This is a genomic window from Sphingopyxis sp. LARHCG72, assembly GCF_052871675.1.
The window spans coordinates 945,039-1,002,709 of sequence record NZ_JBIXJU010000001.1; the positions used below are offsets into that span (position 1 = coordinate 945,039).

43 protein-coding genes (1 of these 43 only partly in view) are annotated in these 57,671 nt (G+C 66.1%); 26 read left to right on the plus strand and 17 right to left on the minus strand.

Going from position 1 to position 57,671, the window contains the following annotated elements; translation table 11 throughout:
• Positions 1 to 107: 107 nt before the first annotated feature.
• Positions 108 to 518, minus strand: a complete 411-nt coding sequence (locus ACIPPQ_RS04605) for a MerR family transcriptional regulator (protein ID WP_446543004.1) — start codon at positions 516 to 518, stop codon at positions 108 to 110.
• A 69-nt stretch (positions 519 to 587) separates the two neighbouring features.
• Here ACIPPQ_RS04605 and ACIPPQ_RS04610 point away from each other — a divergent pair, with 69 nt between their 5' ends.
• Positions 588 to 1,211: a cation transporter gene (locus tag ACIPPQ_RS04610; protein ID WP_446543005.1), complete on the plus strand. Its 624-nt coding sequence runs from the start codon at positions 588 to 590 to the stop codon at positions 1,209 to 1,211.
• A 6-nt stretch (positions 1,212 to 1,217) separates the two neighbouring features.
• Here ACIPPQ_RS04610 and rhaT read toward each other — a convergent pair whose 3' ends face one another.
• The 3 genes from rhaT to ACIPPQ_RS04625 are packed head-to-tail and all read right to left on the minus strand — an operon-like array spanning position 1,218 to position 4,816.
• A complete protein-coding gene (gene rhaT, locus ACIPPQ_RS04615; RefSeq protein WP_446543006.1) occupies positions 1,218 to 2,279 on the minus strand; it encodes an L-rhamnose/proton symporter RhaT in 1,062 nt (353 codons plus the stop codon).
• A gap of 21 nt (positions 2,280 to 2,300) precedes the next feature.
• On the minus strand, positions 2,301 to 3,443 hold the full coding sequence (gene lldD, locus ACIPPQ_RS04620; protein WP_446543007.1) for an FMN-dependent L-lactate dehydrogenase LldD: 1,143 nt from the start codon (positions 3,441 to 3,443) through the stop codon (positions 2,301 to 2,303).
• Positions 3,440 to 4,816, minus strand: a complete 1,377-nt coding sequence (locus ACIPPQ_RS04625) for an FGGY-family carbohydrate kinase (RefSeq protein ID WP_446543008.1) — start codon at positions 4,814 to 4,816, stop codon at positions 3,440 to 3,442. Before ACIPPQ_RS04625 ends, lldD begins: the two co-directional genes overlap by 4 nt.
• A 156-nt stretch (positions 4,817 to 4,972) precedes the next feature.
• On the opposite strand from ACIPPQ_RS04625, the gene ACIPPQ_RS04630 reads away from it, so the two are divergent.
• From ACIPPQ_RS04630 to ACIPPQ_RS04695, 14 genes are all read left to right on the plus strand, one after another.
• Entirely contained in the window at positions 4,973 to 7,090 is a 2,118-nt protein-coding gene (locus tag ACIPPQ_RS04630) for a bifunctional rhamnulose-1-phosphate aldolase/short-chain dehydrogenase (protein WP_446543009.1), read from the plus strand.
• 15 nt (positions 7,091 to 7,105) lie between these two features.
• Positions 7,106 to 8,401, plus strand: a complete 1,296-nt coding sequence (gene rhaI / locus ACIPPQ_RS04635; protein WP_446543010.1) for an L-rhamnose catabolism isomerase — start codon at positions 7,106 to 7,108, stop codon at positions 8,399 to 8,401.
• Between the two features lie 84 nt (positions 8,402 to 8,485).
• Positions 8,486 to 9,244, plus strand: a complete 759-nt coding sequence (locus tag ACIPPQ_RS04640; protein ID WP_446543011.1) for a DeoR/GlpR family DNA-binding transcription regulator — start codon at positions 8,486 to 8,488, stop codon at positions 9,242 to 9,244.
• A 207-nt stretch (positions 9,245 to 9,451) separates the two neighbouring features.
• On the plus strand, positions 9,452 to 12,097 hold the full coding sequence (locus tag ACIPPQ_RS04645; protein ID WP_446543012.1) for a TonB-dependent receptor domain-containing protein: 2,646 nt from the start codon (positions 9,452 to 9,454) through the stop codon (positions 12,095 to 12,097).
• A gap of 13 nt (positions 12,098 to 12,110) precedes the next feature.
• Complete coding sequence (locus ACIPPQ_RS04650; protein WP_446543013.1) at positions 12,111 to 15,371, plus strand: family 78 glycoside hydrolase catalytic domain; 3,261 nt, start codon at positions 12,111 to 12,113, stop codon at positions 15,369 to 15,371.
• Positions 15,368 to 16,840, plus strand: a complete 1,473-nt coding sequence (locus ACIPPQ_RS04655) for a carboxylesterase/lipase family protein (protein WP_446543014.1) — start codon at positions 15,368 to 15,370, stop codon at positions 16,838 to 16,840. Before ACIPPQ_RS04650 ends, ACIPPQ_RS04655 begins: the two co-directional genes overlap by 4 nt.
• A gap of 5 nt (positions 16,841 to 16,845) precedes the next feature.
• Positions 16,846 to 17,700 carry an alpha/beta hydrolase gene (locus ACIPPQ_RS04660; RefSeq protein ID WP_446543015.1) on the plus strand — a complete coding sequence of 285 codons (855 nt, stop codon included), beginning with the start codon at positions 16,846 to 16,848 and terminating at the stop codon, positions 17,698 to 17,700.
• Positions 17,697 to 19,295 carry a tannase/feruloyl esterase family alpha/beta hydrolase gene (locus tag ACIPPQ_RS04665; protein ID WP_446543016.1) on the plus strand — a complete coding sequence of 533 codons (1,599 nt, stop codon included), beginning with the start codon at positions 17,697 to 17,699 and terminating at the stop codon, positions 19,293 to 19,295. Before ACIPPQ_RS04660 ends, ACIPPQ_RS04665 begins: the two co-directional genes overlap by 4 nt.
• Positions 19,292 to 20,965, plus strand: coding sequence for an AMP-binding protein (locus tag ACIPPQ_RS04670; RefSeq protein ID WP_446543017.1), 1,674 nt, complete (start codon positions 19,292 to 19,294; stop codon positions 20,963 to 20,965). Before ACIPPQ_RS04665 ends, ACIPPQ_RS04670 begins: the two co-directional genes overlap by 4 nt.
• Positions 20,965 to 21,294, plus strand: coding sequence for a hypothetical protein (locus tag ACIPPQ_RS04675; RefSeq protein WP_446543018.1), 330 nt, complete (start codon positions 20,965 to 20,967; stop codon positions 21,292 to 21,294). The genes ACIPPQ_RS04670 and ACIPPQ_RS04675 overlap by 1 nt, the downstream gene beginning before the upstream one ends.
• Positions 21,294 to 23,822: a beta-glucosidase H gene (locus tag ACIPPQ_RS04680; protein WP_446543019.1), complete on the plus strand. Its 2,529-nt coding sequence runs from the start codon at positions 21,294 to 21,296 to the stop codon at positions 23,820 to 23,822. Before ACIPPQ_RS04675 ends, ACIPPQ_RS04680 begins: the two co-directional genes overlap by 1 nt.
• Before the next feature lie 59 nt (positions 23,823 to 23,881).
• Positions 23,882 to 24,088, plus strand: coding sequence for a ParD-like family protein (locus tag ACIPPQ_RS04685; protein ID WP_446543020.1), 207 nt, complete (start codon positions 23,882 to 23,884; stop codon positions 24,086 to 24,088).
• The gene (map, locus tag ACIPPQ_RS04690) at positions 24,085 to 24,855 is read left to right on the plus strand and encodes a type I methionyl aminopeptidase (RefSeq protein WP_446543021.1); all 771 of its coding nucleotides are present in this window, start codon (positions 24,085 to 24,087) and stop codon (positions 24,853 to 24,855) included. Before ACIPPQ_RS04685 ends, map begins: the two co-directional genes overlap by 4 nt.
• Before the next feature lie 173 nt (positions 24,856 to 25,028).
• Positions 25,029 to 26,798, plus strand: a complete 1,770-nt coding sequence (locus ACIPPQ_RS04695; protein WP_446543113.1) for a hypothetical protein — start codon at positions 25,029 to 25,031, stop codon at positions 26,796 to 26,798.
• A gap of 40 nt (positions 26,799 to 26,838) precedes the next feature.
• On the opposite strand, the gene ACIPPQ_RS04700 is transcribed toward ACIPPQ_RS04695, so the two are convergent.
• Positions 26,839 to 28,083 carry an acyl-CoA dehydrogenase family protein gene (locus ACIPPQ_RS04700; RefSeq protein WP_446543022.1) on the minus strand — a complete coding sequence of 415 codons (1,245 nt, stop codon included), beginning with the start codon at positions 28,081 to 28,083 and terminating at the stop codon, positions 26,839 to 26,841.
• Positions 28,084 to 28,181: 98 nt separating this feature from the next.
• A complete protein-coding gene (locus ACIPPQ_RS04705) occupies positions 28,182 to 29,093 on the minus strand; it encodes a LysR family transcriptional regulator (protein ID WP_446543023.1) in 912 nt (303 codons plus the stop codon).
• 141 nt (positions 29,094 to 29,234) lie between these two features.
• Between ACIPPQ_RS04705 and ACIPPQ_RS04710 the strand changes: the two genes are divergently transcribed.
• The 5 genes from ACIPPQ_RS04710 (at position 29,235) to ACIPPQ_RS04730 (ending at position 35,584) form a co-directional block, all read left to right on the plus strand.
• Positions 29,235 to 30,413 (plus strand): aminotransferase, encoded by a 1,179-nt coding sequence (locus ACIPPQ_RS04710; protein WP_446543024.1) that lies wholly within the window; start codon positions 29,235 to 29,237, stop codon positions 30,411 to 30,413.
• A 208-nt stretch (positions 30,414 to 30,621) separates the two neighbouring features.
• Positions 30,622 to 30,762: a hypothetical protein gene (locus ACIPPQ_RS04715; RefSeq protein ID WP_446543025.1), complete on the plus strand. Its 141-nt coding sequence runs from the start codon at positions 30,622 to 30,624 to the stop codon at positions 30,760 to 30,762.
• A 62-nt stretch (positions 30,763 to 30,824) separates the two neighbouring features.
• Positions 30,825 to 33,227: a TonB-dependent receptor plug domain-containing protein gene (locus ACIPPQ_RS04720; protein WP_446543026.1), complete on the plus strand. Its 2,403-nt coding sequence runs from the start codon at positions 30,825 to 30,827 to the stop codon at positions 33,225 to 33,227.
• On the plus strand, positions 33,224 to 34,564 hold the full coding sequence (locus ACIPPQ_RS04725) for a dicarboxylate/amino acid:cation symporter (protein ID WP_446543027.1): 1,341 nt from the start codon (positions 33,224 to 33,226) through the stop codon (positions 34,562 to 34,564). Before ACIPPQ_RS04720 ends, ACIPPQ_RS04725 begins: the two co-directional genes overlap by 4 nt.
• A gap of 9 nt (positions 34,565 to 34,573) precedes the next feature.
• Positions 34,574 to 35,584, plus strand: a complete 1,011-nt coding sequence (locus ACIPPQ_RS04730; protein WP_446543028.1) for an isopenicillin N synthase family dioxygenase — start codon at positions 34,574 to 34,576, stop codon at positions 35,582 to 35,584.
• 307 nt (positions 35,585 to 35,891) lie between these two features.
• Here ACIPPQ_RS04730 and ACIPPQ_RS04735 read toward each other — a convergent pair whose 3' ends face one another.
• The 11 genes from ACIPPQ_RS04735 to ACIPPQ_RS04785 all read right to left on the minus strand — a co-directional run bounded on the left by ACIPPQ_RS04735 (position 35,892) and on the right by ACIPPQ_RS04785 (position 49,572).
• Entirely contained in the window at positions 35,892 to 36,662 is a 771-nt protein-coding gene (locus ACIPPQ_RS04735; RefSeq protein ID WP_446543029.1) for an ABC transporter ATP-binding protein, read from the minus strand.
• A gap of 10 nt (positions 36,663 to 36,672) precedes the next feature.
• On the minus strand, positions 36,673 to 37,518 hold the full coding sequence (locus ACIPPQ_RS04740; RefSeq protein WP_446543030.1) for an ABC transporter permease: 846 nt from the start codon (positions 37,516 to 37,518) through the stop codon (positions 36,673 to 36,675).
• Positions 37,515 to 38,498 (minus strand): aliphatic sulfonate ABC transporter substrate-binding protein, encoded by a 984-nt coding sequence (locus ACIPPQ_RS04745; RefSeq protein ID WP_446543031.1) that lies wholly within the window; start codon positions 38,496 to 38,498, stop codon positions 37,515 to 37,517. Before ACIPPQ_RS04745 ends, ACIPPQ_RS04740 begins: the two co-directional genes overlap by 4 nt.
• 319 nt (positions 38,499 to 38,817) lie before the next feature.
• Entirely contained in the window at positions 38,818 to 39,687 is an 870-nt protein-coding gene (gene cobA, locus ACIPPQ_RS04750; protein WP_446543032.1) for a uroporphyrinogen-III C-methyltransferase, read from the minus strand.
• Complete coding sequence (locus tag ACIPPQ_RS04755; RefSeq protein ID WP_446543033.1) at positions 39,677 to 42,271, minus strand: molybdopterin-dependent oxidoreductase; 2,595 nt, start codon at positions 42,269 to 42,271, stop codon at positions 39,677 to 39,679. Before ACIPPQ_RS04755 ends, cobA begins: the two co-directional genes overlap by 11 nt.
• On the minus strand, positions 42,271 to 42,612 hold the full coding sequence (nirD, locus tag ACIPPQ_RS04760) for a nitrite reductase small subunit NirD (RefSeq protein ID WP_446543034.1): 342 nt from the start codon (positions 42,610 to 42,612) through the stop codon (positions 42,271 to 42,273). Before nirD ends, ACIPPQ_RS04755 begins: the two co-directional genes overlap by 1 nt.
• Positions 42,609 to 45,086: a nitrite reductase large subunit NirB gene (gene nirB / locus ACIPPQ_RS04765; RefSeq protein ID WP_446543035.1), complete on the minus strand. Its 2,478-nt coding sequence runs from the start codon at positions 45,084 to 45,086 to the stop codon at positions 42,609 to 42,611. Before nirB ends, nirD begins: the two co-directional genes overlap by 4 nt.
• Positions 45,086 to 46,288: a hypothetical protein gene (locus ACIPPQ_RS04770; protein WP_446543036.1), complete on the minus strand. Its 1,203-nt coding sequence runs from the start codon at positions 46,286 to 46,288 to the stop codon at positions 45,086 to 45,088. The genes nirB and ACIPPQ_RS04770 overlap by 1 nt, the downstream gene beginning before the upstream one ends.
• Before the next feature lie 3 nt (positions 46,289 to 46,291).
• On the minus strand, positions 46,292 to 47,524 hold the full coding sequence (locus ACIPPQ_RS04775; RefSeq protein ID WP_446543037.1) for a nitrate/nitrite transporter: 1,233 nt from the start codon (positions 47,522 to 47,524) through the stop codon (positions 46,292 to 46,294).
• Positions 47,525 to 47,782: 258 nt separating this feature from the next.
• Entirely contained in the window at positions 47,783 to 48,994 is a 1,212-nt protein-coding gene (locus tag ACIPPQ_RS04780) for a CmpA/NrtA family ABC transporter substrate-binding protein (RefSeq protein WP_446543038.1), read from the minus strand.
• Positions 48,991 to 49,572 carry an ANTAR domain-containing response regulator gene (locus tag ACIPPQ_RS04785; RefSeq protein ID WP_446543039.1) on the minus strand — a complete coding sequence of 194 codons (582 nt, stop codon included), beginning with the start codon at positions 49,570 to 49,572 and terminating at the stop codon, positions 48,991 to 48,993. The genes ACIPPQ_RS04780 and ACIPPQ_RS04785 overlap by 4 nt, the downstream gene beginning before the upstream one ends.
• A gap of 371 nt (positions 49,573 to 49,943) precedes the next feature.
• Here ACIPPQ_RS04785 and ACIPPQ_RS04790 point away from each other — a divergent pair, with 371 nt between their 5' ends.
• The 6 genes in view from ACIPPQ_RS04790 to ACIPPQ_RS04815 are tightly spaced (at most 12 nt apart) and all read left to right on the plus strand, a layout consistent with a single transcriptional unit that may run on beyond the window.
• The gene (locus tag ACIPPQ_RS04790) at positions 49,944 to 50,033 is read left to right on the plus strand and encodes a potassium-transporting ATPase subunit F (protein WP_056347272.1); all 90 of its coding nucleotides are present in this window, start codon (positions 49,944 to 49,946) and stop codon (positions 50,031 to 50,033) included.
• 12 nt (positions 50,034 to 50,045) lie between these two features.
• Entirely contained in the window at positions 50,046 to 51,749 is a 1,704-nt protein-coding gene (gene kdpA / locus ACIPPQ_RS04795) for a potassium-transporting ATPase subunit KdpA (RefSeq protein WP_446543040.1), read from the plus strand.
• A gap of 12 nt (positions 51,750 to 51,761) precedes the next feature.
• Positions 51,762 to 53,798 carry a potassium-transporting ATPase subunit KdpB gene (gene kdpB / locus ACIPPQ_RS04800; protein ID WP_446543041.1) on the plus strand — a complete coding sequence of 679 codons (2,037 nt, stop codon included), beginning with the start codon at positions 51,762 to 51,764 and terminating at the stop codon, positions 53,796 to 53,798.
• 10 nt (positions 53,799 to 53,808) lie between these two features.
• Complete coding sequence (gene kdpC / locus ACIPPQ_RS04805; protein ID WP_446543042.1) at positions 53,809 to 54,399, plus strand: potassium-transporting ATPase subunit KdpC; 591 nt, start codon at positions 53,809 to 53,811, stop codon at positions 54,397 to 54,399.
• Complete coding sequence (locus ACIPPQ_RS04810; RefSeq protein WP_446543043.1) at positions 54,396 to 57,065, plus strand: DUF4118 domain-containing protein; 2,670 nt, start codon at positions 54,396 to 54,398, stop codon at positions 57,063 to 57,065. The genes kdpC and ACIPPQ_RS04810 overlap by 4 nt, the downstream gene beginning before the upstream one ends.
• On the plus strand, positions 57,062 to 57,671 hold the 5' portion of the coding sequence (locus ACIPPQ_RS04815) for a response regulator (protein WP_446543044.1). 113 nt of this gene lie beyond the right edge of the window; the window shows 610 of its 723 coding nt (coding positions 1–610); its start codon is at positions 57,062 to 57,064; its stop codon lies off the right edge, out of view. Before ACIPPQ_RS04810 ends, ACIPPQ_RS04815 begins: the two co-directional genes overlap by 4 nt.

A 57,671-nucleotide genomic window follows, 5' to 3' on the forward strand; every position in this document is an offset into this window, starting at 1 on the left:
CCTACCTAAAACGGCCATGAAGGCAAAAGGCGCCCTTCTTTTTTATCGCGCCGATCAAATGACTTCGCGGCCGGAGCGCATCAAGCGCGCCAAGGCCCGAGGGCGTGTCAGTGTGCGCTTTCGCAGTGGCGATGATCGCCAAGCGCTTCGATCACGCGGCAATCGGCGGCGATCCCGCCGCGGCAGCGCCCGACGATGCGTGCGAGTTCGTCGCGGAGCAGGGTGAGCTGCGCGATCTTTGCCTCTACCTGCTCCAGGTGCGCGGTGGCGATGCGGTCAGCCTCGCGGCAATCGCGCGCGGGATCGTCCGACAGGTTGAGCAGCGAGCGGATTTCTTCGATCGTGAACCCCAGGTCGCGCGAATGGCGTACGAAGCTGAGCCGCGACCGGTGCGCATCGCCATAGCTGCGGTAATTTGCGGCGGTGCGATCGGGCGCGGGAAGCAGGCCGATGCGCTCATAATAACGGATGGTTTCGATATTGGTCCCGGTCGCCCGCGACAGTTCGCCGATTTTCATCGCTTGACCCTGTAGTTGCTACAGGGTGCATATAGGGTGCCGACTCGAAGATGACAGGAGAATTCGGCGATGGCCGATCAATGTTGTGCCGGCAAAAGCGGTAAGACCGCACTCAACGACCCCAAGTGGCGGCGTATTCTTTGGATCGCGCTTATCATCAACGCTGCGATGTTCGGGGTCGAGATCGTCGCGGGCGTCGCGGCGGATTCGCGCGCGCTGCAAGCCGACGCGCTCGATTTCCTCGGCGACAGCGCCAATTATGCGATCAGCCTCGGCGTCGCTGGCATGGCGCTCGCCTGGCGCGCGCGCGCTGCCTTGCTGAAGGCGGGGACGATGCTTGTCTTTGGCCTGTGGGTGTTCGGATCGGCGGTCTGGGGTTTTGTCAGCGGATCGGCGCCGCATGTCGAAACGATGGGCCTGATCGGTGCGCTCGCGCTCGCCGCCAATGTCGCGGTTGCGTTGATGCTCTATCGTTACCGCACGGGCGACGCGAACATGCGCTCGGTATGGATCTGCTCGCGCAACGACGCGATCGGCAATATTGCGGTCATGGGCGCGGCGCTCGGCGTGTTCGGCACGGGTCAAAGCTGGCCCGACCTTGCGGTCGCGGCGATCATGGCGGCGCTCGCGATCTGGGGCAGCATCGAGGTGTTCCGGCAGGCGCGCGGCGAACTTGCCGTCACGCCTGCCTAGGCGCCCTCAAGCGAGGCTGTTGCCGAGCCCGATCACCACGGTCGACGCCATCAGCACCGCGATCCCCAGCCACACGAGCGCGCGGGTGCGCTGACCTGCGGGCGCCCATTCCTTGAGCGCGAAGCCCCATAGCGTCGAGAAAAGGATGATGCTCGCCATATGGAGCGTCCAGCTCGAAAAGCCGAAACGTCCCATCTGGCTTTCGCCCATCGTGTAAAAGAAGAACTGGAAATACCAGAGCGTCCCGCCGAGCGCGGCGAGGCCGTAGTTGAGCGCGAGCGGCGGCCGCTCGGTCGCACCGGGTGCGGCCTCACCGACGAACTGGCGCGCACTGCGGTTGCGCGCGATCAATATGCCGCACCAGATGAGGTTGGTGGTGAGCCCGCCGAGCAGCACGACGCAAAGCACGGGCAAGCCTTGCCACAGCGGATCGGTCCCGGCTTGCAGCGTGAGCTCGCGGATCGGCGCGCCCGCGTCGAGGCCCCATGCAAAACAGCCCGACATGATGCCCGAAAAGACCGCGATCGCGAGCCCCTTGCGCAGCTTGAATTCGGACTTGTCGGCCTCGGCGATCGCATCGCCCATCTCGCGTTCCTTGCGGCGTCCGGCCTGCGCGACGACGGCGATCCCGACAAGCGTGATCGCGATGCCGAGAAACACCGTCTGCCCGCTCGTCGTCGCGAACAACTCACCCAGCGTGCCGCGAAAGATCGGCGGCCCCATCGTACCGATTACGGTGGTCAGCCCGAGCGCCACTGCCATGCCGAGCGACAGGCCGAGGTAGCGCATGGTGAGCCCGAAGGTCAGTCCGCCAAGCCCCCACATCGCGCCCCAGAACCAGCACCAGAACCAGATGTCGCCCGGCGTGCGGCTCAGCACGCCGATCAGGTCGTGCGTCTGGATCGAGGCGAAGAGCCAGGGGGCGAGGAGCCACGAAAAGATGCCGCCGGTGATCCAGAAAATCTCCCACGACCACGCGCGGATGCGCTTGTACGGCACATAGAAGCTCGCCGACGACAGCCCGCCCAGCCAGTGAAAGAACACGCCAAGCAGCGGGTTCGCATCCATCCTTCTTCTCCCCTCATTCCGTCAGGCGGCTAATGTCTCCGGCCCGATCCTGTCCACCCCGGTCACTCCGGTGAGCGCCATTGCGACGCGCATTTCGGCCTCGATCAGGTCGAGGACATGACGCACGCCGCGTTGACCGTCCGCAGCCAGCGCGAATGCCCACGCGCGGCCGAGCAGCACGCCTTTGGCGCCCAATGCGAGCATCCGCACGACGTCGAGCCCCGACCGCACCCCACCATCGGCGAGCAATGTCAGCCGGTCGCCCACCGCATCGGCGATCGCGCACAGCGCGCGCGCGACTGACGGCACCCCGTCGAGTTGACGCCCGCCATGGTTCGACACGATGATGCCGTCGACACTGGCTTCGGCGGCGCGGCGGGCGTCGTCAGCGTCCAATATGCCCTTGATGACGATCGGCCCCTTCCAGTGCGTGCGCACGAAATCGAGGTCGGCCCATGTCACGCGCGGATCGAAATTATCCTTCATCCAGCCGAGGAAATCCTCGAGCCCCGATTTGGGGCCGAGCAAAGGTGCGACATTGCCGAGCTGATGCGGACGGCCGTTGAGGCCGACGTCCCACGCCCAGCGCGGGCGGGTCATTGCCTGACCGACGCGGCGCGCCTGTCCGCGCAGGTTCGCAGCGCCCGAAAGCCCCGAACGGACGTCGCGATAGCGCGCGCCGGGCAGTGGCATGTCGACGGTGAACACGAGCACCGGACAGTGGGCCCCGCTTGCCTCGTCGAGCAGCGCGCGCATGAACCCGCGGTCGCGCACCATATAGAGCTGGAACCAGAAGGGCGTCGGAGAGCCGCACGCGACCTCGGCGAGCGAGCAGGCCGAAACGGTCGACAGTGTAAACGGCACTCCCTTTGCGGCGGCGGCGCGCGCTGCCTGTACCTCGCCGCGTCGTGCCGCCATTCCGGCGAGCCCGATCGGTCCGAGCGCGACGGGCATCGACATTGGCTGGCCGAAGAGCGTCGTCGACAGATCGATCGCCGAGACGTCGTTCAGCACGCGCTGGCGTAACGCGATATCCTGTAGATCCTCTATATTCGCGCGCAGCGTGCGCTCGGCATAGGAGCCGCCGTCGAAATATTCGAAGAGGAAATGCGGCAGGCGACGCCGTGCGGCCTCGCGATAGTCGCCGATCGATGCTGTTTTCACGCGGCTTCTTCCACGCGTGCGGCTTCGCGCCGCCAGCGGTCGCGATAGGGCGCGAGATCTACGTCGAGCGGGGCCACCAGTTCGAGCGGTTCGGCGGGCGGCAGCGCAGCATCGATCAGGCGCAGCGCGCCATAGGACACGTCGTTGTGCGCCTTGCCGATATAGATGCGAAGGTCGGGTCGCAGCGCCGCGAGCGCGCGGACAAAGACCTGACCCTCGGCAAAGCGCCCTTCGATCAGCAGCCGTTCGCGCGTCCCGATCAGCTCCAGCGATGCGTCGGTGACAAGCGCGGCATAGAGCGAGACCGCGGCGCGGCGTGTGGCGCGATCCGCAGGTTCTTCGATCCAGCGTCCGCGGCCGTGAGGGAAGGGGCCAAAGCCGGGTGCGAAGCTTGGCAGCACCATCGCGCCGCTGACCAGCGCCGCTGGAAGCGCGGCGAGCAGCGCGGGCTGGTCGGGCGCGATGTCGCTTTGCCGCGTGTCGAGGCCAATCAGCGTCTCGATTTCGCGCCCGCCCATGAAACGCGCCGACGGAATCGGCTTTCCATAAGCATCGACATTGATCAGGCAGTCGCGCGTTTCGTCGAGGCTGCTTGTATCCATTGATGCGGCATTTTCGGGCGAACGCATCGCGACGAACCACGTCCCGGTCGAGAGAACGGTCGATTCATGGTCGGCGATTTGGGTGAAGCCGCGCGCCGCGAGCAAGGCCGCGTTCGAATCATGCAGTCCGCAATGCACCTCGGTGTCCGCAGGAAGGCCGGTGCGGAACACCCATTCGGGGCGGAGCGGACCCAATATGTCGCCCGCGCCGCGTAGCGGCGCGAGGCGCTTTGCCCATCCGCGCCGTTCGGCAAGCTTCGACGGTGTTCCCGCGAGCGGGTTCCACAGGTCAGTATGGCAGCCGAGGCTTGTTACCTCCGAAGCGGCGACCCCGCTCAGCAGCCAGCTCCAATATTGGGTCCACGGCACTATCTGTGCGCCTTCAGCCAGCGCCGGTTCCAGCGCTTCGAGGCGGAATATCTGTGCGCCGAGATTGAGGCCGTCGGGTAGCGCCGGCGAGCCGGTATGCGCAAACGGATCGCGCTCGGCGTCATAGGCCGCTCGGAGGGCGGGGGGCATCGCCTCTTCATAATCTAGCGGGGGGTAGGCGAGACGCCCGTCACGGATGATCGCGGCCCCGGCGCCATGGCCCACCGGCACGATCGCACCGACGTCGGCGAGCGTCGCGAAATAGCGCAGCACTTCGACCGCCCAGCCCTCGATACCCGCCGTATCGAGCGCGACATAGGCTCCGGCCTTGATGCGCTCGTTGGGCCGTACACGCCGTTCGATCAATTCGCCCCCGGGTGACCAAAGACTGAGCTTTGCCAAGGTTTTCCCCACGTCGAGGACTATGGTTGCGCGACCCTTCATCCCTCTCCCTTTGCTTATTGCGACCGAATTTGATCGAACTTTATCGAAACTGATTGCAGAGCGCCAGCGATTTCGATAGATAGCCTCACATAGTCGAAACAACGAGTTTCCTTCATGCCCGATCTTCTGGATACCACGCCTGAATCCCGTACCCCGGCCGCGCTGCTTTTTGCCATTCCGGCGAATCGCTGGTCGGATGAGGAGGCGCAGGGGAAGGCGCCTGAAGATTTGCTCCTCTATCGCTCGAACCGCCTCGGCTCGGACCTCACCGTCACCAATTTCGGCGGCGGTAACACGTCGGCCAAGCTCGATGCGCGCGACCCGTTGACCGACGAGACGGTGGAGGTCCTGTGGGTCAAGGGATCGGGCGGCGACATCGGATCGATGAAGCTCGACGGTTTTTCGACGCTGTACCAAGGCAAGCTGCTCGGTCTCGAAAAACTCTATCGCGGGATCGATCATGAGGACGAGATGGTCGGCTATCTGCCGCATTGTACCTTCGCGCTCAATCCGCGCGCGGCGTCGATCGACACCCCGCTCCATAGCTATCTGCCCTTTGCGCACGTCGACCATGTCCATCCCGACGCGATCATCGCGCTCGCTGCATCGAGCGAAGGCGAAGCCGCGACGCAGGCGATCTGGGGCGGCGCGGTGGGCTGGCTGCCGTGGCAGCGCCCCGGTTTCGACCTTGGGCTGAAGCTGCGCGATTACGTCGCCGCCCGTCCGGGCCTTCGCGGGGTCATGCTCGCGGGGCACGGCATCATCTGCTGGGGCGACAGTGCCAAGGGCTGCTATGACAATACCATCGCGCTGATAACCGATGCGGCGAATTATCTGAACGCAAAGCTGGCCGAAGCGCCCGCGTTTGGCGGCGAGATCGTCGCGCCGCGACCGGCCGCTGAACGAAATGCCGCCGCGGCAAAGCTGATGCCGCTGCTGCGCGGGCTGATGGGCGGGCGCCGCGTCGGCCATTTCGCCGACGACGCCGAAACGCTCGAATTCACCGGCAGCCGCGATTTCGCGAAGCTCGCCGCCATCGGCACCTCGTGCCCCGACCATTTCCTGCGCACCAAGATCGCGCCGCTCGTGCTTGATCCGGCGCGGATCGACGACGCTGCTTATCTCGCCGAACGGATCGAGGCGTATCGCGCCGACTATGCCGCCTATTACCAGCGGTGCGCGCGGCCTAATTCGCCCGCGATGCGCGACCCCAATCCCGTGGTCGTGCTCGTCCCCGGCATCGGCCGCATGACCTTTGCCGGCGACAAGACGACCGCGCGGCTTGCGGGCGAATTCTACGCCAATGCGATCAATGTGATGCGCGGCGCCGAGGCGATCGGCGCCTATGTCGGGCTCGACGAACAGGAAGCGTTCGACATCGAATATTGGCTGCTCGAGGAAGCGAAGCTTCAGCGCATGCCCAAGCCGAAGCCGCTCGCGGGGCGTATCGCGCTCGTTACTGGCGGGGCGGGGGGGATCGGCGCCGCGACCGCCGAGCGGCTTGCTGCCGACGATGCGTGCGTTCTGCTCGTCGACCGCGACGCCGACGCGTTGACCAAGGCGGCGCACGAACTTGAGGGCCGCTTCGGCCCCGACCGCATCCGCTCGGCGGTGTGTGACGTGACCGAAGAGGCGCAGGTTGCTGCAGCCTTCGCCGCGTGCGCCCGCGAATTCGGCGGGCTCGATATCCTCGTTGCGAATGCCGGCATCGCCTCGTCGGCGCCAATCGAGGACACGACGCTCGACCTGTGGCAGCGCAATTACGACGTGCTCGCACAGGGCTATTTCCTCACCGCGCGCGCCGCCTTCCCGCTGATGAAGGCGCAGGACGGCGGCTCGATCGTCTTCATCGGATCGAAGAACGGAATCGCGGCCGCGACCAACGCATCGGCCTATGCGTCGGCCAAAGCCGCGGCGCTGCACCTTGCGCGTTGCCTCGCGCTCGAGGGCGCGCCCTTCGGGATCCGCGTCAACACGGTCAATCCCGACGCAGTGATCAAGGGATCGCGCATCTGGGACGGCGACTGGCGACGCGAACGTGCGGGCGCGCACGGCATCGATTCGGGCAGCGAGCTCGAGGAACATTATCGCAACAGGTCGATGCTGAAGCGCGACGTGCTGCCCGAGGATGTCGCCGAAGCGGTCTATTTCCTCAGCTGCGATATGTCGGCAAAATCGACCGGCAACATGATCAACGTCGACGCGGGCAACGCGCAGGCATTTACACGATAAGATACGGAGAGTTTTATGGCTGGCGACTTGCCGCTCGCACAGGATGATATCGAGCGGCTGAACGCGGGTCTCGCCGATGCACTCGCAGATGATTACGGGAGCCTCGGCCGCCAGCTCGGCCGGCGCGGCATTGGCATCGATGGAGTGAAGGCGAAGGTCGCGGGTTTCTCGGTCGCGGTGCCAAGCTGGGGCGCGGGGCGCGGCGGCACACGCTTCGCGAAATTCCCGATTGCGGGCGAGCCGACCAACATCCACGAAAAGCTCGAGGACTGCGCGGTCATCCAACAACTCGGCCGTGCGACCCCGCGCGTCAGCCCGCATTTTCCGTGGGACAAGGTCAGCGACTATCGGGCCTTGCGCGAGGAAGCCGCGGCGCTCGGGCTCGGCTTCGACGCGGTCAACAGCAACACCTTCCAGGACCAGCCGGGGCAGGCGGTGAGCTATGCCACCGGCTCGCTCTCCTCGACGCGCGCCGAGGTGCGCGAGCAAGCGGTCGCGCACAACATCGAGTGCATCGAGATCGGCAAGCAGCTCGGCGTTACCGATCTGACGGTGTGGGTCGGCGACGGCACCAATTTTCCGGGCCAGCAGGATCTGGGCCGCAGCCTTGATCGCTATCTCGATGCCGCGTCACAGGTTTACGCCGCGCTCCCCGCCGACTGGCGGATGCTGATCGAACACAAGATGTTCGAGCCGGCTTTCTACTCGACCGTCATTTCCGACTGGGGCAGCTCGATCCTCGTCGCGCAGGAACTCGGCGACAAGGCGAAGTGCCTCGTCGACCTTGGGCATCATGCGCCGAATGTGAACATCGAACAGATCGTCGCGCGACTGCACCGCTTCGGAAAGCTCGGCGGCTTCCATTTCAACGACAGCAAGTATGGCGACGACGATCTCGACAGCGGATCGATCAACCCGCACCAGCTCTTCCTCGTCTTCAACGAGCTGATCGAGGCGGAGATGAACCCGCGTGACGATTTCCGCCCCGCGTACATGATCGACCAGTCGCACAATGTGACCGACCCGATCGAGTCGATGCTCTCGTCGGCCGAGGCGATTGTCGCGGCCTATGCCAAGGCGTTGCTCGTGGACCGCGAGGCATTGCTCGCTGCACAGGAAGCCAATGACACGATGATGGCGTTCCAGGCGCTGCGTGCTGCTTACCGCACCGACGTCACGCCGATCCTCGCCGCGGCGCGCGCCGAAGCGGGCGGGGCGATCGACACGATCGCCGCCTATCGCGCGAGCGGCTGGCGCGACCGCAAGGCGCAGGAACGCAAGGCCGCGGGTGCCGCGGCGGGGATCGTCTAATCATTCGATTGCAACTCGGAGCAGGTCCGGTCAAATAGGCGCAATCAGACAGGGACCCCGATGCACGCAGCCGAACGCGAAAGAATGATCCTCGATAGCCTGGGCGAGAGCGGTTTCGTCTCGTTCCGCGACCTCGAAAGCCGCGTCGCCGCGTCGCCCGCAACCATCCGCCGCGATCTCGACCGGCTGGAGGAAGCGGGCATCATCACGCGCGTGCGCGGCGGGGCAAAGCGTGTCGGTGGCGGCGGCGCACCGACCGCGTCCGAAGACGGCCTGTCGGGGGTTCCGTTCCACGAAAATATCGGGCGCAACCGCGCCGCCAAGGAAGCGATCGGGCGCGCCGCCGCAGGGTTCTGCATTCCGGGCGAAGGCGTCATGATCGATGGCGGCTCGACGACGCTGCAGATGTGTCCGCACCTCGACGGGCTAAGCCTGCAGGTCCTGACCAACTCGCTCCATATCGTCAGCGCGCTGTTGCCGCAGCCGACGACGCGGATTCTCATCCCATCGGGACAGGTCTTTCGCGAACAGAATATCGTGCTCTCGGCAGCGGGTGACGACGGCATGCCGCGTTTTCACGCGCCGAAGCTGTTCATGGGCGCGGCGTCGATGGGCCCTGCCGGGCTGATGCAGGCCGATGTGATCCTCGTCGCGGCCGAACGCCGGCTGATCGAGCGTGCCGACGAGATCATCGTGCTCGTCGACAGTTCGAAATTCTCGGGCCCCTCGGGCAATGTCGTCTGCGCGCTCGACGAGATCGACATCGTCGTCACCGACGCCGGAATCGAGCCGCGCCATGTCGCGATGATGGAAGCCGCCGGTATCCGCGTCGTCATCGCCTGAATTTCCCAAAGTCTTCGAATGAAAACCGCGGCCCGCCGTGCCGTTTTGGCTTAAATGATTGAATTTGATCGTTGACGTGATTGATAAAGACTAATAATGAGCATTGATGCAGAAACGCTCAAGGAAGCGTGGCATCGGAGGGAAAGATTGCCGGACAGGCACCTCCGTTAAAAGGACAGCTCGCGAGGGCGGCGCAGGGAGGATGCGATGAAGGCGATGACGACTGCAGGGCTGGATATGGTTGCACGGCGGCGCACGTGGCGGCGCGGTATTTCGGTGCTGGCATGCGCAGGAGCATTGCTTGGCGCGAGCGGCGCCTATGCACAGGAAGCCGATTCCGAAGCGCCGAGCGATGCGGACATCGTCGTCACCGGCACCTTGCTGCGCGGCGTGGCGCCCGTCGGCACCAATGTTGTTGCGGTCAGCGAGGCCGATGTCGTCGCCTCGGGCGCGGCATCAGCGAACGACCTGCTCGCCTCGATCCCGCAGGTCGGCAATTTCGGCACGATCCCGGCGGGGCTCGGCAATTTCGGCAATCCGATCGTGCGGCCCAATATCCGCAATCTCGGCAACAGCGGCGGTTCGACCACCCTCGTGCTTGTCGACGGCCACCGGATGGTCGGCGCGGGCATCCTGCAGACGAGTTTCGACCCTTCGGTCATCCCACCCGATGTGATCAAGCGCGTCGACGTCATCCCCGACGGCGGCTCGTCGATCTATGGATCCGACGCGATCGGCGGCGTGATCAACTTCATCACGCGCGACCGCTATGACAGCATCGGTGTCAACGCACGCTATGGCTTCGCCAAGGATTATCAGACGATCGACGCCAGCGTCATCGCGGGCAAGGATTGGGGCAGCGGCTCGGTCTTCGTCTCCTATGCCTATGCTTGGCACGACGATCTGATCGGGCTCGACCGCGACTATGCGACCGCGAACCAGACGAACCGCGGCGGCGGCGATTTTCGCAGCACCGCCTGTGCGCTCGCAAACATAACCGTCGGCACGACGACTTACGCGCTTCCGGGCCGGACGCCGGGGGTCAATCGCTGCGACCAGACCGACTATGCTGCCATCTATCCGCGCGAGGAACGTCACAGCGTCTTCGCGGGCCTGACGCAGGATCTTAGCGACTCGGTCGCGTTCAAGCTGTCGGCCTATTGGTCGAAGCGCGACACGCTGCATCGCAGTGCACAGAGCAGCGCGAGCGGGACGATTACGGCCGCGAATCCCTTCTTCCGCCCGATCGGCACCGAGCTGGCACATACCGTTTCCTTCGCGTTCGACGATGTCTTTGGGCCGAGCAACGACAGCCCGTCGAGCTTCACTTCCTATGGTATCACCCCTAGCTTCGATTTCGAGCTCGGCGGCGGCTGGCAGCTGCGCACGATGGCCAATTTCGGACGCAGCGAGAATGAATCGACCGAGCGGTCGTTCAATTCGACGCTTGCGACGATCGCGCTTGCGGGCACCTCGACCGCGACCGCGCTCAACCCCTATAACCTCTCGGCGACCTCGCCCGCGGTGCTCGCGGCGATCGACGATTTCGTCAACTATGGCGAGGCGACGCAGGAGCTGGCCGAAGGCCGCGCTGTGCTCGACGGCCCGCTGTTCGCGATGTCGGGTGGCGACGTGCGCCTCGCTGTTGGCGGCGAATATCACTACGAGAATATCCGCTCCTTCACCGGCAGCGGTCCCGAAAATGCGGTCACCGGCTCGAACGCCTATGCGGCGCGCAACGTGAAGTCGTTGTTCGGCGAATTGCTGATCCCGATCTTCGGCGCCGATAACCGCACCCCCGGCTTCTACAGCCTCGAGCTGTCGGGATCGGTCCGCTACGACGATTACAGCGACGTCGGCAGCACGACCAATCCGAAGATCGGCGTCACCTGGCGCCCGTTCGAGGCGCTGACGATCCGCGGCAATTACGGCACGTCGTTCCACGCCCCGAGCCTCGCCGACCTCGGCAATTCGGTCGATGCGCGCGTGCAGGTGCTGCCATTCAGCCCGTTCCGCGCGCCGAACAGCTCGCCGTTCGACGCGCTGCGTCCGACGATCGCGATCGCCGGCGGCAATGCCAATCTGAAGCCCGAGAAGGCCGATACCTGGTCGCTCGGCTTCGACCTCAAGCCCGCGGCGATCGAAGGCCTCGTCGCCAGCGCGACCTATTTCAACGTGAAGTTCAAGGACGCGATCGCGGTTCCGCCCTTCACCTCGCCCTTGCTGTTCACGACGCCCGCCTATTCGGATTTCTATATCCTCAACCCGACGCTCGCGCAGGCGCAGGCGGCCGCTGGCAACCTTCGTGTCGACGGCGTGCCGAACCTCGCGACCCTGTTCGCGATCAGCTCGCCCTATGTGCTGTTCCTCGCGCAGCGTGCGAACCTCGGCGCGGTGAAGGTCGACGGGATCGACTTCACCCTCGCCTATAATCGTCCGACCGGCTTTGGCTCGGTCAATGCCAACTTCACGGGTAGCTACCTCCTCAATCGCGAGACGCAGGTGGTGCAGGGCGGTCCGGTCAATGACGACCTCAAGAATGGGACGGGCCGCTTCCTCTTCACCGCAGGACTCGGTGCAACCGTGGGCGATTTCACCGCGCGCGCGACGCTCAACCATCGCAGCGGCTATCCGATCATCGGGCTTCCGCCGCAGACGCGCATCTCGGCGTTCGACACCGTCGACCTCTTCTTCAGCTATGATCTCGGCGACATGCTCGCGAACACACTGCTGACCTTGAACGTCGACAATGTCTTTGACCAGGATCCGCCCTATCTGAATAGTGCGTCGGGCTATACCAATGGCAGCACGCTTGGCCGGCTGGTATCCTTCGGTATTCGCACCAAATTCTGACGGGGAGGTTGGGTTGCCACTGATCGGAAGCTTGCGAGGCCTGTTCTGGGGTGCGCTCGCCGCCGTCGGCATGGCAACCGTCCCCGCGCGGGCAGCCGATCCGGCCCCGGCGGAGCTGCGGACCGAATATGCCGTAGCGCCGCTGGGGCTCGACACTGCGGCGCCGCGGCTTGCGTGGCGCTCGCCGGTGGCGCGGCAAAGCGCATATCGCATCCGCGTTGCGACATCGGAAGCCGACCTCGATCGCGCGCCGCTATGGGACAGCGGCAAGGTTGTTTCCTCCGACAATGTCCAGATCGCTTATGCCGGGCCGGCGCTGGTGTCGCGGCAGCGCTACTGGTGGCAGGTGCAGGTTTGGGATTCCGACGGAAACGTCTCGGGCTGGAGCGCGCCCGCGTCTTGGGAAATGGGGCTCCTCGGCGCGTCGGACTGGCAGGCCCAGTGGATTTCGGGGCCTGTACGCCGCGACCATGATTGGGGTGACCTGACGCTCGACGCCGACCTCACGCTGACCGGCAAGAGCGTCGACATATTGTTCCGCGCGCTCCCCAACGGCAAGACCTATGGCGACGCTTATGTCTGGACGCTCGCCGACGACAAGAACGGCCCCGAGCTGATCCAGACCATCCGCCGTTATCCCGGCGGCACCAGTTCGGCGATCAAGATGGAGCGGCTGGGGCAGGTCAAGCTCGCCGCGCCGCTGAAGGGGCGTCGCATCAAGCTGACGATCGAGGCCAAGGGCGGCCGGATCGTCACGCGCATCGACGGCGCGGTGGTCGCGACACTTGACAATGGTGCGCACGCGCACGGCACGATCGGCTTTGCGGGCAAGGAAGCGGCGGCCGCGATTGTACACAACGTCAGCGTATCGGGCACGCAGAGCCCCGCCGTCGCGTTCGATTTCGCGGGCGGCGACAATCCGTTCAGCGGCGGCAGCGTGGCGAAGGACGGGCTGATCGTCGCGAGCGGCGTTCCGGGCGTCGATCTCGTCCTGCCGATCGAGGCGCCCGCGCCGCTCGTTCGCCGTGCCTTCCCCCTCGCCAAGCCGATCTCAAGCGCGCGGCTTTATTATGCGGGCGCGGGAATGCCGCGCCTTTCGGTCAACGGCACCATCGTGGGCTCGTCGCTGGGCGCGGGTTTCACCGCTTATGACAAGCGCGTGCTCGGCTATGTCCTCGACGTCACCAGTCTGCTGCGCCGCGGCGAGAATGTGATCGGCGCCGAACTCGGACGCGGCTGGTACGGGCTTACCGATCCGAACGAATGGTATTTCCATGCGGCGCCCTGGCACGCCGAACCCGCGCTGAAAGCGCAGCTCGAAGTCACCTACGCCGACGGCGCGCGCGAAATGGTCGCGACCGACGGAAGCTGGCGCACCATGTCCGGCCCGACCCTCAATGACTCGGTGCACCGCGGCGAACGCTTCGACGCGCGGCTGGTGCCGGCGGGCTGGGATCGCGCGGGTTTTCGCGACCGCAAATGGTCGGCCGCACCGGTCGTGACGGGACCGGCGGGGCAGATTGTCGCGGCCAATTCGGAAGCGATCGAGCCCGTCGAAGATATTGCGCCTGTTGCGGTCAACGAGGTTGCGCCCGGTGTCCATGTCTATGACTTCGGCCGCATTGTTGCCGGCTGGCCGGTGCTCAAGGTCAGCGGGCCGCAGGGCGTCACCGTTTCGATGGTCGCGAGCGAGCGCATCGCCGACGACGGGAAGGTCGTGCCCGCCGCGGGGCTGATCGACGCGCAGCTCCAGACCGACCGCTACACGCTCGCGGGCAAGGGCGAAGAGACGTGGGAGCCGCGTTTCGGTTATCGCGGCTTCCGCTATATTCAGGTCGATGGCTTTCCCGGTACGCCGCCCGCGAGCGCGCTGACCGCGCGTATCGTCCATTCTGCGGTCGCACGCACCGGCAGCTTCACGAGCGCCGATCCGCTGCTGAACCAGATCGACTTCGCGGCAATCGCCTCGATCCTCAACAATCTCCACGGGTTCCAGACCGACACGCCGACCTATGAAAAGAACGGCTGGACCGGCGATGCGCAGGCGTCGGCGGGCGCCGCGGCGCGCAGCCTCGACATCGCGCGCGTCTGGACCAAATGGCTCGCCGACTTCCGCGACGGCCAGTCGGACAAGGGCGAACTGCCCGAGATTGCGCCGACGACGCCCTTCTACGGCTATGAAAATACGCCGGGCTGGAACGTGATCTGGGGCCCGACGACGCCGTGGGACGCTGCGGCGATGATCCTGCCGTGGGAGCTCTACACGACCACCGGCGACACGCGCATCCTCGCCGACAATCAGGACATGCAGCGCCGGCTGGTCGATTACACCGCGATCTTTATCAAGGCGCCCGGTTACCAGCGTTCGGCGGGTCTGTCCGAATGGGCGTCGGCGGGCGGCATGGACTACAGCAATGCGCGGGGAGGCGGAATCGACGCGGTGACCACCGCCTATTTCTTCCACCAGGCCGATTTGCTCGCCAGATCGTCGGCGATCATCGGCAAGGCGGACGATGCGGCGCGTTATGCGAAGCTCGCGGGCGATATCCGCGCGGCCTATAATGCGCGCTATTGGGATGCGGCGAACGGCTGGTATCGTACGGTCGATGCCAAGGGCGTCGCGGGTCCCGCGACGCAGGTGCAAAATATCCTGCCGCTCGCGTTCGGCATGGTGCCACCGGGCCGCGAGCAGAGCGTCGCCGACACCATCGCGCGTGACGTCGACAAGCAGGGGCTGCGCACCGGTGTCTATGGCGCGCGTTACCTGCTCGAAATCCTCAGCGACTATGGCCATGCGAACCTTGCATATCGCGTCGCAACGCGCACCGACGAACCGAGCTGGGGCTGGTGGATCAAGAATGGCCACTCGACGATGTTCGAGACGTGGAGCCTGAACAGTCGTTCGCGCGACCATCATTATTTTGCTTCGATTTCCGACTGGATGCGCCAGCGGCTGGCCGGGCTGCGCCCGGGCGCGCCGGGGTACAAGGTGGTGCTCGTCAAGCCGGCGATCCCCGACGGTCTCGCGAGCGCCGAGGCTGCGATGGAGACGGTGCACGGCCGTGTGTTTTCGGGGTGGCAGTTCGCTTCGCGCAGCAAGCTGACGCTCACTGTCGAAGTGCCGCCGAACACCACCGGTGAAATCTGGGTGCCGACGCGCTTCGGCGGGATCGTCGCGCCGTCGGGGGCTGACGTCCTACGGCAAGAGACTGGTTATTCCGTCTATCGTACCGGACCCGGACGTTTCATCTTCAATACCGGAGGCACACCATGACCCGCGCCCTACTCGCTTTTGGGGCCATCGCCGCACTGGCGTCGCCCGCTGCGGCACAGCAGGTGACGATCGATAGCGGTGCCGTCACGGGCGTCACGGCCGAAGGCGTCGCATCGTTCAAGGGCGTCCCCTTCGCCGCAGCGCCGGTCGGCGCGGGGCGCTGGAGCGCGCCGGAGCCCGTCCAGCCGTGGAGTGCACCGCGCGACGCGGCGGCTTACGGCCCCGACTGCATGCAAAACCCGCTGCCCGGTATCCAGCCCGGATCGCGGCCGATGAGCGAGGATTGCCTGACACTCAACGTCTGGACGCCGAAGCCCGTCAAGGGCGCGAAGCTGCCGGTGATGGTCTGGATCCACGGCGGTGGTTTCGTCGGCGGATCGGGCACCTTGCCCGAAACCGACGGCGCGGCGCTCGCGCGGCGCGATGTCGTGATCGTCAGCTTCAACTATCGCCTCGGCCGTTTCGGTTTCTTCGCGCACCCCGCACTGGGCAAGGATGGCAACTGGGGCCTGATGGACCAGATCGCCGCGCTCAAATGGGTCCAGCGCAACATCGCTTCCTTTGGAGGCGATCCGGCGAAGGTCACGATCTTTGGCGAGAGTGCGGGCGGAGAGTCGGTGTCGCGGCTGATGGCGTCACCCGCTGCCAAAGGACTGTTCGCGCGGGCGATCGTCGCTTCGGGCGGTGGCCGCGACGACTGGCCGACGCTCGCTGACGCACAGGCAAAGGGGCAGGCGTTCGGTGCGCGTACGGGCGCGGCCGACGCCGCAGCCTTGCGTGCATTGCCCGCCGACAAGGTGCTCGGCAGCCTTGCGTTGATGAGCAAGGAAGAGGATCGCTATTCGGGGCCGATGACCGACGGGACGCTCGTTCCCGCAAATGCCGACGCGATCTTCGCTGGGGGCAAACAGGCGCGCATCCCCTATATCATCGGCAGCAACGACGACGAGCTTGGCTTCATCCCGGCGCCGTTCCGCGCGATGGTCAACGGCCCGGTAGAAAAAGCGCTGGGTACTGCTGCTGCGACAGTGAAAGCCGCCTATGCCAGCGAAGACGAGGCCAACCGGCGGCTCGGCGGCGACGCGATCTTCGCCGAACCGGCGCTGGCGTTCGGGCTGTCACAGGCGCGCGCAGGGGCGCCGACCTTCCTCTATCGCTTCGGCTATGTCGCCGAAGCGCAGCGCCAGCCCGCTCTCGGCGCGGTGCATGCGTCGGATGTCGCCTTCCAGTTCGGCAACCTGCCCGCCGACGCCACCGCCGCCGACCGTGCGGCCGCTAAACAGCTTGGCGACTACTGGACCAATTTCGCGAAGACCGGCGACCCGAACGGCAGCGGCTTGCCCGTCTGGTCGCGGCTCGACCCCGCCGTGCCGCAGCTCTTGTCGATGGGCATCGCCGCGACCGCGATGGCGCCTGCAACCACACCGGCGCTCACTGCCATCGCCGCTGCACGGAACGAAAAGAAATGAAAGCCATGACCATGCGTCTCTCTGCCGTCCTTGCCGGTGCGCTCGCCATCGTCGCGATCCCCGCCTGTGCGTGGGAGGTGATCCGCCTGTCGTCGGACCCGGTGCCCGCGACCTCGAAAGAGGTGCGCGAGACGGGAGCTTTCGGGACGATCGTGCGCAACGTCTCCGACGCGACGCTCACCCCCTATGTCGCCGACAAGCCCAACGGCACCGCAGTGATCGTCGCGCCCGGCGGCGGCTTTCACATGCTGTCGATCGACAATGAGGGTGAAGCGGTCGCGAAATGGCTGAACAGCCAGGGCGTCACCGCCTTCGTGCTCAAATATCGCCTGCTCGAAACCGGTGCGGACTTTCCGCTCCAGATGATGCGCTATCTCGCCAATCTTCCTTCCCTGCGCACCGCGGTCGAGCCGCTGCGCCCGCTCGCGACCGCCGACGGCGAGAATGCGGTCAAATGGGTGCGCAAGAATGCAGGCCGCTATGGCATCAAGCCGAACCGCGTCGGACTGATGGGTTTTTCGGCGGGCGGTGCGGTGACGGTGTGGACGCTGGCGGCGAACAAGCCCGCGAGCCGTCCCGATTTCGCGATCGCCATTTATCCCGGTCTGCTTCCCGACACGATCGCGGTGCCGAAGAAGGCGCCGCCGCTGTTCGTCGCGGCGGCAAAGGACGACAAGCTCGCCTATGACGACAGCGTCCGCCTCGCGGCTGCGTGGAAGGGTACTGGCGCAAGCAGCACGATCATTACCTATGAAAGCGGAGGCCATGGTTTCGGTATGAAGAAGAGCGGTAAGCCGAGCGACGCATGGACCGACGCGATGGCCCAATGGATGCGCAGTCAGGGACTCGTCGGCAAATGAAGGCCGCATCGCTCTTCCTGCTCGCCGGCGGGTCGCTGCTCGCGGGCTGCACCGCCAACGAACCCGCACCTGCGCCGACCCCCGCGGTGCAAAAGGCCGGGAGCTGTGAAGCTTTGACCGGGATGGCGCTCAAGGACGGCAAGATCGACGCCGCGACCTCGCTCGCGGGCGGCGCGATGGTCAATTTGGAAGCGGGCAAGCCGGGCCTGCCTGCGCCCGCGGCCTTCTGCCGCGTGCAGGCGACGCTGTCGCCGGTGCCCGGATCGTCGATCAAGGTCGAGGTCTGGCTGCCCGAGCGCGCGGGCTGGAACGGCAAGCTGCTCGGCGCAGGCAACGGTGGCTTCGGCGCGAACATGCTGCTGCCGTCGCTGCTGATGCGCGGCGCGGTGCAAAAGGGCTATGCTGCGGTCGGCACCGACATGGGGCATTTCAGCGAAGCCGATGTCGATGCGAGCTGGGCGCTGAATGCACCGGAGAAGATCCGCGACTATGGCTGGCGCGCCAATCATGTCGGCGCCGAGACGGCGAAGCAGGTGATCGCGGCCTTTTATGAAAATCCGCTCGCCGCGAGCTATTTTCACGGCTGTTCGGACGGCGGGCGGCAAGCGCTCACCCTCGCGCAGCGCTACCCCGCCGATTATGACGCGATCATCGCGGGGGCCCCGGCGATGCCGTGGACGCGCATGGCGAGCGCCTTTGCAAACAATGCCGGCGCGGCGGGCAAGCCCGGCGGCGACCTGTCGATAGCGAAATTGAAGCTGCTCCAGACGGCCTCGCTCGGCCAGTGCGACGGCCTCGACGGCGTGAAGGACGGCGTGATCGACGATCCGCGCGCGTGCCATTTCGATCCCGCGAAGCTCGCATGCAAGGGCGGCGAGGGCGCCGATTGCCTCACGCCCGGCGAAGTCGCGACCGCGAAACTCTTCTACGAGGGTGCGAAAAGCGCCGACGGCAAAAGCTTCTACCCCGGCTTTGCGCCCGGCGCCGAGGCGGAAGCCGGAACCTGGTCGCAATGGCTGACCGGCAAGACGTCTCAGCATGTGAAGTTCGGCACCGCCTTCTTCCGCTATTTCGTGCACGCCAATCCCGACTGGCAGCTCGCCGACTTCAACCTCGATCGCGACTATGCGCTGGCGAAGGCGCGCGTCGGCGGCGACCTCGACGCCGACAGCACCGATCTTGGCGCTTTCTACAAACGCGGTGGCAAGCTGATCCTCTATCACGGCTGGAACGACGCCGGCATCCCGGCGCAGAACACGGTCGATTATTACGGGCGGCTCGTCGCGGCGAACCCGAAGGCTGCAGCGACCTCGGTGCGCCTGTTCATGGTGCCCGGCATGTCGCATTGCCTTGCGGGCCCGGGGCCGAACAATTTCGATCCGCTGAGCGCGCTCGACGGCTGGCGGCAGGGCGGTCCTGTGCCCGAACGCATCATTGCGACCAAGTTCGACAATGACCTGTTCGCCTATATCGGCCTCCCCGCAAAGGCCGGGCGGACACGGCCGCTCTGCGCATTTCCCAAGGTCGCGAAATGGGACAATAAGGGTTCGACCGACGATGCGGCGAGCTTTACCTGCGAGGCACCCGGAAAATGACGAGCCATGTTCATGGAGCCACCGAACCGCCGCTGATCGAGCATACGATCGGTGCCGCGCTCGCGCTCGCGGCCGAACGCTGGGGGACAAGTGACGCGCTCGTTTCGGTCACGCAGGGCATAAGCTGGAACTTCGCCGAACTGCTCGAACGGTCCGACGCCTTCGCCGCGGGGTTGCTCGCGCTCGGCCTCAATCCCGGCGACCGCATCGGCATCTGGGCGCCCAACTGCGTCGAATGGACACTGACCCAGTTTGCGGCGGCGCGCGCCGGGCTGATCCTCGTTACGATCAACCCCGCCTATCGCCTGTCAGAGGTCGAATATACGATCAACAAGGTCGGCCTGTCGGCGCTCGTCGCCGCGAGCAGCTTCAAGACGAGCGACTATCCGGCGATGATCGAGGAACTCGCGCCCGAGGTGACCGCGAGCACGCCCGGCGCGCTTCGCGCCGCTCGCCTGCCGACGCTGCGCTCGCTGATCCTGATCGGCGAGCAGGCGCGGCCCGGCTGGCTGCGCTTCGACGACGCGGCCGGGCTCGCGACCGATACCGACCGCGAGCGGCTCGCGGCGATCGGGCCCACGCTCGATCCGAACGATGCAATCAACATCCAGTTTACCAGCGGCACCACCGGCCTGCCCAAGGGCGCCACGCTCAGCCACCGCAATATCCTGAACAATGGCTATTTCGTCGGCCGCACGCAGGGGTTGGGGCAGGGGGACCGCATCTGCATCCCGGTGCCACTCTATCATTGCTTCGGCATGGTGATGGGCAATCTGGCCAGCATCACCCACGGCGCGGCGATGGTCTATCCGTCCGAAGGGTTCGATCCCGAAGCGGTGCTGCGCGCGGTCGAGGCCGAAGGCTGCACGTCGCTCTACGGCGTGCCGACGATGTTCATCGCGGTGCTCGCGCATCCGAGCTTCGACGACTTCGACGTCTCTTCGCTGCGCACTGGCTGCATGGCAGGGGCGATCTGCCCCGAGCCGCTGATGCGGCAGGTGGTCGAGCGGCTGAACATGCGCGACGTGACGATCGCTTACGGGATGACCGAGACCAGCCCGGTGAGTTTCCAGACCGCGCCCGACGATCCGTTCGAGCGGCGCGTCAGCTCGATCGGCCGCGTCCAGCCCCATCTCGAATGCAAGATCGTCGACGTGAACGGCAATGTCGTTCCGTCGGGCGAGCCCGGCGAGCTGTGCACGCGCGGCTATTCGGTGATGATCGGCTATTGGGGCGAGCCCGAACGCACCGCGGACTCGATCGACGAGGACGGGTGGATGCACTCGGGCGACCTCGCGACGATCGACGCCGAAGGCTATGGCAATATCGTCGGCCGTCTCAAGGACATGGTGATCCGCGGCGGCGAGAATATCTATCCGCGCGAGGTCGAGGATTATCTCTATCGCCATCCTGCGGTTGAGGATGTCGCGGTGGTCGGCATTCCCGACGAACGCATGGGCGAGGAATTGTGCGCGTGGGTGCGTTTGAAACCCGGCACGGAGGCCAGCGCCGACGACATGCGCGAATTCTGCCGCGGGCAAATCGCCCACTATAAAGTCCCGCGCTATGTGCGCATTGTGGACGCCTTCCCCACGACGGTGACGGGGAAGGTGCAGAAATATCTGATCAGAGAAGCGATGGTCGCCGATCTCGGAAAGGAAGACATATAATGAAAACTGCCATGTTTGTTGCGGCGCTGATGGCCGCCGCCCCCGCTCTTGCCCAGGGCACCCCCGCGCCGGCGCCCGCCACTCCGGCCCCGGCTCCGGCTGCGCCCGCCGCCGATGCCAAATATAATCTCGACACCCCGCTGCAGGACATCGTCGCCGACGAAAAGGGCAAGGCGGTGATCGAGAAGCATTTCCCCGGCATGATCGCGCTCCCCGAATATGAGATGTTCAAGGCGATCAGCCTGACACAGCTCCAGCCCTATTCGAACGGCAAGATCACCGACGAGATGCTGGCCGCGACCGCCAAGGACCTGGCGGAGATCAAGTGATGAAGAGCCGGACAGCCTATCTGGCGGCAACTCTGCTGTCTTCCACGGTGGCGCTGTCCGGCGCTCAGGCGCAGGATATGATCTACAAGGACAAATCGGCGCCGATCGAGGCGCGCGTCGACGACCTGATGGGGCGGCTGACGCTCGACGAAAAGATCCTGCTGCTCGCGGGCGAAAGCTCGATGACGCTGAACCCCATTCCGCGGCTCGGCATCCCGTCGATCCGCATGACCGACGGGCCCACCGGCGTGCGCTCGCCCGAAGGCAGGCCCGCGACAGTTTTCCCCGTCGGTGTTGCGATGGCGGCGACGTGGAACCCCGACCTCACAGCGAAGGTCGGTGCGGCGATCGGCAAGGAAACGCTCGCGCATGGCGCCGATGTGCTGCTCGCGCCGACGGTGAATATCGTGCGCACCCCCCGCTGGGGCCGCAATTTCGAAACCTATTCAGAGGACCCGTATCTCGCTGGTCAGATCGGACTCGGCTATGTGAAGGGCGCGCAGGGCGCGGGCATCGGCGTCTCGCTCAAGCATTTCGCCGCGAACAATCAGGAAACCAATCGCTTCATCGTCGACTCGGTCGTCGATCCCCGCACGCTGCGTGAAATCTACCTCCCGGCGTTCGAGACGGTGATCAAAGAGGGCGATCCCTGGTCGGTGATGGCGTCGTACAACAAGATCAACGGCACCCACGCCGCCGAAAACCGCTGGCTGCTCACCGACCTGCTCAAGACCGAATGGGGCTATAAGGGGTTCGTCGTGTCCGACTGGGGCGCGGTCCATTCGACCGCGACCACCGTGAACGCCGGCATGGACCTCGAGATGCCGGGGCCGCCGAACCATTTCGGGCCCAAGCTCAGGAAGGCGGTCGACGAGGGCAAGGTCACCACGGCGCAGCTCGACGATAACGCCCGCCGCATGGTGCGCCTGATCGTACGCAGCGGCGCGATCGAGCGCGGCGTCGCGCGCCCGATCGCCGAAACGACGCCGCGCAACGCCGCGCTCGCGCAGAGCGCGGCCGAGGAAGCAATCGTCCTGCTCAAGAACAGCGGCGTCCTGCCGCTCCCGTCGTCGATCAAATCGCTCGCGGTGATCGGCCCCAATGCCGACGTCGTGCGCATTCAGGGCGGCGGCAGTTCGGCGGTCGTGCCGTTTGAGACAAGCACGCCGCTCGCCGCCCTCAAGGCGGCGCTGCCCGGCGTGAAGATCAGCTTTGCACGCGGTGTCGATAACGAAGAAACGCCGCCGGGCGCCAATCCGAAATTGTTCAGCCCCGGCACCGACCGCAGCGTCACCGGCCTCGCCGCCACCTATTATGCCGATGCCGATATGAGCGGCGAACCCGTGAAGCGCGAAACCGCCACAACCTTCCTCAAGCGGATCAGCGGTAACATCGCGGGGCCGCAGGTGACCGGCTATGCCGCCTTCCGCTGGGAGGGGCTGTTCTGGCCCGAAAAGAGCGGCACCTATGAATTCAGCACCCGCGGCACCGGCAATGCGACGATCACGCTCGACGGCAAGACCGTGCTCAACAAGGCAAGCGCGTCGAAGCCCGACATTCGCGACGTGCTTGGCTTTCCGATCCCGCGGCGAACGGTCGCGGTCGAACTCGAAGCGGGGCGCAGCTATCCGATCCGCATCGACTATGTCACCGGCCAGACCCCGTATGAATATCTGAGCTTCGGTATCCGCGAACCGTTGCCCGCATTCGACGAGGCGGTCGCAGCAGCGCGGGGCGCCGATGCTGCGGTGGTGTTCGTTGGCTCGTCGTCGACGACCGAGGGCGAGGGGTATGACCGCACCTCGCTCGACCTGCCCGGCGACCAGAACAAGCTCGTCGAAGCGGTGATCGCCGCCAATCCGAAGACCGCGGTCGTCGTCAACGCGGGCGCCGCAATGACGATGCCCTGGGCCGACAAGGCGCCGGCAATCGTCGACATGTGGCTGCCGGGTGAAGGCGGCGCTGCGGCGCTCGCAAATATCCTGACCGGCAAGGTCAATCCGTCGGGCAAGCTGCCCGTCACTTTCCCCGCGCGGACCGAGGACGACAATATCAACCTCAAGGGCGCCAAGACGCCCTATTTGGAAGGCTTGCTCGTCGGTTATCGCGGCTATGTGGCAAAAGATGTGAAGCCGCTCTTCGCCTTCGGTCACGGGCTCAGCTACACGCGCTTCACCTATTCGGGACTGTCGGGTCCGGCGCGCATCAAGGGCAGTGCGGCGGTGCCGGTGCGCGTCACGCTGCGCAACGACGGCGCGGTCGCGGGTAAGGAAGTCGTGCAATTCTATGTGGCGCCGCTTGCTCCGGCGGCGGGTGACCCGCCGATCGCGCTGCGCGGCTTTGCCAAGGTCGACCTCGCACCCAAGGCGCGCAAGACCGTTGCGGTCACGCTCGACCCGCGCGCCTTTTCGCGGTTCGACGCGGACAGCGGCGCATGGCGCGTGGTGCCGGGCCGCTACCGGGTCATGGCGGGTTCGTCGTCGGCCGACATCCGGCAGGTGCGCGAAATCGAGGTGACCGCCGATTGACGATCCCTGCGATCTCGAATATATGAATCATATATGTTTTATATAGTCGGGGCAAGTTCATGGGAATCGTGAATATCGACGATGATCTGCACGACCAGCTTCGCAAGGCGTGCAAGGCGTCGGGGCGTTCGATCAATGCGCAGGCGGCGTTCTGGATCCGGATCGGTATGCTCTGCGAGCTGGAGCCCGGGCTGACGTTCTATGAGGTCGCGTCGCGCGAACTGCGCGAAGCGGTCCGCGCCGACGAGGTGCGGGCGGGGACGTGACCAAGTCCCCGCACGAAATCGAGCTGATGGCGGAGGCCGGGCGCCTGCTCGCTTCGGTCTTCGAACATCTCGACAGCCTCGCACTCGCCGGCCTGTCGACGATGGCGGTGAACGACATGGTCGACGATCTGATCGTGCGACGCCTGTCTGCGCGCCCCGCGAGCAAGGGGCAATATGGCTATGAATATGTCCTCAACTGTTCGCGGAACGATGTCGTGTGCCACGGCGTGCCGTCCGAAACCGACATCGTGCGGGACGGCGATATCGTCAATTTCGACATCACGCTGGAAAAGGGTGGCTATATCGCCGATTCCAGCAAGACCTACCTGATCGGCGACGTCGCCCCGGCGGCGCGGCGGCTGGTTTCGGTCACCTATGACGCGATGTGGCAAGGCATCGCTGCGGTGCGCCCGGGCGCGCGGCTCGGCGACATCGGCCACGCGATCGAACGCCACGCCAAACGCCATGGCTATACGATCGTCCGCGAATATTGCGGACATGGCATCGGCCGCGAGATGCACGAAGAGCCGCAAATCCTCCACTATGGCCGGCCCGGAACCGGGCTGATCCTGCGCGAGGGCATGGTGTTCACGATCGAACCGATGCTCAACCAGGGCCGGCGATCGGTGCGGACGCTGGCCGACGGCTGGACCGTCGTGACGGCCGACGGGAAACTGTCGGCGCAGTTCGAACACACCGTTGCCGTCACGCGCGACGGCGTGCGCGTGCTGACCTTGCGAGCCGGCGAGAAGGCGCGCCTTCACTGAAGATTCGGGCGATAGCAAATAAACATATGCCGTAGATTCTTGATTCTCTGCAGTATATCTTGCGGAATTTAATCGGGAATATGATCTCAAGACCCAAACTTGGGGATAGTCTACTTTTGTGATAGGTTGGAAGCTTGTTTCTGGTTCGCCTTCGCAGGAAGAGGGGGATTGTGATGCATCGTCCGTTAAGGCTCGCTGCGATCGTCGGCGCCGGTTTTTCTCTCGCCAGTTTTTCGCCCTTGCCGGGCTTTTCGGCCGCGGCGCTCGATGCGCTCGACCCCAGCCGGCTGGCCTCGCTTTCATGCGGTGTGCGGCGCGCGGGATCGATGCTCGCCAACGAACTGCTGATCGCCTCCGCCATCGCGGCGCCGGCGAGCGCGGGGAAAACGATCCCTCTCTATCCCGATCTCGCCGCGTCGCCCTTCCCGGTTTCGACGCGTGCGCCGCAGGCCCGGCGTTATTTCAGCCAGGGCCTGATCCTGACCTATGGCTTCAACCACGCTGGCGCGGTGCGCTCGTTCCGCGAGGCGCAGCGCCTCGATCCCGAATGCGCGATGTGCTGGTGGGGTGAGGCGGTTGCGCTCGGTCCGAACATCAACGCGCCGATGGACGATCGCGACCATGGCGCGGCGCTCGACGCGATGGACCGCGCCATGGCGCTGCGCAGCGGGACGACACCGATGGAGCGCGCGCTGATCGAAGCGGTCGCGCAGCGCTATTCGCGCGATGCGAAGGCGGACCGTGCCGCGCTCGACGCCGCCTATGCCGACGCGATGCTCGACGTCGCGCGCCGCTTTCCGGGTGACGACGATGTCGCGGTCCTCGCGGCAGAGGCGGCGATGGATACTAGCCCTTGGAATTATTGGGAGGCCGACAAGAAAACGCCCGTGGGCCGCAGCGGCGAAGCCGTGCGCCTCGTCGAAGCGGTGCTGCGCCGCAATCCCGCCCATGTGCAGGCGAACCATCTCTATATCCATCTGCTCGAGGCGAGCGACCCCAAGCGCGCCGAGGCCGCCGCCGACCGGCTCGCGAATCCGTCGGCGCCGAGCGCCGCGCACCTCGTCCACATGCCGGGGCATATCTTTCAGCTACGCGGTCGGCACGCCGACTCCATCCGCGCCAATATCGCGGCGGCGCGTGCGGACGAGGCGTATATCCGCAGCGCGGGCGACAATGGTATCGTGCGCTACGGCTATTATCCGCACAATATCCATTTCATCGTGACGTCGGCCCAAATGGCGGGCGACATGCGCACTGCGGTCCGCGAGGCGCAGCGCCTGCGGACCGTGCTCGATCCCGAAACCTCGGCGCGTCTCGCGTGGATCCAGGCGATCGATGCCGCGCCCTATATGGCGATGGCGCAGTTCGCCGAGCCGAATGCGATATTGGCGATGCCAGCGGCCGATCCGCGGCTGCCTTATGCGGCCGGGATGCGCCACTATGCGCGCGGCGTCGCCTATGCGGGGCTTCGCGACCGCGCCGGATTTGACCGCGAAATGGCTGCGATGGAAAGCCTCCGGACATCGGGCGCGTTGAAGGGCATGATCGACCAAGGCGTGCCCGCTGCCGACTTGCTGATGCTCGCCGAACTCGTGGCGCAGGGCCGCTTTGCGTCCGCACAGGGACGTTCGGACGAAGCGATCGCCTTCTATCGACGCGCGGCGGAAATCGAGGGGAGCATTCCCTATCAGGAGCCCGCTTACTGGTATTATCCGGTCAAGCAGTCGCTCGGTGCGGCGCTGTTTCGCGCGGGGCGCCATGCCGAAGCGAGCGACGCTTTTCGCGGGGCGCTCGCGCAAACGCCGAACAATGGCTGGGCGCTGTATGGACTCGGCCGCAGCGAAGCCGCGCAGGGGCATAAGCTCGAAGCCGCCGCCGCGAACAAGGCGCTATCGAAAGCCTGGATCGGCGATGCGCGCTGGCTCCGCATGGAGCGGTTGTAGGGGTGTTGGCGGGCGGCGCCCGAAAGCGCCGCCAGCTTGATCAGTGGCGGGCGAGTTCGTCGCGGCCGACCACCATATAATGGACCTCATCCGGGCCGTCGGCGAAGCGCAGGTGACGCACGTCCGCATAGAGTTCGGCGAGCGGCGTCCAGTGCGAGATGCCGGTCGCGCCGTGGATCTGGATCGCCTGATCGATGATCTGGCAGGCGCGTTCGGGGACCATGGCTTTCGCCATGCTCACCCACACGCGTGCCTCGCGGTTGCCGAGCAGGTCCATCGCCTTTGCGGCTTTCAGAACGATCAGCCGCATCGCCTCGATCTCGACGCGCGCGCGCGCGATGACCTCGAGGTTCTTGCCGAGTTGCGAGAGCGGCTTGCCGAACGCGGTGCGCGAGTTGCCGCGCTTCACCATCAGGTCGAGCGCGACCTCGGCCTTGCCGATCGTGCGCATACAGTGGTGGATACGGCCCGGGCCGAGGCGCATCTGCGAAATCTCGAACCCGCGCCCCTCGCCGAGCAGGATATTCTCGCGCGGCACGCGGACATTGTCGAAACGCATGTGCATATGGCCTTGCGGCGCATGGTCGGCGCCGAACACGCGCATCGGCCCCAGCACCTGCACCCCCGGCGTGTCCATAGGCACGAGGATTTGTGAATGCTGCCCTTTGCGCGACGCTTCGGGGTTGGTTTTCAACATGCAGATCAGGATCTTGCACCGCGGATCGCCGGCGCCGCTGATGAAATATTTCTCGCCGTTGATGACCCACTCGTCGCCGTCGAGCACGGCGGTGGTTTCGAGATTGCTCGCGTCCGACGAAGCGACGCCGGGTTCGGTCATCACATAGGCCGAGCGGATTTCGCCATTGAGGAGCGGCTTCAGCCAGCGCTCCTTCTGGTCGGGTGTGCCGACCATTTCGAGCACTTCCATATTGCCCGTGTCAGGCGCCGAACAGTTCAGCGATTCCGACGCAAGCGGCGATTTGCCGAGTTCCGCGGCGATATAGGCATAGTCGAGGTTGCTGAGCGGCGTTCCCGTGTCGCCGTGCGGCAGGAAGAAGTTCCAGAGCCCCGCCGCCTTCGCCTTGTTCTTCGCGCCCTCGAGCAGTTCGAGCTGCCCCGGCGCCCAGCTCCAGCGATCGGCGCGGCCTTCGCCGAGCCGGAAAAACTCTTCGGTGATCGGATCGACATTCTCGGCGATATGGCGTTTCACCGCGTCGAACAGCGGCTGCGCCTCCTTCGACATGCGGAGGTCGTTGAGTTCGGCCTGAAGTTCGATTTCGGTCATGGGCAGGTCTCCATTGGATTTTCACCGCGGATACTAAGCGCACCATGTCATTTAAGAAAATGATAGGATCGAATAGTCGATATTCGTTTGGAGAATGACTAAGTCGCTGCCGTGAGTTCGTCGACGATGATCGCGCGCAGCCAGCCGAGGCCGGGATCGGCCTGCGCCGCCTGATGCCAGTAAAGATAGCTGCCGCCCGGTTCGACCGGCAGCGGCAGGTCGACGAGCTGCATCGGCCACATCGCGTCGAGGACCGCGGCGTGCGACCTCGGGAGCGCGAAGAGCATGTCCGACGTCGCGACGATCTGCCAGGCGGTGATCGCATGCTGGCATCGCACGGCGACGCGCCGCGTCAGGCCCATCTGGTCGAGTGCCATATCCTCGATGCCGGGACCATAGGGCCGCGCCGTCGCGATGATATGGTCGAGCGCCAGATAGGTATCGAGATCGATCGCGCCGTCGACGCGCGGGTGTCCCTTGCGTGCGACGACGACGAGCGGTTCGGTGCCGAGATAGTGGCGGCAGAGCCGGTCGTCGGCGGGCAGCGCGACATCGAGCGCGAGGTCGAGATCGCCGTTCGCGAGCATCGCCGCCAGGTCGCGGCGGCGGAAGGTGACGCTGGCGAGCGCGACATGCGGCGCTTCGGCGCGCACACGCGACACGAGCGAAGAAAAGCGCGGCATTTCGCCCGACAGGCGCACGCCGATGCGGAACTCACGCGTCGCCTCGGCGGGGTCGAACGCGGTCGCCGCGTCGAGCGCGACATCGAGTCCGCGCAGAGCCTCGCGCACCGGACCCGCGATCGCGCGCGCGGCGGAGGTCGGGACGAGGCGATTGCCCTGCCGCACGAAAAGTGGGTCGCTGAAGATATCGCGCAGCTTGGCGAGCGCATGGCTGATCGCGGGCTGCGACAGGTTCAGGTGCCGCGCCGCCGCCGAGACCCCGCCCTTCGCGAAGATCGCGTCGAAGATCCGGAGCAGGTTGAGGTCGAAGCGGGCGAGATGCCGCAAGGCGTTCTCCTGAAGTCAGCAGGCGGCGTGATCGTTGGTGCATAGCAGCAGGGGCGCCGAAGGGAAGCTACGTGGCGCGCGCTTTACAGCGAGGCCCCCGATGCGCGACAAGCGGACAGGAGCTTTTTGCCGGAGACCCGAATGAGCCGCGTGCACCCCCTCTATGATGCGATGGCTCCCACGATTTTCGAGCATATGTCGGGGCTGGCGATGGCGCATGGCGCGATCAACCTGGGGCAGGGCTTCCCCGACGAGCCGCCGTTGCCCGACATGATCGAGGCGGCGGCGCGCGCGCTGCGCGACAAGTCGAACCAATATCCGCCGGCATTCGGCCTTGCCGAGCTGCGCGACGCGATTGGCCGCTTTTATGCGCGGCGGCAGGGGCTCGAGATCGCGCGCGAACAGGTGATCGTGACATCGGGCGCGACCGAGGCGCTCGCCGCTTCGCTGCTTGCGCTCGTGCGGCCCGGCGACGAGGTCATCCTGTTCCAGCCTGCCTATGACAGCTATGCGCCGATGATCCGCCGCGCCGGCGGCATTCCGGTGTCGGTCGCGTTGCAGCCGCCTCACTGGCGTTACCAGGTGGATTCGCTCGAGCGTGCGATTACGCCGCGCACACGGCTGTTGATGTTCAACGATCCACTCAATCCCGCGGGCAAGGTTGCGAGCGATGCCGAACTCGCGCTCGTCGCGGACGCTTGCCGTCGGCACGATCTGATCGCGATCTGCGACGAAGTCTGGGAGGATGTGCGGTTCGACGGCGCGCCGCATCGATCCCTGTGGTCGCTGCCCGGGATGGAAGCACGCGTGGTGAAGATCGGGTCTGCGGGCAAGATTTTCGGCCTGACCGGGTGGAAAACCGGCTGGCTGTGCGCCGCACCCGACCTCGCGCGCACGATCGGCCGGGCGCACCAGTTCCTGACCTTCACGACGCCGCCGGCGCTGCAATGGGCGGTCGCCGAGGGGCTCGATCGGCCCGACATCTGGTTCGCGCCGCAGCGCGGGGCATGGGCGGCGGCGCGCGAACGGCTTGTGCGCGGCCTGGCTGGCGCGGGCTTTGTCGTCCTGCCGGGCGACGCGACATGGTTCCTGTGCATTGACTTGGCGGCGTCGGGCATTGCGCTCGATGACCGGACATTCAGCGAGCGCGCGGTGCGCGAGGCGGGGGTCGCCTCGATCCCCGTGTCCGCCTTGTTCGAAGGCGAGGGGCCGCGGCATATTTTGCGGCTCTGTTTTGCGAAGGATCATGCGACGCTCGACGACGCGGTCGCACGGCTGGCGCGGTTTCGCGATGCGCTGGCGGCCGAAGCCGGGGCATAGAAACCTCCGGCGGTCCGGTCCAAATATTTCCTTTTGCGATGACAAGAAAGCTTGGCGCGACATATCTCAATCAAATAAGTAGATAAATCGCAAGTCTTCGGGCCTCGCGGCTTTTGATGGCTGTCAGCTTGCTCCGCGTCACCAACGGCTAAAGCGCACGAAGGCCTGACGCGTGTCGGATTCGTGCTTCTGTGAAAGGAGATACGATATGAGAGTCCGGCGCCAGGAAAACCCCCGCCACCGCCAAGTAGCCGCCGCGCAGCCGCTTCCCCATCCGTCCTGGTCGCCGCTTCCCGCCGACCTGAGGCGCGTGAGCGCGCAGGAATTCTGGCAGCGGCTCGGCCTGTGATCGAACGCGCCGACCCACATTCCCGACACGATAACAAGCAACACTCAGGAAGGACTCTCCCAATGCAGCGTTTCCCCATCGTCGCCACCAGCTTCCTTGCCATCGCCGCCTTCGCAGCGGCGCCGGCCTCTGCGCAGGACGCGGACATCCCGGCTGCCGACGAGGCCGCGCAAGGCGATGAAATCATCGTGACCGGCACGCGCGCCGCGGGGCGATCGCGGCTCGATTCGCCGGCCCCGGTCGATGTGCTCGGCGGCGAGACGCTGCGGCGTCAGGGCTTGACCGAATTGGGGCAGGCGCTCGCGACGGTTGCGCCGTCGATCGACTTCAAGCGTCCGTCGGCGGTCGACGGCACCGACGCGATCCGCCCCGCGACCTTGCGCGGCTTGGCGCCCGACCAGACGCTGGTGCTGATCAACGGCACGCGGGGGCACACGTCGGCGCTGCTCAATGTCAACGGCAGTGTCGGGCGCGGTTCGGCGGCGGTCGATCTCAACACCATCCCGACGGTCGCGCTCGACCGGATCGAGGTGCTGCGTGACGGCGCTGCGGCGCAATATGGCTCGGACGCCATCGCGGGGGTGGTCAACGTCCGCTTGCGCGAAGCGCGCGAGGGCGGCGGCGTCTCTGCCACCTACGGCTTTTACAACACCGACATCGACACCGCGCGCGGCAGCCGCAGCAAGACGGGCGAACCCGTCCTGACCGTGTCGGGCTGGCAGGGGATCGCGCTCGGCGACGAGGGCTATGTCACGATTTCGGGCGAATATGTCCACCGCAAGCCGACCAACCGCGCCGATTTCGACCCGCGCGTTACGCCCTCGCGGGTCACCGGGCGCTTCGGCGATCCCGAGGTCGAGCAATATTCGCTGTGGGTCAACGCGGGGACGCCGGTCGCCGAAGGGATCGAACTTTATGGCTGGGCGGGTTATCAGAACCGCGACAGCAAGAGTGCAGCATTCCCGCGGCTTCCCGCCGCAGCCGCCGCCGTCTCGCTGATCTGGCCCGACGGGTTCCTGCCGCTGATCAACACCAAGTCGCGCGACCTCAACTCGGCGGTCGGGCTGCGCGGCGATCTCGGCGAATGGAATGTCGACCTCAACCTCAGCTACGGGCGCAACCGCATCGAGTTCCGGACGCTCAATTCGGCGAACTACAGCTATGGCAATGCGTCGCCGACCGATTTTTACGACGGTGCGGTCGCCTATGATCAGTGGGTGCTCGGACTCGACGTGTCGCGCCGCTTCGACGTCTTCGAAGAGCTGAACGTCGCTTTCGGGGTCGAGGGGCGCCGCGAGGGGTATAAGATCACTGCGGGCGAGCGCGCTTCCTATGATTATCCGCCGACCGGCGCGATCCCCGGACAGGCGCCCGGCGCGCAGGGCTTCGGCGGTTTCTCGCCGTTGAATGCGATCGAGAAAAGCCGCCGCAACGCGAGCGCCTATCTGGACCTTGAGGCGAAGCTGACGCCGTCGCTGCTGCTCGGTCTCGCCGGGCGCGTCGAGGACTATTCGGACTTCGGATCGACCGCGAACGGAAAGGTCTCGCTGCGCTTCGACGCGGCCGACTGGCTGGCGCTGCGCGGAACGGCATCGACCGGCTTCCGCGCGCCGTCGCTCCAGCAGCAATATTTCACCTCGATTGCCTCGGTGGTGCAAAATGGCGCGCCGGTCCTGACCGGCCAGTTCCCTTCGGTCAGCCCCGTCGCCGCCGCGCTCGGCGGGCTGCCGCTCGAGCCCGAGAAATCGACGAACTTCTCGGTGGGCACGGTGATCCGTGCGGGCGGCTTCAGCCTGACCGTCGATGCCTATCAGATCAAGATTCGCGACCAGCTCGCGCTGTCGGAGAATATCCAGGCGAGCTTCAGTCCGCAGGTCGCGGCGATCCTTGCGCCGTTCAACGTTCCCGCCGCGCGCTTCTTCATCAACGGCCTCAAGACCCGCACCCGCGGCGTCGATGTCGTCGCCAACTACAAGGCGCGGACCGATACGCTGGGGACGTTCGATTTCACCGTTGCCGCCAATTTCAACGACGTCGACGTGCTGCGCATCCCGACCTCGACCGCGGTGCTCAACCCGGCGCCGCCGCTGCTCGGTCGCAACCGCATCGCGTCGATCGAAGAGGGCACGCCGCGCGAGAAGGTGACAGGCGCGATCGACTGGTCGGGCGACGCTCTCGGCGCGACTTTGCGCGCAACCTATTATGGCGAGGTCAACCAGCCGGGGACGGCGGCGAACGGTTCGGCCGACATCCTGACCGGCAAGCATGTCATCACCGACCTCGAGCTGCGCTACGCGCCGGTGAAGGGCGCACAATTTGCGATCGGCGCGAGCAACCTGTTCGACGTCTATCCCGACGCGACACCTGCCGCGCTCAATACGACGGGCGTCGTCGGCTTCCCCTATTATTCACCGTTCGGTTTCAACGGGCGCTACCTCTACGCCCGCATCGGGCTGAACTGGTGAGCGGCACCGGGTCATGGAAACTCCCGTCGTTCGGCGTGCAGGTCCTCATCGGCCTCGCGCTGGGCGTCGGGCTCGGCTTCTGGGCGCGTAGCCTGGGCGAGGCGAGCGCGCTGGGCGAGGCGTTGCAGACGACCGGTTCGATCTTCGTGCAGCTGCTGCGCGCGCTTGTCCCTCCGCTGGTCTTTGCCGCGATCGTCGCGTCGATCGCGGCGCTCAAGGACCTCGCCAACGCTGCGCGCCTCGTCGCGCGGACGCTTTTGTGGTTCGCCGCGACCGCACTGATCGCTGTGGTGATCGGCATTGCGCTCGGCTTGCTTCTCGAACCCGGTTTGCGGACCGGGGTCGACGTGTCGGCTGCGGTCGCGCCGATAACGACGGGAAGCTGGCTCGATTTCCTGAAGGGGCTGGTGCCGGCCAATTTTCTGGGCCTGTCGGCATCGACGAAGATCGCGGAGGGGCTTCCCGCCACCGCGCTGTCGTTCAACGTCCTGCAGATCATCGTTCTGGCTATCGCGGTTGGCGCGGCGGCGGTACGCGTCGGGCCGAGTGGCGAGCCGTTTCTGGCTTTCAACGCATCGCTTCTCGCTATTTTCAAACGTCTGTTGCTGTGGGTGATCCGCCTGACGCCGATCGGCACGGCGGCGCTGATCGGCGATGCGATAGCGCGCTACGGATGGGGCGCGCTCGGCTCGCTCGGGCAGTTCGCGATCGCCATCTACGCTGGCCTGCTGCTGGTCATCGTCGTGGTGTACCCGGCGCTCCTGTGGGCGAACGGCATTGCACCGTCGCGCTTCTTCCGCGTCGTCTGGCCGGCGATCGAGTTGGGTTTCGTGTCGCGCTCGTCGATCGGCACACTGCCGGTGACGCAGGACGTCGTCGAGCGCCGGCTTGGCGTGCCTCCGGCCTATGCGGCCTTTGCCGTGCCGTTGGGGGCGACGACAAAGATGGACGGGTGTGCGGCAATCTATCCGGCGATTGCGGCGATCTTCGTGGCGCAATTCTATGGCGTGCCGCTGGGGGTCGATGCTTATGTGCTGATTGCGCTCGTCTCGGTGCTGGGGTCGGCCGCTACGGCGGGACTGACAGGCGCGACGGTGATGCTGACTCTGACGCTGTCGACGCTCGGCCTGCCGCTCGAAGGAGTCGGCCTGCTGCTGGCGATCGATCCGATCCTCGATATGGGGCGGACGGCGGTCAATGTCGCGGGGCAGGCGCTGGTTCCGGCGATCGTCGCGAAGCGGGCGGGCCTTTTGGAGGACTGCGCCCCGATCCGGCCACCGGCGCGACGCTGCCGGCCTGACTTGCCCTGGATGGCGAGGCGCCGGCTTTTGCGATAGGTCGATGCGATGACTCAAACCCTGCCCGTGATCGATATCGCGCCGCTGCGCCTGATGTCAGACAAGGCGATGATCGCCGATACGGCACGACGGATCGACGCGGCGTGCCGCGAGTTCGGCTTTTTCTATGCCGCCGGACATGGGATCGACCCAGCGGTCGTCGCCGACCTGCTGGCGGCGAGCGAGGCCTTTTTCGCACTGCCCAAAGCCGACAAGGCGGCGATCGCGATGGACAAGGGCGGCATCGCGTGGCGCGGCTGGTTCCCCGTCGCGGGCGAACTCACGTCAGGTATCCCCGACCTTAAGGAAGGACTCTATCTCGGCGAAGAACTGGGCGCGAACGACCCCCGCGTCGCCGCGGGGCTGCCGCTTCATGGCGCGAACCTCTGGCCCGAAACCGTCCCTGCGCTGCGCCCGGCGGTCGAAGCCTATCTGCACGCCGCAACGCGCGCGGGCGAGGCGCTGATGCGCGGCATGGCGCTGGCGCTCGGGTTCGAGGCCGAGCATTTCGCACGCGGACTGACGCGCCATCCGACGCTGCTTTTCCGGATATTCCATTACCCTGCGCTGGCGCGGGGCGCAGAGGCCGAAGAAGGGTTCGGGGTCGGCGAGCATAGCGATTATGGGCTGCTCACGCTGCTCGGACAGGACAACAAGGGCGGGCTGGAGGTGCGCACGCGTCAGGGCTGGATTGACGTACCGCCGCGCGGCGATGCGCTGGTGATCAATGTCGGGGATATGTTCGAGCGCCTGACGCGAGGGCGCTTTCGCTCGGCGCCGCACCGCGTCGTCAATCGCGCGGGGGTGTCGCGCTATTCCTTTCCACTCTTTTTCGATCCCGATTTCGTCGCCGGTGTCGAGCCACTGCCGATCGACACCGCGGACGGCGAGCCGGCCGAAGCACGTTGGGACGGGGTCGATTTCCACAAGTCCACCGGCACCTACGGCGACTATCTGACAGGCAAGGTCAGCAAGGTCTTTCCCGACCTGGCGGACGCCCGGCTGGACCGCGACGGGTAAAGCAGACAGATTAGTGCGCCGCCGGGGGCAGGGCGCTCGTCACCTCGAGAAAGGCCGATATCAGGCGCGATTGCAGCCGGTCCTGCCGGCAGACGATATGGGCGTAGTTGAAGATTTCGGCATCGACGGCGGGCAGGCTGCGGATGCGATCGTCGGCGATATATTCGGCGCTGGAGACGAAGCCGAAACCGACGCCGCATCCTGCGCAAGATCGCCGAGGGCGATATCTCGTCGCTCGGCGATACGTCGACGCTGGCCGACCCGGCGGTGGTCGACGACCTCGTCGCGAACCGGGCCGCCTGACGCATTATCCGCCCTGCGGCACGCCCAGTTCGGTGAGCAGCGTGTCGCGCAGCGCGTCGAATTCCTCGCCGCCGGCGCGGCGCGGGTGCGGCAGGCGGACGCGCGCGTCGAAACCGATACGCCCCTCCTTGAGCACAAGGATGCGATCGGCGAGCAGGATTGCCTCCTCGACATCGTGGGTGACGAGCAAGGTCGCGGGACCATGCGCCTGACAGAGCTCGCCGATCAGCCGCTGCATCTTGAGCCGCGTCAACGCATCGAGCGCCGCGAAGGGTTCGTCGAGCAGCAGCAGCCGCGGTTCGCGCACCAGCGCGCGCGCGAGCGCCGCGCGCTGCGCCTCGCCGCCCGACAGGGTTGCCGGCCAGGCATCGACGCGGTGGTCGAGGCCGACCTCGGCGAGTGCCGCCACGGCACGCTCGCGCGACGCATCCTTGCCCGACAAGCCGATCACGACATTTTTCCACACCGTCTTCGACTGGACGAGGCGCGGTTCCTGGAACACGACCGTGCGTGCTTCGGGCACCCACGCCTCGCCGCCGTCGGGGGCGTCGAGCCCGGCCAGGATGCGCAGCAAGGTCGTCTTGCCGCTTCCCGACGCGCCGAGCAGTGCGACGAACTCGCCGCTGTGGATCGTGAGATCGAGGCGGTCGAGGACGGTGTTGCCGGCAAAGCTGCGGCTGACTTCGCTGACTTCGACAGCGACGGGATGGAGCGCGAAATCGGGTTCGGGGACACGCGCGGCGGCGGCAAAATCGATCGAAAGGACGGCGGTCATCGAGATGCTCCTATCGGATGGCAATGCCCGCGCGCCACGGCATGAGCAGCCGTTCGAGCGTGCGGACGATCAGGTCGGCGCCGAGGCCGAGGACGGCGTAGATGGCGATGCAGATCAGGATCACGTCGACCTGCTGGTACATTTGCGCGCTGTTGAGCAGATAGCCGAGTCCCGCAGACGCATTGATCTGTTCGGCTGCGATCAGAACGAGCACCGAGACACCGAGCGCGAAGCGCAGCCCGGTGAAAATCTGCGGCAGCGCGAGCGGCAGCACGACCTCGAGGATCAGGCGGCGCCCGCCAAGCCCGAAGCTGCGCATCGCCTCGATCACCTTGCGGTCGACGTTGCGCACTCCGGCATAGGTGTTGAGATACATCGGGAACATCGTCGCGAGCGCGATGAGCAGCAGTTTCGGCGCCTCGCCGATCCCGAACCAGACGATGAACAGCGGGACGAGCGCGAGGAAGGGGATGGTGCGCAGCATCTGGAGCAGCGCGTCGAACAATTCTTCGCCGAGCTTCGACAGACCCGCGATCGTGCCGAGGATCAATCCGAAGACGATGCCTACCGCGCCGCCGACAAGTGCGCGCGTGAGCGACGTCCCGATCTGCGACGCGAGCGCCTGTTCGGTCCAGAGTTGTTGCCATCCCGTGACGATCCCCGCAGGCGAGGGGAGGATCGACGGATCGATCCACCCCGCGCTCGTCGAAATCGCCCACAGCGCGACGACGATCAGCGGCCCCGTCGCGCGCCGCGCGAAGGCGAAGCGTTCGGAACGATTGCCCGCCTTGCGGACAATCGGCTGGACAAGCTGGCCGGTGTTGCCCGCGAGCGCGATTGGCGTCGGCGCGTTCACTTCGCCACCTCCTGCGCCGCGACGATATCGTCGTAACGCTTGTCGAAGATTTGCGAGGCGTCGAGCCTCTTGCGGATCAGCCCTTCCTTGAAGAACAGGTCGGCCTCGTCCTGATGCGCCGCGATGATCGCATCACTGATCGGCGCATAGCTTGCGGGTGCGCGCGTGATGATCTTTTCCGCGATCGCGGCGTCGACATTATAACGCTTGGCGAGTGCGGGCGCTGCCTTCGCGGGGTTCTCCCGCTGCCAGCGCGTCGCCCGCGCGGCGCGCGCGACGAGGTCGCCGATCGCCTTCGCCTTCGCCGGGTCGGCGAGCGCCGCGTCCGATGCCACCAGATAGAAGAAGCCGGGCGTGTTCGGCGGCGCACCGCTGGCAAGGACACGTACCTTCCCGGCATCGAGCGCCTGCGTTAGATAGGGCTCGCCGATGGTGATCGCATCGGCCGACCCCTTGTCGAGCAGCCCGGTCCCGAAGCCCGTCGCCTGCACTGTCTTGATGTCCTTGAGCGACAGCCCCTGCTTGTCGAGCAGGCGTGCGACGAAATAGTGCAGCACCGTGCCCTTCATGAACGACACCGACTTGCCCTTGAGATCGGCGATGCTGCGGATCGGCGAGTCGGGTTTGACCACGAGCGCGTAGGGCGATCCGCCGCCCTCGACTGTCTTGCTCACCGCGACGACCTTCACCGGGCTGCCCGCGGCCTGCGCAAAGATCAGTGGCGTTTCGGCCATCCAGCCGACATCGAGCGAGCCGCCCGTCTGCGCCGCGATGATCGGCGGGCCACCGACGAAATTCGCCCATTCGATCGTGTAATCGGTCGGCCGGCCTTCGCCCGACACGTCGAGCGAGGATTTGAGCGCGTGGAGCTGGTCGCCGATCTTGAGCGTCTTACCGTTATCGGGTGCGCCGCCGCAGGCTGTCAGAAAAAGAAGAGCGCCGAGGACGAAAAACCGCAGCGATGGGCGAAGGTAAGTCATTGCAACATAGCCTTATCATTCCCGATACCAGCGAAGATGTATCGGGAGGCAGGCGCCGGCGCGCGGCGCGCGATCGCGTAATGGCGACGCCGGGGCGATCTTATGGGCAGGCCCCTATCGCGGCGGGGGTATGTACATCGTCTCACCTCATGCTTCGCAGAGGGGAACACGATACCTGGCGCTGTCGCCTGAGCATCGCGCGCTTTAGCCGTTGGTAACGCGGAGCAAGCTGCTTCCCGGTCAAAAGCCGCGGATCCCGAAAATCACAGCCGGGCGGGATCAGGCCGGTAATTCAACTTGATTGGTTGAGTTGAAATCGTCAAGCATAGTTTCGCTTGGGACCCGCAAAGCATCGCTCGCTTCGACGACCCCGTCGCGCGCGCTGCGGTCCATCAGCGAAGTTGTTATCGGGGCCGTGCTGCTGCGACGCGCCTGACGTGGCGCGGACACGCGCTGCCGGTGCCATGGCGGCGCCGACGAGTATCAGTGTCGGTGAATCGGCAGAAAATGCGCGCGTCGCCAGTTCGAGCAGTTCGAGCCGCGTCGCCAGCCGCCGCTCTTCGCGCCTGCTGATGTCGCAGGCGATCAGGACAGGCGTGTCCCCCTGCATCCCGGCGCCCGTCAGGCCGCGCATGATTTCCCCCGCCGCATCGCGGCCCATGTAGAAGGCGAGGGTGGACCCTTCGCGGGCAAGCGAGCTCCAGTTGATGTCGAGCGCCGCGCCGCGTCGGCTGTGCGCGGTGACGAAACGGACGTCGCGCGCGACGCCGCGCAGCGACAGCGAGATGCCCGCCGACGCGGCGACGGCGCTCGCGGCGGTGATGCCGGGGCAGATATGGACGGGAAAGCCGGCGTCCTGCAGCGCGCCAGTCTCCTCCGCCGCGCGGCCGAACAGCGAGGGATCGCCGCCCTTCAGGCGGACGACGCGCTTGCCGGCGCGCGCCGCGGAAACGAGCAGCGCGTCGATCGTTCCCTGATCCTTCGAATGGCGCCCCGACCTTTTGCCGACGCTGACGCGCTCGGCGGCGGGCGGGATCAGCGCCAGCACGCCGTCGCCGACCAATGCGTCGTAAAAGACGATGTCGGCACGTTCGATCAGGCGCGCCGCCTTCATCGTCAGCAGCTCGGGATCGCCGGGTCCCGCGCCGACGAGCCAGACCGTTCCGGGCGGAAAATCGTCAGGCTGCATCGCTTGTCTCCTCGGTCAAGATGCGGGCGAGCGCGGGACGGCACGACCCGCAATTGGTACCCGCCCCCAGCGCCCCGCCGATCGCCGCGACGTCGGCGAGCTGCCGGTCGCGGATCGCGGCGACGATCGTCTTCAATCCGACGTCGAAGCAGACGCAGATGACGGGACCGCGATCGGCCTGCACGCCCGGCGCGCGGCCCGCGAGTAAGGTGGGGGCGATTTGAGGCGCGGAAAGCTGGGCGATCAACCAGTCTCGCGACGGCAGCTCTCCGGTTTCGGTGACAAAGAGCGCGCCGACGAGGCGGCCGTTCGCCACGATCGCGATGCGCTGCGTGCCGCGCGCGGCGTCCTGGGCTTCGATGCGCTCGCCCTTGGGAAGCAGCGCTTCGATGGCTTTCAGCTCGCCATTGCCCGCGAGTTCCCACATCACGCCCGACGGCACCGCGACGCGCGTCGCCCATAGACAGCGCGGGGTGTCGGCGAGTTCGCGGGCGAGCAGCAGGAAACCGCGCCATCTGGGCGTGACGGCGGCGATCGACGCGGGAGTGCGCTTGAACCCCGGCTGGCCTGAAACCGGGTCGACAAGCGGACGCGGGAGCAGGCCGGTACGCCCGCCGCTCGACGTGCGGTCGGTCCAGTGGATCGGCACGAACAATTCGCCGGGGCGCTGGCCGCTATGGAAGGCGACGCGGTAGAGGCTGTCACCCTGCGGTGTCCCGACCCGCGCAAGCCCACCGTCGGTCAGCCCCAGCCGCGCGCCATCGTCAGGATGCACTTCGACGAGCGGCTCCTCGCGGTGGCGCGCGAGCTTCGGCGCGAGACCGGTGCGCGTCATACTGTGCCACTGGTCGCGATAGCGGCCGGTATTGAGCGTCAGCGGCCATTTGGCGAGCGGTTCGGGCAGCGGTTTTTGTGCGACCGGGACCAGCCGGGCGCGGCCATCCCCGGTCGAAAAACGGCCGTCGGCGAAGGGGTGATCGCCGCCCCAGCGAAAGGGCGCCATCGCGTCATAGGCGACATTGCCGCCCAGCGCTGCGCCGGGCAACGCAAAGCGGCGTGCGCCATCATTCTCATAGGTGGAGAGGCGGCAATGTTCGCGCCAGATGTCGGCGGCACGATCGTAGGTGAAGGCATTTTTCCACCCCATCCGCCGCCCGACTTCCTTGACGATCCACCAGTCGGGCATCGCCTCGCCGGGAAGGGGAAAGAGCGCGCGCTGGCGGCTGATGGTGCGGTCGCTGTTGGTAACGGTGCCGTCCTTCTCGCCCCACGCGGCGGCGGGCAGGCGGACATGCGCAAAGGCGCCGGTATCGGTATTTTTGATCACGTCGCTGACGACGACGAAGGGGCAGGTGGCGAGCGCCTCGCGCACAGCGTTCGCGTCGGGCATCGACACCGCGGGGTTGGTCGCCATCACCCACAGCGCCTTGATGCGACCCTCGCCGATCGCGCGGAACAGGTCGACGGCCTTCAGTCCGGGCTTCGCCGCCATCGCCGGCGCGGCCCAGAAGCGCTGGACGCGGTCGCGGTTTTCGGGCGCGAAATCCATGTGCGCGGCGAGCGTCGAGGCGAGCCCGCCGACCTCGCGCCCGCCCATCGCATTGGGTTGGCCGGTGATCGAAAAGGGCGCCGCGCCGGGCTTGCCAATCCGTCCCGTCGCCAGATGCAGATTCAGGATCGCATTGACCTGGTCGGTGCCCGCAGTCGCCTGATTGATCCCCTGGCTGAACAAGGTGACCGTACGCGGGGTGGCGGCGAACAGCTCATAGAAATGCCGGAGGTCGGCGGTAGACACGTCGCACGTCCGCGCGACCGACCACAGGTCATTTCCCTCTCCAAGCTGGTCCCAAAAGTCTTCAGGTACCGCGACGTGTGCGTCGAGGTAATCCTGATCGACGACGCCCGCCTCGCGGCAGTGCTGGAGCAGGCCGTTCATCAGCGCGACGTCGCTGCCGGGGCGGATCGCGAGGTGGAGGTCGGCCTCCTCGGCGGTTTCGGTACGGCGCGGGTCGATGACGACAAGCTTTGCGCCGGCCTCGCAGCGTGCGCGGATGCGCTGATAGACGATCGGGTGACACCAGGCGGTGTTCGACCCGACGAGGACGAACAGGTCGGCGGCGTCGAGATCGTCATAGGTCGCGGGGACGACGTCCTCGCCGAACGCGCGCGTATGACCCGCAACGGCGCTCGACATGCAGAGGCGCGAATTGGTGTCGATGTTCGCGGTGCCGATGAAGCCCTTCATCAGCTTGTTCGCGACATAATAATCCTCGGTAAGCAACTGTCCCGAGACGTAGAAAGCGACGCTGCCCGGTCCGTGACGCGCGATCGTCTCGCGAAACTTCTTCGCGACGAGGTCGAGCGCCTTGTCCCAGCTCGCGCGTTTCTTTCCGATCATCGGATGGAGCAGGCGGCCTTCGAGCCCGACGGTTTCGCCAAGGTGGGTGCCCTTCGAACAGAGCCGCCCGCGGTTCGCGGGGTGGTCGGGGTCGCCCGCTATCTCCACTTGCCGCGCGCCGGTGACGGTCGCGCGGATTCCGCAGCCGACGCCGCAATAGGCGCAGGTGGTGCGGACCGCGTCCATCAGGCAGCCGCCCTCAAGGTACTCGCGCGGCAGATGAGGACGCGGCCGCCGTCGATCTTGACCGGCACCGTCGGGGTGCAGCCCTTGTCCTCGCCGAGCGCTTCGCCCGTGGACAGGCTGATCCGCCAATTGTGGAGCGGGCAGGCGACCGCGCCGCCGTGGACGATCCCCTGCGAAAGGCGGCCGTGCTTGTGCGGGCAGCGGTCGAGCAGCGCGAAGACCTTGCCCTCGGCGGTGCGGAACACCGCAATGTCGTCGCCGCCTTCGACTTGCACGGTGCGGCTGCCGCGCACGGGGATTTGGTCGACCCAGCCGATGTCGAGCCATTCTGCGGTGGTCATGCGAGTTCCCTTTGCGGCGTGAAGCGCGCCATCGGCGCATGATGTTCGGCCTCGGCACCCTCGGCGCGCTGCGCCCAGGGATCGTCCTGCGAAAAGCTTTGCGAATAGAGGAAGCGCGCGCGTAGCGCCTCGCGGCCCGCGGGATCGTCGACGATCCGCGCCTTCACATAATCCACCCCGACGCGCTCGATCCACGGCGCGGTGCGCTCGAGGTAGCGCGCCTCCTCGCGGTAGAGCTGGATGAAGGCGGCGCAAGTATCCATCGCCTCCTGCTCGGTCGCGACCTTGCAGAGCAGGTCGGTGGCGCGCACATGGATGCCGCCGTTACCGCCGACGTGGAGTTCGTACCCGCTGTCGACGCACACGATGCCGAAATCCTTGATCGTCGCCTCGGCGCAGTTGCGCGGGCAGCCCGACACCGCGATCTTGAACTTGTGCGGCATCCAGCTGCCCCAGCTCATCCGCTCGATCTTCACGCCGAGGCCGGTCGAATCCTGCGTGCCGAAGCGGCACCATTCGGACCCGACGCAGGTCTTCACCGTGCGGAGTGATTTGCCATAAGCGTGCCCCGACACCATCCCGGCGGCATTGAGGTCGGCCCAGACCGCAGGCAGATCTTCCTTCCTGATCCCGAAGATGTCGAGCCGCTGGCCGCCGGTGACCTTGACCATCGGCGCATTGAACTTCTCGACGACATCGGCGATCGCGCGCAGCTCGGTCGGGTTGGTGAGCCCGCCCCACATGCGGGGGACGACCGAGTAAGTGCCGTCCTTCTGGATATTGGCGTGCATCCGCTCGTTGACGAAGCGGCTCTGCTGGTCGTCGACATAGTCGCCGGGCAGCGCGCAGAGTAGGTAATAATTGAGCGCCGGGCGACACGACGAGCAGCCGTCGGGGGTCGTCCAGTGCAGCTTCTGCATTACTTCGGGGATCGAGCGCATGGCCTGCGCGACGATCTCGCGGCGGACGTCGTCATGGCCGAAGCTCGTGCATTTGCACATCGTCTTCGGGCCCGATTGGACATCGTCACCGAGCGTCAGCGCGAGCAGATTTTCGACGAGGCCCGTGCAGCTGCCGCAACTGGCAGATGCCTTGCACGTACCTCGCACCGCGTCGAGGCTGTGCGCGCCCTTGGCGATGCACGAGACGACCTGGCCCTTGGTGACGCCGTTGCAGCCGCAGATCTCGGCATCGTCCGAGAGCGCCGCAACGGCCGCCTTAGGGTCCGCCGCGCCCCCTCCCGAGGCGAAGGCCTGGCCGAAGATCAGCAGGTCGCGCAGTTGCGACACGTCTTCCTGCTTCTTGAGCAGATCGAAATACCAGTTGCCGTCCGCGGTGTCGCCATAGAGCACCGCGCCGACGATGCGGTCGTCTCGGACGATCACCCGCTTATAGACGCCGCGGCTCGCGTCGCGCAGCACGATATCCTCGCACCCGTCTCCGCCCGAAAAATCGCCCGCCGAAAACACATCGATCCCCGACACCTTGAGCTTGGTCGAGGTGACCGAGCCGCGATATCCTGTCGGCTGTTCGACGAGCCCGTCGGCAAGGCTGCGGCACATGTCCCACAGCGGCGCAACAAGGCCGTAGACCTGCCCGTCATGCTCGACGCATTCGCCGACCGCGAGCACCGCGGGGTCGCTGGTGACCATATGGTCGTCTACCTGAATGCCGCGCCCGACCGCGAGCCCGGCGTCGCGGGCAAGCGCGACCGAGGGGCGGATACCGACCGCCATCACGACGAGGCTGGCGGGGATCAGCGTTCCGTCCTTGAGTTTCACACCCTCGACCTTGCCGTTGCCGACGATCTCGGCGGTGTCGGCGCCGGTCAGGATCGTCTGGCCGCGGCCTTCCAATGCCTGCTTGAGCAGCCAGCCCGCTGCCTCGTCGAGCTGGCGCTCCATCAGCGTGGGCATCAGGTGGATGACGGTGACCTTCATGCCGCGGAGCGAAAGGCCGTGCGCCGCCTCGAGCCCGAGCAGCCCGCCGCCGATCACCACCGCGTCACCGCCGGCGTCGGCCGCCGCGAGCATCGTGTCGACATCGTCCATATCGCGAAATGCGATCACGCCGGGCAGGTCCTTGCCGGGGACCGGAATGATGAAGGGATCGGAGCCGGTTGCGATCAGCAGCCGGTCATAGCCTTCGGTTACGCCCCCGCGCGTCGTCACCGTTTTTGCGGCGCGGTCTATCGCGACTACCGGGTCGCCGGCGACGAGCGCGATGCCGTTCGCCGCATACCAGTCCGCGTCGTTGATCACGATATCGTCGAAGCATTTTTCGCCCGCGAGCACGGGGGAGAGCATGATGCGGTTGTAATTGACCCGCGGTTCGGCGCCAAAGATTGTCACACGGTAATGTGCCGGATCGCGCGCCAGCAGCTCTTCGACCGCGCGGCAACCGGCCATGCCGTTGCCGATCACGACGAGATGGTCGCGCGTGTCGCCCTCGGGTTTGAGCGGGCAATGTTCCATCAAAGCGTCCAATCCAGTTGTAGCCAATATTTATCGGTGTCGGTGGCGAGGGTGTCGGCGCGGTAGCGCGCGTAGCGCGCCGAGCCTGTGAATTTGCCGAGCTTCGCGCTCGCGAGAAGATTGAGCTCGTCGCCGTAAGAGCGCGAGGCGCGATCGCTGCGATAATCGTGATAGATCGCTTGCAGCGTCACCGCCTGAAATGCGCCGACGGCTTTCCAACTCCACCCCGCGCTTGCATACAGGTCGCGCACGCCGTCGGGCGGTGTGGTGAGGAATTTGTCGGCCCAGCCTTGAAATTTGAATGCCGTGGCGAGCGGCGTCTGGAAGCTGGTGAGCGCCCTGCCATCGCCGGCGCCGAGTATCTCGTACCCGACGCTGATCCGGGGGCCTCCAAAATCGACCGCGACGTCGGCGAGATAGTAATCCGCCGAATAGTCGTTCGGGTTGCGGTGCCAGTCGGACTGGCGCGCGTAGCTCAGCTGCCAGGCGACCCTCGCCTTGCCGAGTGGCTGGCTCCCGTCGAGCCGGACGCCATAGCTCTGGCTCGACAGGCGGAAGCCCTGCATCGCCGCCTCGTCCTGATCGACCAGATAGGCAAGGGTCGAAAACTTGCCGATCGGGGTTTGCGCGCTCAGGTTGGCGAAGACATTGTCGCCCGACACCGCCTGTTGCCGCGCCCCGGTGCCGTCGATGCCCCAGATGGTGCGCACGCTCCACGCATAGGCGACATCTGCCTTGATGCCCTTGATCGGCGTGATCTCGGCGCGCACCGCGTCGAAGCTCTGGCCGTTCTGGCGAAAGCCGACGCTCCCGACGAAGCGCTCGTCGTCGAAGCCGAGCCGCTGGCGCCCGGCGGTGAGCGCGAAGGCCGGCGACGCATATCGCAGCTGCGCGCGGGAAAGGGCGATGTTGTCGGGATCGCCGACGAGCGGGCGGGTGGCGGCGCCGTGGAGGCCGTCGAAATAATCGTCGACGATCGCGAGATTGCCTTGCCCCTCGACCAGCGCCGACCAGCGGCCCGCCTTTGCCTCGACCCCGGCGCGGACGCGCAGCGTCAGCGCCTCGGCCCCGTCGGCGAGCTCGTCCTGATCGACATTTTCATAGCGCAGGCGGGCTTCGCCGAGCGGTTTCAGCACGATTTCCTCGGCGTGGGCGACACCGGCCGGTGCGAGCGCGAGACAGAAGGCGAGCGTGGCTTTCATGGATCAGATCCTTACCCCTTCGGCCGCGGCCCAGGTCCGGCGCCACTGGCCTTTGACGAACATCAGCGCGGCCAGCGCGATCAACGCGAGTCCCGCGAAGATATAGAAGCCCGGGGCGAAGCTTCCCGTCCACTGCTTTGCGAAGCCGAGCGAGGAGGCGAGGTAGAAACCGCCGATGCCGCCCGCCATACCGACCAGCCCGGTCATCACGCCGATTTCGGCCGAAAAGCGCTGCGGCACGAGCTGGAACACCGACCCGTTGCCGATACCGAGCGCGAGCATCGCGATCACGAACAGGCCGAGCGCCGCGGTCAGGCCCGCGGCCTGCGGCACGCCGGCGAGCGCGATGGCGGCGACAACGAACACCATCATCAGTACCTTGATGCCGCCGACCCGGTCGGCGAGCGCGCCGCCGAGCGGGCGAACCAGCGATCCGGCGAAGACGCATCCCGCGGTGCAATAGCCCGCCATCACGGGGGTGAGGTGGAACTGGTCGGTGAAATAGATCGGAAGCGACGCCGCGAGGCCGACGAAACCGCCGAAGGTCACGGCATAGAAAGCCATCAGCCACCACGCGTCGGCGCTCTTGAGTGGGGCGAAATAGCGCGAGGCAGTCTTGGGCGTTGCCACATAGGGCGCGTCCTTCGCGATGATCATGTAAATGACGAACACGATCGCGAGCGGGATGCACGCAAGGCCGAGCACCGCATTCCAGCCGAACGCCTTGGCGAGCGCGGGCGCTAGGAGCGCGGCGAGCACGGTGCCGCTGTTGCCCATCCCTGCGAGGCCCATCGCCTTGCCCTGATGTTCGGGCGGATACCAGCGGCCTGCGAGCGGCAGCGCGATCGCAAAGCTCGCCCCGGCAAAACCGAGCACCACGCCAAGGCCGAGCACGCCCTCGAAACTGTGGACCCCGTTGAACCAGGCATAGAAGAGGCCGCCGATGACGACGATCTGGCTGATCGCGCCCGCGCGCTTAGGGCCGATGTCGTCGACGAGGATGCCGTTGGTGATCCGCAGCAAGGCACCGGCGAGGGTCGGCACCGCGACCATCAGTCCCTTTTGCGCCGGGGTCAGCCCCAGATCCTCCGAAATCGCTGGGGCGAGGGGGCCGAGGATGACCCACACCATGAAGGCGAGGTCGAAATAGAGAAAGGCGGCGAGGAGTGTCGGCCAGTGGCCGCTTTTCCAGAAACTGGATTGGGGCGCCGCAGCACCTCCGCTTGCATTGGTCATCGTCCGTCCCCTTGTGCGACGGGCAATAAAAAAGCCGCCAGGACGGCGGCCATGCGGGCGCATCCTGACGGCTTCATTGCCTGTTGGAATGCAGGGAAAAGGCTCCCTGTCCGCCTGCGGACCGGCCCCCTCGTTGGAGCCGTCGCCGCATTATCCTGCCCCGGCAGCCTTGCCGAGTGCATTTAACCTGCCTGATTCGGAGGAGCGCCGCAAGCCGCTATTTCGCAGGTGCAGCATAAAATTCGATTGGTGAAAAATTCAGGGAAGTTCAGATAGATAGGTCTCTATATCGTCGGGATCGAAGGCGCGCCCGTCGAAAAAGCGGTCGGCGCCGAGCGTCAGGCGGCCCTGCGTCGACCCCGCGCCGATCGGCTCGGCGAGTCCGCCTTCCAGCTTCGAACTCGCTCCGGGGAGCGGCGCGCTCGAACCCGCGAGCGCGGCGCGATAGATGTCTGGACGGAAGGTGTTGGTCGCGGCGGCCGCATCGCTGTCGTCGAAGGCCATATAATCCCAGCGGACCATCTGCGAATAGAGCCACGCGGCCTGGCTGCGCCAGGGGAAGTTGGCGGCCTCGCGATACTGGAACATGAAGTCGGGATAGTGGAGCGGCTCGCCGCCGGGGACGAGCCGGATACGGTCGGTGATCGCGCGCAGCACCGCGTCGCGCGGCGCGTCGAGATATTCGGGGCGCGCGAGGATATCGGCGCTTTCCTCCGCGGCGCCCGGCGCGACGAAATGCTCGGCCGCACCATGCAGCGCGCGCACCAGTGCCTCGACCGCCTCGCGGCGCTCGTCGAGCAGCGTCGCGCGCATCGCGAGCACCTTCTCGACGCCGCGCCGCCAGATTTGCGCGGTCGCGAGCGCGATATGGCCGACGCCGCGATCGACCGCGATCGAATTCCACGGCTCGCCGACGCAGATACCGTGGACGTCGCCCGCCGCGAGCGCGTCGGCGGCGAAGGGTGGGCTGGTGACGACGATCTCGACATCCTGATCGGGCCGGATGCCGACCCCCGCCAGCCAATAGCGCAGCATGTAATTGTGGCTCGAATAGCGATGGACGACGCCGAAGCGGAGCGGCTTGCCCGAAGCGGTGCGCGCGTCGGCCAAACGCTTCAGCGCCGCGCCGATCTGTGCCGGGTCGCCCAGCTGGTCGGTCAGGCCAACCTCTTCGGCGAGGCGGGTCGAAAAAGTCACGGCGTTGCCGTTGAGCCCGAGTACGAAGGGAACCGCGAGCGGTACGGCCGGACGATCACGGCCGAGCGTCGTTGCGATCGCGAGCGGCGCGATCATGTGCGCCGCATCGGTCTGCCCGAAGATCAGCCGGTCGCGGACGGTCGCCCAGGTCATGTCGCGCACGGGCTCGATCGCAATGCCTTCGCGCGCGGCAAAGCCGAGCTCGTGCGCGAGGATCGGCAGCGCGGCATCGACGAGCGGCAGGAAACCGATGCGGAAGATATCGGCGGTCATTCCATGTCTCCCATCAGCGCTTCGCTCGTCACGATCGCTTCGGCGATCTCGCCGATCCGTCGGTTGGTCCGCATCGCCTGACCGCGCAGCAGCGCATAGGCGGCGGGCTCGTCGATCTGGCGGCGTTTCATCAAGATCGCTTTCGCCCGGTCTATGGCTCCGCGTTCGGCGAGCGCGGTCTTCGCGTCGTCGAGTTCGCGCTGGAGGCGCGAAAAGGCCTGGAAGCGGCGAACCGCGAGGTCGACGACCGGCTTGATCCGCTGTTTCGACAGGCCGTCGACGACATAGGCCGACACGCCAGCATCGATCGCCGCGCCGGTCGCCTCGGCGTCGCTCTGGTCGACGAACATCGCGATCGGCCGTGCAAGCGCACGCGAGACGGCGAAGAAATCCTCGAGCTGATCGCGGCTCGGGTTTTCGAGATTGATCAGCACGACCTCGGGCTGCGCGGCCTCGACCTGCGCCATCAGGGGACCGGACGGATCGATGATGGCAAGATCGACGAGCCCGGCCTCGCGCAGGCCATCGGAGATGATGGCGGCACGCGTCGTGCTGGTGTCGATGATCGCGATCCTCATGCCCGCGCCTTAGGGCGCCGCGTTCGAATCTGCCAGTGTGATCGCGCATCGGGTAATTTTTGGACCGTCAGGCGCCAATATTTGAATGTTTCGGCCGACGGCCGCCGCGAGTTGGTCGTTCGGGCGGGGCGGCGCCGCGCTGTAATAATCATATGGAAATACTATGCGCCCGTGCTTTTCCGGCTCTCGAATTCAAACGCCGGCCTCTCCTATTTTACGGTCCGCAGACGACTCGGCCCGCGTCCCGTGGGCGGCGTCTTGCTGGAGCAAAACCATGCAGGATCTTCTCTGGGTCGGCATCATCCTCGGTCTCCTCGCCGCAAGCCTTGGCTATGCGCGGCTGTGCGACGAGGCCTGAGGGGATGACGCCGATGACTCTCGATCTTTGGCTCGCGGGCGCAACCGCGCTCGGCCTTCTTTTCTATCTCGTGGCTGTGCTCGCACGGCCCGAACGCTTCTAAGGGAGGCGCGCCATGACTTTTCAGGGATGGCTTTTGATCGCCGCATTCGTCGGCATCCTGCTCCTGCTCTGCAAGCCGATGGGCCGGTGGCTCTTCGCGCTATACGAAGGGCGCCGCACGCCGCTCCACCGGGTGCTCGGTCCGGTCGAAACGGGCTTCTATCGCCTGTCGGGCATCGACCCCGCCGAAGAACAGGGTTGGCGTCGCTACGCGGTTCATATGTTGATTTTCAACGTGGCGCTGCTGCTGTTCACTTACGCGGTCCTGCGTCTGCAGGGCGTGCTGCCGCTCAATCCGCTCGGCTTCGACGGTACCAGCGCGGATCTCGCGTTCAATACCGCGATCAGCTTCACCGCGAACACCAACTGGCAGAGCTACGGCGGTGAATCGACGATGTCGAACCTCAGCCAGATGCTCGGCCTCACGATCCATAACTTCCTCTCGGCAGCGACGGGCATCGCGCTCGCCTTCGCGCTGTTCCGCGGTTTTGCCCGGCGCGAGATGAAGACGATCGGCAATTTCTGGGCCGACATGACGCGCGTGACGCTCTACCTGCTGCTGCCGATCTGCGTCGCCATCGCGATCTTCTATATCGCGAGCGGCGTCCCGCAGACGCTGGCGGGCTCGGTCGATGTGACGACGCTCGAAGGCGTCAAGCAGACGCTCGCGCTCGGCCCGGTCGCGTCGCAGGAGGCGATCAAGATGCTCGGCACCAACGGTGGCGGCTTCTTCAACGTCAACTCGGCGCATCCGTTCGAAAATCCGACCGCGCTCACCAACCTCGTCCAGATGCTCTCGATCTTCGCGATCGGCGTCGGGCTGACTTGGACCTTCGGGCGCGCGGTCGGCAACCAGCGGCAGGGCTGGGCGATCCTCGCCGCGATGATGACCTTGTTCGTGGCGGGCGCGGCAATCACATACTGGCAGGAAGCTGCCGGCAATCCGATCCTCCATCAGCTCGGCGCTGCGGGCGGAAATATGGAGGGCAAAGAAGTCCGCTTCGGCATCGCGCAGACGGCGCTGTTCGCCGTCGTCACAACCGCTGCGTCTTGCGGCGCGGTCAACGGCATGCACGACAGCTTTACCGCGCTTGGCGGGATGATTCCGCTGTTCAACATGCAGCTTGGCGAAGTCGTGATCGGCGGCGTCGGCGCGGGCATTTACGGCTTCCTGCTCTTCGCCATCCTCGCGATCTTCGTCGCCGGGCTGATGGTCGGGCGCACCCCCGAATATGTCGGCAAGAAGATCGAGGCACGCGAGGTCAAGCTCGCGGTGCTCGCGATCGCGGTGCTGCCGCTGATCATCCTCGGCTTCACTGCCATCGCGTCGGTGACCGAAGCCGGACTCGCCGGACCGCTCAACAAGGGGCCGCACGGCTTCTCCGAGATCCTCTACGCCTTCACCAGCGCCGTCGCGAACAACGGTTCGGCCTTTGCGGGCCTCACCGCCAACACACCCTTCTACAACGGCATGCTGGGCGTCGCGATGTGGATCGGCCGCTTCTTCATCATCATCCCGATGCTGGCGATCGCGGGCGGTCTGGCGGCGAAGAAATATACGCCGGCGACGGCGGGCAGTTTTCCGACCACGGGGCTGCTCTGGACAGGCCTGCTGATCGGCATCGTGCTGATCGTCGGCGGTCTGACATTTCTCCCCAGCCTCGCGCTCGGTCCGATCGCCGATCATCTCGCGATGATCAACGGCCAGCTCTTTTAAGGAACCCTGCACATGGCTCGGTCCGTACAAAAATCCCTGTTCACGGCAGACCTGATCGTTCCGGCGATCGGCGACTCTTTCCGCAAACTCAACCCCCGGGAACTGATTCGCAACCCGGTGATGTTCACGACCGCGGTCGTCGCGGCGCTACTTACGGTGCTGCTCGTCGTCGGTCAGGACGGTCTTGCGACCGGCTTCAAGCTGCAGCTTGTCATCTGGCTGTGGCTGACCGTGCTCTTCGGCACCTTCGCCGAAGCGCTCGCCGAAGGGCGCGGCAAGGCACAGGCCGCCTCGCTGCGCGCCACCAAGGCCGAACTGACCGCCAAGCGGCTGAAGGGCGACGGCAAGGCGTATGAAAGCGTGCCCGCAAGCGCGCTCAAGGTCGGCGATGTCGTGCTCGTCGAAACCGGCGACCTGATCCCTTCGGACGGCGAGGTCGTCGCGGGTGTCGCGTCGGTCAACGAAGCGGCGATCACCGGCGAAAGCGCGCCGGTGATCCGCGAGGCTGGCGGCGACCGCTCGGCGGTCACCGCGGGCACGCGCGTCATCTCCGACGAAATCCGCGTCCAGGTGACGGTCAATCCGGGGCAGGGCTTCCTCGACCGGATGATCGCGCTCGTCGAGGGCGCCGAGCGGCAGAAGACGCCGAACGAGATCGCGCTGACGCTGCTGCTCGTCGGTCTGACGATCATCTTCCTGATCGCGGTCAGCACGATCCCGGGCTTTGCCTCCTATGCAGGCGGTTCGATCCCGGTCGCGATTCTCGCGGCGCTGCTCATCACGCTCATCCCGACGACGATCGCAGCCTTGCTTTCGGCGATCGGCATCGCGGGCATGGACCGTCTCGTGCGCTTCAACGTACTCGCCAAGTCGGGGCGCGCGGTCGAGGCGGCGGGCGACGTCGATGTCCTGCTGCTCGACAAGACCGGCACGATCACCGTCGGCGACCGGCAGGCGACCGAGTTCCGTCCTGTCGGCGGCCAGTCCATGTCCACTCTCGCGGAAGCGGCGCTGCTCGCCAGCCTGGCCGACGAAACCCCCGAAGGGCGCTCGATCGTCGCGCTCGCGCGCGAAAAATTCGGCCAGACGATGGCCGAACTCCCAAATGGTGCCGAGGTCATTCCCTTTACGGCGCAGACGCGCATTTCGGGGATCAAGCTGGGTGACAATGTGATCCAGAAGGGCGCTGTGGACTCCGTCCTGAAGGCCAATCCGGGCGCGGGGACGACTGCCGCCGCAACCGAACTCCGCCGCATCACCGACGAGATCGCGCGTGCGGGCGGAACGCCGCTCGCCGTAGCGAAGGATGGGCAATTGCTCGGCGCGATCTTCCTCAAGGATATCGTCAAGGCGGGCATTCGCGAACGCTTCGGCGAACTTCGTCAGATGGGCATCCGCACCGTGATGATCACCGGCGACAACCCGCTGACTGCCGCGGCGATCGCCGCCGAGGCCGGGGTCGACGATTTCCTCGCGCAGGCAACGCCCGAGGACAAGCTCGAGCTGATCCGCAAGGAACAGCAGGGCGGGCGGCTCGTCGCGATGTGCGGCGACGGCACCAACGACGCCCCGGCGCTCGCGCAGGCCGACGTCGGCGTCGCGATGAACACCGGCACGCAGGCGGCGCGCGAGGCGGGCAACATGGTCGACCTCGACAGCGATCCGACCAAGCTGATCGAGGTCGTCGGCCTCGGCAAGCAATTGCTGATGACGCGCGGGGCGCTCACGACCTTTTCGGTCGCGAACGACGTCGCCAAATATTTCGCGATCATCCCGGCGATGTTCATCGCGCTCTATCCGGGGCTCGGTGTGCTCAACATCATGGGGCTGACCAGCCCCGAGAGCGCGATCCTGTCGGCGATCATCTTCAACGCGCTGATCATCCCGCTGCTCGTGCCGCTCGCATTGAAGGGGGTGACCTATCGTCCGATGGGTGCGGGGCCACTGCTGGCGCGCAACCTAGCCATCTATGGCCTCGGCGGCCTTGTGGCACCCTTCATGGGGATCAAACTCATCGACCTGGCCGTTGGCGGCCTCGGTCTGGTCTGAGGATAATGAAATGAACAAGGATCTCATCAGCGCGCTGCGTCCGGCGCTCGTCATGACGCTGCTCTTCGCGCTGCTTCTCGGGCTCGCCTATCCGCTGGCGCTCACCGGCATCGGGCAGACGCTCTTCCCGGACCAGGCGAACGGCAGCCTCGTGCGCGAGAATGGCAAGATCGTCGGCTCGAATGTCGTCGGGCAGGGGTTCACCTCGGAGCGCTATTTCAACACGCGGCCGTCCGCGGCGGGCGACGGGTATGACGGGCTCGCCTCGTCGGGTTCGAACCTCGGGCCGACTTCGCAGGTGCTCGTCGACCGGGTCAAGGGTGATGTCGACAAGATGCAGGCTGCACAGCCCGGCGCGGCCGTGCCCGCCGACATGGTGACGACATCGGGTTCGGGGCTCGACCCCGATATCACGCCCGAGGCAGCGCTGTATCAGGTCGACCGGGTGGCACGCGTCCGCGGGCTCGCTCCGGCGGCGGTTCGCGGGCTCGTCGAACAGAGCGTCGACAAGCCGCTCCTCGGCTTTCTCGGCGAGCCGCGCGTCAACGTGTTCAAGCTCAATCGACGACTCGATGCGATTGGGGCTAAACCCGCCGCGTGACGAAATCCGATCGACCATCTCCAGAGGCCTTCCTGCGCCAGGCGGCGCAGGAAGGCCGCGGCCGTTTAAAAGTCTTTCTCGGCGCAGCGCCGGGGGTCGGCAAGACGTGGGAAATGCTCACAGACGGGCGGCAACGGCGCGAGGCCGGGGTCGATGTCGTCGTCGGCGTGGTCGAAACGCACGGCCGGCGCGAGACCGAAGCACTGGTCCACGGCCATGAGATCATCCCCCGCCGCGACGTCGACCATCAGGGCCATAGTCTCGGCGAAATGGACATCGACGCGATTCTCGCGCGCCATCCCCAGCTCGTTCTCGTCGACGAACTCGCGCACACCAACGCGCCGGGGAGCCGCCATCCCAAGCGATATCAGGATGTCGAGGAATTGCTGGGTGCCGGGATCGACGTCTATTCGACGATCAACATCCAGCACGTCGAAAGCCTGAACGATGTCGTCGCGTCGTTCACGCGCGTCCGCGTCCGCGAGACGGTGCCCGACTCGATCCTCGAAAATGCCGAGATCGAGGTCGTCGATATTCCCCCCGACGAGCTGATCGAGCGCTTGCGCGACGGCAAAGTCTATATCCCGCAGGAAGCGACGCGCGCGCTGACGCATTTCTTTTCCAAATCGAACCTGACGGCCTTGCGCGAACTCGCGCTGCGCCGCGCGGCGGATGCGGTCGACGCGCAGATGCTCGAGCATGTCCGGAGCCATGCGCTCGCGGGCAGTTTCGCGGTCGGCGAGCGGATCGTCGTCGCGGTCAGCGAACTCCCCGTCGCCGCCGAACTCGTCCGCGCGGGCAAAAGGCTCGCCGATGCGCTGAAGGCGCCATGGACCGCGGTCTATATCGAGACGCGGCGCAGTCAGTCGCTGACCGACGACGACCGCAAGCAGCTCGCCGACACGCTGGCGCTGGCGTCGCGCCTCGGCGCCTCGACCGCGACGGTCCCGGCGGCGAGCGTCGTCGAAGGCCTGCAGGCTTTCGCACGCGACGCGCGCGCAACGCAGATCGTGATCGGCAAATCGGCGCGGCCCTGGTGGTTCGAGATGCGCCACGGGTCGGTCGTAGACCAGCTCGTGCGGACGATCGACGATGTCGCGGTGCATGTCCTGCCCGGCGAACCCGATACGCAGGCGGCCCGGCGGAGCGCGATCGCGGTTCCCGGAAGGTGGGGCAAATCCAGCGATTATATCTGGTCGCTGGCGATGGTCGTCCTGATGACCGCGCTTGGCCGCCTGCTCATCGAGGTCATCGATCTCGGTAATATTTCGCTGCTCTATCTCGTGCCGGTGATGTTCGCCGCGGCGACCTTCGGGCTGCGCGCCGGCCTGTTCGCCGGACTCGCGTCGAGCCTTGCGTATAATTTCTTCTTCCTGCCGCCCACGGGGACGCTGACGGTCAACAATCCCGAGAATGTCGTCAGCATATTGGTGTTGCTCGGCGTTGCGGTCGTGACCAGCCAGTTTGCGGCGCGCGTGCGCGCTCAGGCCGATCTCGCGCAAACGAGCGCGCGGCAGAATGCCGCGCTGGCGAGTTTTTCGCGGCAACTCACCGCGGCGCCCGACCAGGACGCGCTGATGCACGCGATCTGCGCGGAGGTCGGTCGGCTGCTCGACGTGCGCACCGTCATCCTGCTCCCGTCGGCCGACGGGCCGATGCTGCGCGCTGCCGTCCCGCCCGAGGATCGGCTCGAACAGATCGAACGCGCCGCCGCGCAATGGGCGATGGACAATGAACAGCCCGCGGGGCGCGGCTCGGCGACCCTCACGGCGTCGGACTGGCTGTTCCATCCGCTCCGCACGACGCGCGGCGTGCTTGGCGTGCTCGGCCTGACGCGTGACGATGCGCGCGAACCGGTACGCTCCGACCAGGTGCCCTTGCTGATGAGCCTGCTCGATCAGGCGTCGATCGCGCTCGACCGCATGGAGCTCGAGGAGGCCTCGCTCCGCGCGCGGCAGGTCGACGAGCGCGACCGGCTGCGCTCGGCGCTGTTGTCGTCGGTCAGCCACGATCTTCGCACACCGCTCACGACGATCCTCTCGGCGGCGCAGGAAATGCGGCGCCACCCCTCGGCGGAGATGGCCGAGACGATCGAGACCGAGGCGCTGCGCCTCAACCGCTTCGTGTCGAACCTGCTCGACATGGTGCGCGTCGAGGCGGGCGCGCTGCCGATGAAGGTCGAAGCGACCGACCTGTTCGACGCCGCCGCCAGCGCCGCGCACGATACGCGCGCCTCGCTCGCGGGGCACGAGGTGAAAGTCGATATTTCGCCCAATATTCCGCTCGTTCGTGTCGATCCGGTGCTGCTCCATCACTGCCTGATCAACCTCCTCGACAATGCCGGGCGCTATGCCGATCCCGATACGCCGATCGTCATTCGCGCGCGGCGTACGGCCGACGCGATCCAGCTGTCGGTGATCGATCAGGGACCCGGGATCGCGCCGGGGAACGAGAAGCGCGTCTTCGAAACCTTCACGCGCCTCGAGGGAAGCGACCGCGCGAAGCATGGCACCGGCCTCGGCCTCGCCATCGTCAAGGGCTTTGCCGAGGCGATGGGGCTGTCGGTCGAGGCGGGCAACAATGCCGATCCGCACGGCGCCTGTTTCACCATCAAGATCCCCGAAACGCTGATCATCACGACACCGATCGACAAGGACATCCCATGAAGGTGCGTCACAAGGTCTTGATCGTTGACGACGAGCTGCACATCCGGCGGCTCATCCACGCCGCCCTCGCGCGCGCCGACTATGCGATCGTCGAAGCCGAAAACGCCCGCGAGGCGCTGGAGCGGCTCCGCGAAGACCGTCCCGACATCACCTTGCTCGATCTGGGCCTGCCCGACCGCGACGGGCTCGAAATCGTTCCGCTTTTCAAGCAGCAGTCCGATACGACGCTGATCGTCGTGTCGGCGCGCGACGCCACCGAAGAGAAGGTGGCGGCGCTCGACCTCGGCGCCGACGATTATCTGACCAAGCCCTTCGACACCGACGAGTTGCTGGCGCGCGTTCGCGTCGCGCTGCGCAATCGCCTGACCCGAGACGGCGGCAATCTGAGCCTGTCGGTGGGCGACGTCACGATGGACCTGATCGCGCGGACGGTGACCAAGGCGGGCAAGGAGGTCCATCTGACGCCCAAGGAATATGGCGTGCTCGCCCAATTGGCGCGCTTCCCGGGCCGCGTCATCACGCACAACCAGATCATGCGCGAAGTCTGGCCGCACGAGCATGAGCATCATGTCGAATATCTGCGCGTCCTGATCCGCACGCTGCGCC

Bases quoted from the DNA above. Each gene is read 5' to 3' on its own strand.
- ACIPPQ_RS04605 (WP_446543004.1), bottom strand. From the start codon at position 518: ATGAAAATCGGCGAACTGTCGCGGGCGACCGGGACCAATATCGAAACC.
- ACIPPQ_RS04610 (WP_446543005.1), top strand. From the start codon at position 588: ATGGCCGATCAATGTTGTGCCGGCAAAAGCGGTAAGACCGCACTCAAC.
- rhaT (WP_446543006.1), bottom strand. From the start codon at position 2,279: ATGGATGCGAACCCGCTGCTTGGCGTGTTCTTTCACTGGCTGGGCGGG.
- ACIPPQ_RS04630 (WP_446543009.1), top strand. From the start codon at position 4,973: ATGCCCGATCTTCTGGATACCACGCCTGAATCCCGTACCCCGGCCGCG.
- rhaI (WP_446543010.1), top strand. From the start codon at position 7,106: ATGGCTGGCGACTTGCCGCTCGCACAGGATGATATCGAGCGGCTGAAC.
- ACIPPQ_RS04640 (WP_446543011.1), top strand. From the start codon at position 8,486: ATGATCCTCGATAGCCTGGGCGAGAGCGGTTTCGTCTCGTTCCGCGAC.
- ACIPPQ_RS04645 (WP_446543012.1), top strand. From the start codon at position 9,452: ATGAAGGCGATGACGACTGCAGGGCTGGATATGGTTGCACGGCGGCGC.
- ACIPPQ_RS04655 (WP_446543014.1), top strand. From the start codon at position 15,368: ATGACCCGCGCCCTACTCGCTTTTGGGGCCATCGCCGCACTGGCGTCG.
- ACIPPQ_RS04660 (WP_446543015.1), top strand. From the start codon at position 16,846: ATGACCATGCGTCTCTCTGCCGTCCTTGCCGGTGCGCTCGCCATCGTC.
- ACIPPQ_RS04665 (WP_446543016.1), top strand. From the start codon at position 17,697: ATGAAGGCCGCATCGCTCTTCCTGCTCGCCGGCGGGTCGCTGCTCGCG.
- ACIPPQ_RS04670 (WP_446543017.1), top strand. From the start codon at position 19,292: ATGACGAGCCATGTTCATGGAGCCACCGAACCGCCGCTGATCGAGCAT.
- ACIPPQ_RS04675 (WP_446543018.1), top strand. From the start codon at position 20,965: ATGAAAACTGCCATGTTTGTTGCGGCGCTGATGGCCGCCGCCCCCGCT.
- ACIPPQ_RS04680 (WP_446543019.1), top strand. From the start codon at position 21,294: ATGAAGAGCCGGACAGCCTATCTGGCGGCAACTCTGCTGTCTTCCACG.
- ACIPPQ_RS04685 (WP_446543020.1), top strand. From the start codon at position 23,882: ATGGGAATCGTGAATATCGACGATGATCTGCACGACCAGCTTCGCAAG.
- ACIPPQ_RS04695 (WP_446543113.1), top strand. From the start codon at position 25,029: ATGCATCGTCCGTTAAGGCTCGCTGCGATCGTCGGCGCCGGTTTTTCT.
- ACIPPQ_RS04700 (WP_446543022.1), bottom strand. From the start codon at position 28,083: ATGACCGAAATCGAACTTCAGGCCGAACTCAACGACCTCCGCATGTCG.
- ACIPPQ_RS04710 (WP_446543024.1), top strand. From the start codon at position 29,235: ATGAGCCGCGTGCACCCCCTCTATGATGCGATGGCTCCCACGATTTTC.
- ACIPPQ_RS04715 (WP_446543025.1), top strand. From the start codon at position 30,622: ATGAGAGTCCGGCGCCAGGAAAACCCCCGCCACCGCCAAGTAGCCGCC.
- ACIPPQ_RS04720 (WP_446543026.1), top strand. From the start codon at position 30,825: ATGCAGCGTTTCCCCATCGTCGCCACCAGCTTCCTTGCCATCGCCGCC.
- ACIPPQ_RS04730 (WP_446543028.1), top strand. From the start codon at position 34,574: ATGACTCAAACCCTGCCCGTGATCGATATCGCGCCGCTGCGCCTGATG.
- ACIPPQ_RS04735 (WP_446543029.1), bottom strand. From the start codon at position 36,662: ATGACCGCCGTCCTTTCGATCGATTTTGCCGCCGCCGCGCGTGTCCCC.
- ACIPPQ_RS04745 (WP_446543031.1), bottom strand. From the start codon at position 38,498: ATGACTTACCTTCGCCCATCGCTGCGGTTTTTCGTCCTCGGCGCTCTT.
- cobA (WP_446543032.1), bottom strand. From the start codon at position 39,687: ATGCAGCCTGACGATTTTCCGCCCGGAACGGTCTGGCTCGTCGGCGCG.
- ACIPPQ_RS04755 (WP_446543033.1), bottom strand. From the start codon at position 42,271: ATGGACGCGGTCCGCACCACCTGCGCCTATTGCGGCGTCGGCTGCGGA.
- nirD (WP_446543034.1), bottom strand. From the start codon at position 42,612: ATGACCACCGCAGAATGGCTCGACATCGGCTGGGTCGACCAAATCCCC.
- nirB (WP_446543035.1), bottom strand. From the start codon at position 45,086: ATGGAACATTGCCCGCTCAAACCCGAGGGCGACACGCGCGACCATCTC.
- ACIPPQ_RS04770 (WP_446543036.1), bottom strand. From the start codon at position 46,288: ATGAAAGCCACGCTCGCCTTCTGTCTCGCGCTCGCACCGGCCGGTGTC.
- ACIPPQ_RS04775 (WP_446543037.1), bottom strand. From the start codon at position 47,524: ATGACCAATGCAAGCGGAGGTGCTGCGGCGCCCCAATCCAGTTTCTGG.
- ACIPPQ_RS04780 (WP_446543038.1), bottom strand. From the start codon at position 48,994: ATGACCGCCGATATCTTCCGCATCGGTTTCCTGCCGCTCGTCGATGCC.
- ACIPPQ_RS04785 (WP_446543039.1), bottom strand. From the start codon at position 49,572: ATGAGGATCGCGATCATCGACACCAGCACGACGCGTGCCGCCATCATC.
- ACIPPQ_RS04790 (WP_056347272.1), top strand. From the start codon at position 49,944: ATGACTCTCGATCTTTGGCTCGCGGGCGCAACCGCGCTCGGCCTTCTT.
- kdpA (WP_446543040.1), top strand. From the start codon at position 50,046: ATGACTTTTCAGGGATGGCTTTTGATCGCCGCATTCGTCGGCATCCTG.
- kdpB (WP_446543041.1), top strand. From the start codon at position 51,762: ATGGCTCGGTCCGTACAAAAATCCCTGTTCACGGCAGACCTGATCGTT.
- kdpC (WP_446543042.1), top strand. From the start codon at position 53,809: ATGAACAAGGATCTCATCAGCGCGCTGCGTCCGGCGCTCGTCATGACG.